Genomic DNA, 57671 nt, shown 5'->3' on the forward strand with positions numbered 1-57671 from the left:
ATTGAATCTGTAGTGGGTCAGGCATCATTCACCAAAGACGAAAAACGTCGTTTCCTGAGCGAACTGACGGCAGCCGAAGGGCTGGAGCGCTATCTGGGTGCCAAATTCCCGGGAGCCAAGCGCTTCTCGCTGGAAGGTGGTGATGCGCTGGTGCCAATGCTGAAAGAGATGATCCGCCACGCGGGCAAAAATGGTACGCGTGAAGTGGTGATGGGTATGGCGCACCGTGGCCGTCTGAACGTTCTCATCAACGTTCTTGGTAAAAAGCCAGAAGATCTGTTCGATGAGTTCGCGGGTAAACATAAAGAACATCTCGGTACCGGTGACGTTAAATATCATCAGGGCTACTCTTCGGACGTAGAGACTGAAGGCGGTATGGTTCACCTGGCGCTGGCATTTAACCCGTCGCACCTGGAGATCGTCAGCCCGGTGGTGATGGGGTCGGTTCGTGCCCGCCGCGATCGTCTCGATGAAGCGCGCAGCAATATGGTTCTGCCCATCACCATTCATGGTGACGCCGCCATTACCGGTCAGGGCGTGGTTCAGGAAACACTGAACATGTCGCAGGCGCGCGGTTATGAAGTCGGTGGAACAGTACGGATCGTGATCAACAACCAGGTTGGTTTTACTACCTCCAACCCGCACGATGCCCGTTCGACCGAATACTGTACGGATATTGCGAAAATGGTGCAGGCACCTATTTTCCATGTGAATGCAGATGACCCGGAAGCTGTCGCGTTTGTTACGCGTGTAGCGCTGGATTTCCGTAATACTTTCAAGCGTGATGTGATGATCGATCTGGTGTGCTACCGCCGCCACGGTCACAACGAAGCTGATGAGCCAAGTGCCACCCAGCCGCTGATGTATTCGAAAATCAAGAAACACCCGACACCGCGCAAAATCTATGCTGATGAACTCTTTGATCAGAAAATCGCCAGCCTGGAAGATGCCACAGAAATGATCAACCTGTATCGCGACGCTCTGGATCGCGGTGACTGTGTGGTTGAAGAGTGGCGTCCAATGAACATGCATTCGTTCACCTGGTCTCCTTATCTCAACCACGAGTGGGATGAAGAGTATCCGAACAAGGTAGAAATGAAGCGTCTGCAGGAACTGGCACGCCGAATCAGCAGCGTTCCTGAAGCCATTGAAATGCAGTCCCGCGTTGCCAAGATCTACCACGATCGTAAAGAGATGGCAGAAGGCAGCAAAGCGTTCGACTGGGGCGGTGCAGAGACCCTGGCTTACGCGACACTGGTTGATGAAGGCATCCCGGTTCGTCTCTCCGGGGAAGATATGGGCCGCGGCACGTTTTTCCATCGGCACGCAGTGGTCCATAACCAGAAGAACGGCTCCGTGTATGTGCCGCTGGCAAATATTCACAACAGTCAGGGCGATTTCAAAGTCTGGGACTCAGTGTTGTCTGAAGAGGCAGTACTGGCGTTTGAATATGGTTATGCGACGGCTGAACCGCGTACGTTGACTATCTGGGAAGCCCAGTTTGGCGACTTCGCCAACGGTGCGCAGGTGGTAATCGACCAGTTCATCAGTTCTGGTGAGCAGAAATGGGGTCGGATGTGTGGCCTGGTCATGCTGCTGCCACACGGCTACGAAGGTCAGGGTCCAGAGCACTCCTCAGCCCGTCTGGAACGTTACCTGCAGTTGTGTGCTGAACAGAATATGCAAGTGTGCATTCCGTCCACCCCGGCTCAGGTCTACCACATGATCCGTCGCCAGGCGCTGCGCGGTATGCGCCGTCCGCTGGTCGTGATGTCACCTAAATCCTTGTTGCGTCATCCATTGGCAATTTCGACGCTGGATGAACTGGCTAACGGCAGTTTCCAGCCCGCCATTGGTGAGATTGATGAGCTTGATCCAAAAGCCGTCAAGCGGGTCGTGCTTTGTTCAGGCAAGGTCTACTATGATCTGCTGGAACAGCGCCGCAAGAACGAGCAGAAAGATGTCGCGATCGTGCGTATTGAACAGCTGTATCCATTCCCACACCAGGCTGTACAAGCTACGCTGGAGCAATTTGCCCACGTTCATGATTTTGTCTGGTGCCAGGAAGAGCCGCTGAATCAGGGTGCCTGGTATTGCAGCCAACACAATTTCCGTGAAGTTATCCCATTTGGAGCTTCCCTACGTTATGCGGGACGTCCGGCTTCTGCATCGCCAGCTGTCGGGTATATGTCCGTCCACCAGAAACAGCAGCAAGCTCTGGTCAATGACGCGCTGAACGTTGATTAAAAATAAGGATAGATAATGAGTAGCGTAGATATTCTGGTTCCTGATTTGCCTGAGTCCGTAGCGGATGCGACTGTCTCCACCTGGCACAAAAAGCCGGGTGATACCGTTGCCCGTGACGAAGTGCTGGTTGAAATCGAAACCGATAAAGTGGTGTTGGAAGTGCCGGCCAGCGAAGCCGGTATTCTGGACAGCATTTTGGAAGATGAAGGTGCAACCGTCACTTCCCGTCAGGTGCTGGCGCGCCTGCGCCCAGGTGACAGCTCCGGTAAACCTACCGAAGAGAAGAGCCAGTCGAAAGAATCTACCCCGGCACAGCGTCACACCGCTGCCCTGGAAGAAGAAAATAACGACACTCTCAGCCCAGCGATCCGCCGTATGATTGCCGAGCATGACCTCGATGCCAATGCCATTAAAGGCAGTGGTGTAGGTGGACGTATCACTCGTGAAGATGTTGATCAACATCTCGCGAGCGTCAGGAAAGCCGAGAAACCGGCTGAAGCGAAAACCGCTGATCAGGCATCTGCCAGCGCGGTCCCGTCATTGGGTAGCCGCAGTGAAAAACGCGTGCCGATGACCCGTCTGCGCAAGCGTGTGGCAGAGCGTCTGTTGGAAGCGAAAAACAGCACGGCAATGCTGACCACGTTCAACGAAATCAACATGAAACCGATTATGGATCTGCGTAAGCAGTACGGTGAATCGTTTGAAAAACGTCACGGCGTGCGTCTGGGTTTCATGTCTTTCTATCTGAAAGCGGTGGTAGAAGGGCTGAAGCGCTTCCCGGAAGTGAATGCGTCAATCGACGGCGAAGATGTGGTTTACCACAACTACTTCGACGTCAGCATCGCGGTTTCAACGCCTCGCGGCCTGGTTACCCCGGTTCTGCGCGATGTCGACACCCTGGGCATGGCGGATATCGAGAAGAATATTAAAGAGCTGGCTGTGAAAGGCCGTGACGGCAAGCTGAAAGTAGAAGAACTGACCGGCGGTAACTTCACCATTACCAACGGCGGTGTATTCGGTTCGCTGATGTCCACGCCAATTATCAACCCGCCGCAGAGCGCCATTCTGGGCATGCATGCCATCAAGGATCGCCCGATGGCGGTTAATGGGCAGGTGGTTATTCAGCCAATGATGTATCTGGCACTCTCTTACGATCACCGCCTGATTGACGGACGCGAATCCGTCAGCTTCCTGGTGACGATTAAAGAAATGCTGGAAGATCCGGCCCGTCTGCTGCTGGACGTATAACTAGAAATACCGGGTACGGTTCGCCGTGCCCAGATCGGGGTAGGAAAGCTGCCCCGATTATTTAACATCAATGTGCTATGTACGGTCGATATCCATCGGCTTTATCCAGAAGTCCTAGAGTCACAGACTTTATCTTCAAGACCTAATATGGATAGAACATCATGAATTTACACGAATATCAGGCAAAACAGCTCTTTGCACGGTACGGCTTACCGGCACCGACCGGTTATGCCTGTACCACACCGCGTGAAGCGGAAGAGGCAGCATCGAAAATCGGTGCAGGCCCGTGGGTAGTGAAATGTCAGGTTCACGCTGGTGGCCGCGGTAAAGCGGGCGGCGTGAAACTGGTAAACAGCAAAGAAGACATCCGTGCATTTGCTGAGCAGTGGCTGGGTAAAAAGCTGGTGACTTACCAGACGGATGCGCTGGGACAACCGGTTCATCAAATTTTGGTTGAAGCCGCTACTGATATCGATAAAGAGCTGTATCTGGGCGCAGTCGTTGATCGCAGTTCACGTCGTGTAGTATTCATGGCCTCCACCGAAGGGGGAGTGGAAATTGAGACAGTCGCGGAAGAGACCCCGCATCTGATCCATAAAATGGCACTCGATCCGTTGACCGGCCCACAGCCTTTTCAAGGCCGTGAGTTGGCGTTCAAACTGGGCCTGACCGGTAAACAAGTTGCTCAATTCACCAAGATTTTCATGGGACTGGCGCAACTATTCCTTGAGCGCGATCTGGCAATGGTTGAGATCAACCCGCTGGTGATCACCAAGCAGGGCGATTTGATCTGCCTCGATGGCAAATTGGGTGCAGACGGTAATGCGCTGTTCCGTCAACCAGAACTGCGCGAAATGCGCGATCCAAGCCAGGAAGATTCCCGCGAAGCACATGCTGCACAATGGGAACTGAACTACGTGGCGTTGGACGGCAATATCGGTTGTATGGTGAACGGTGCAGGTCTGGCGATGGGCACAATGGACATCGTTAAACTGCACGGTGGTGCACCGGCCAACTTCCTGGACGTCGGCGGCGGCGCAACCAAAGAGCGCGTAACAGAAGCGTTCAAAATCATTCTGTCCGACGAAAAAGTCAAAGCGGTTTTCGTGAATATCTTCGGCGGTATTGTCCGTTGTGATCTGATTGCTGATGGCATCATTGGTGCCGTTGCAGAAGTGGACGTCAACGTGCCAGTGGTGGTTCGTCTGGAAGGTAACAATGCTGAACTGGGCGCTAAAAAACTGGCGGACAGTGGTCTGAATATCATTGCTGCAACCAGTCTGACCAATGCGGCTGAGCGGGTTGTTGCGGCAGTGGAGGGGAAATAATGTCCATTTTAATCGATAAAAACACCAAAGTTATTTGCCAGGGGTTTACCGGCAGCCAAGGGACATTCCACTCCGAGCAGGCGATTGCCTACGGAACCAAAATGGTCGGTGGCGTAACGCCGGGCAAGGGTGGCACCCAGCATTTGGGTCTGCCGGTTTTCAATACCGTGCGTGAAGCTGTGGAAACGACCGGTGCTACCGCATCGGTTATCTATGTGCCAGCCCCATTCTGTAAAGATTCGATCCTTGAAGCGATCGATGCCGGTATCAAATTGATTATCTGCATCACTGAAGGTATCCCGACTCTGGATATGCTGACGGTGAAACTGAAGCTGGAACAGAGCAATGCGCGGATGATCGGGCCGAACTGTCCAGGTGTGATTACGCCGGGAGAGTGCAAAATCGGTATCATGCCAGGCCACATCCACAAGCCGGGTAAAGTGGGCATCGTTTCACGTTCAGGTACCCTGACGTATGAAGCGGTCAAGCAGACGACGGACGGTGGTTTTGGTCAGTCAAGCTGCGTCGGAATCGGTGGTGACCCAATCCCTGGTTCTAACTTCATTGATATCCTGAAACTGTTCCAGGAAGACCCCCAGACTGAAGTGATTGTGATGATTGGTGAGATCGGTGGTAACGCGGAAGAAGAAGCGGCCATCTATATCAAAGACCACGTCACCAAGCCGGTCGTTGGCTATATCGCGGGTGTTACTGCGCCAAAAGGCAAACGTATGGGTCATGCTGGGGCGATTATCGCCGGTGGTAAAGGCACTGCTGATGACAAATTTGCTGCGCTTGAAGCGGCAGGTGTAAAAACTGTACGCAGTCTGGCTGAAATCGGTAATGCGGTTAAAGCTGTACTTCAACATTAATTATTAACTAATACACTGATAATAAAAGTGTAAAACTCGACATGTTGGCCACCCTTGGGTGGCCTTTTTTACGTTTGTCAGAAGGTATTGAGTGCGCTGATCAGGGTGATATTGTCCTGAATACGTTTTTGCTGACTTTCATTGGCAGTCGTCTTCTGCTGTTTGAGAGCGCTCAAGGCCGCATCATAGGACGTTTTATCTTTGAATAACTTATCCTTCACATTGATGGATGCGATGTTACTGAATCGCCCATCGTCAGTCATGGGTACGCTGATTTTTCCTTCGTTCAGCAGGCGTTCAACCACGGCTCTTTCGCGCGCGTAACCCTCCAGTCCAACCAGTTCCCAACGTTTGACAGGTTGACCCTGATATTGCCCCTTTTTCACTTCTGTAAGGTAGCGGATGGTCAAATTACGGATTGTGCCATCTTCTTCACCAAACTCCGTTTTGGTGTCGGAAATGACCGCAAATTGCCGCCCTTCCAGTACGCCACCTTTCTGCGTCAGATGCCCCATGCGATAGCTGTTCATGCCCAAACGGATTGGCATATCGTCAGTGACTGGCGTTCCGTCGTTGAGTTTCAGCTGTGTGATGCGTGAGCCTGTTGGCTGGCGCAGGTCGATCTTGTAGGTCACTCCGTCAAAAAAATCATTGGTGGAATACTTTGATGAGCGGCGTGCGGGGTTAAAACTGTAGGTGACATCGCCGTCTTTGAGTTGATTGAAATAGTCTGCTGACCATTCCATATATTTTTTGAGATCGGCGCCGGTTAGTTGGTAAACGGTAATTTCGCCTCCCGCATACTGATAATTGAACGCGATGTCTTTGGCTTTGATGTCACCGACATCCATCCGCGGTTGATCGTTATCTATCTGCAAGGCAATTATTTGTGCCTTGGGCGCGTAGTAGCGGCTGGCTTCCTGGAACAGTGCGCTGATTCCCGTGTCTTGCACATGTACCTGCGGAATGCCTTTTACAGCGTCGTGTGGTACCAGATTCTGGCCTGACAAGGTGGCAACGACCCGATTGGCATTGGCGCGCAAGATGTCGTGATAAGGCTGATAAATCGCAGCCAGCTTGCTGTCTGAAGCAATACCTTTGATTGGATAGGTATAGCTGTCTTTGTTGATCAGCACGTATTTGCCGTCACGTTGCTCGAATTGCAGATCGATACGGGACAACGCACGGCCATATTTATCTGGCTCGGTAATGATCACACCATTGACCACCGCTTTGTCGATTTTTACATGCATGTGGCCTGCAACGATAGCCGCCAGTTCGGGGTTGGCCCTGGCAATATCGCCGACGCCGGTACCTGGGCGTTCGTTTTCATTGTCGATCCCCATATGCGCGACCAGCACAATGGCATCGACCTGGGGGGAAATCTGCTGAATGACCTTTTTCACTTCCTGAACGGGATCAGTGAAACTCAATCCGGCGATGTGATCGGTACCTTTCGCAAATTCAGCGGTCATGGGCGTGTCCATGCCAATGACACCAATCTTCACGCCCTGGCGCTCAATAATCTTGTAAGAGGGTAGGTAAGGATTGCCGTCATCACGAACGATATTTCCGGCCAGTGCAGCGCCCTTGAACTGTTTCAACGACGTATTCAGAACGGGTAAACCGAAGTCAAACTCATGGTTCCCCATGACCCATACATCATAATTTAACGCATTGAAGCCCAGAATCATCGGGCTGACTGCATCATTCTTGAACGTTTCGACAAAGTTACCCTGGATGGTGTCACCGGCGTCAACCAGAATGACGTTCGGTTGTGTTTTGCGCACCTGCTGAATCTGGGTGGCTATCTGGCTCAGGCTACCGGCGATATTTTCCGTGTCGCTGGCGTAATCCCAGGGAACAAAGGTGCCGTGGAGGTCAGAGGTGCCGAGTATTGTGACTGTCACTGGTTGGGAGGCAAAGGCGGTGCTGCTGAGTCCCAGGGCGATAAGCGAGGTGAGCAATGATTTGTACATGAGATATCCCTATGTTTTCACAATGTTACAGGCTTGGTGATTATGCAATCCAAAATGAGGATTAGCGACTGCTTCGCATTGATTTTGCAAGCCATGCAACAATTAACTGGTATGATGTGATGAGTCCCGCATAAATGGCTAAAGCAAATTAAGGGCTAACAAGGAACTTATAATTTAAATAATAAAATTATTCCCATTACTAATTAATTACAATTAATTAACACTAATGGGTGGTTATCATATTATTGAAACCAATGTTTAACATTGAAAAATTAAATTGCGACAAATCATCTTTTCATGATGGTAATAAAAGTCGATATGGGCTTAAATTGTTGTAGATCAAATTTAGTTATGCAAACTACTTTGGCCATTAATTGACCTGAAGTCAAAAATCGAATCTGGGTCACGCAAAAACCTATTTATTGTGGGGATTTAGTGGCGTACTATTATTGTTCTGTAATAGTAGGTAGTTGCTATTGTTATAATTGTTATCTTTTCTGGGCTTTCCCCAACCCGAGTGGCCGGTAGTGCTGTATTTCTTCCGGTTCCTGATTGGCGTTGCGGAACATAATTGGTTATTTTTAGGGTATTCACTGCTGGTAGTGATGGGTCTTTCGTTTTAACGAAAGTCTGGTTACAGCAAGTCTGAGTCTTCCTGCGAGGAGCAAGGGGTCAAGATGTTTGATTTAGTCGAACTGTCACGTTTACAGTTTGCTTTAACGGCCATGTACCATTTTCTGTTTGTCCCATTAACGCTAGGTATGGCGTTTCTGTTGGCAATAATGGAAACCGTATATGTTCTTTCTGGCAAACAAATCTATAAAGATATGACCAAATTCTGGGGCAAGTTGTTTGCAATCAACTTTGCACTCGGAGTCGCCACGGGTTTAACCATGGAGTTCCAATTCGGGACTAACTGGTCTTATTTTTCCCATTACGTCGGTGATATCTTCGGTGCGCCGTTAGCTATCGAAGGTTTGATGGCGTTCTTCCTTGAATCCACTCTGGTCGGCCTGTTCTTCTTTGGATGGGATCGCCTGAGCAAGATTCAGCACATGGCAGTGACGTGGTTTGTAGCCCTCGGCTCCAACCTGTCAGCTTTGTGGATCCTGGTCGCCAACGGCTGGATGCAGAACCCTATCGCTTCTGATTTCAACTTCGAAACCATGCGTATGGAGATGTTGAGTTTCTCAGAGCTGGTTCTTAACCCGGTTGCACAGGTGAAGTTCGTTCACACTGTTGCGGCGGGCTATTGCACCGGTGCAATGTTTGTTCTGGGTATCAGCGCATACTATCTGCTCAAAGGCCGTGATGTTGCCTTTGCCAAACGCTCTTTCGCCATTGCTGCAAGTTTTGGTATGGCTGCCGTCCTCTCCGTTATCGTGCTGGGTGATGAATCCGGTTATGAAATGGGTGACGTGCAGAAAACCAAGCTGGCTGCGATTGAAGCTGAGTGGGAGACCCAACCGGCTCCGGCCTCCTTTACCCTGATTGGCTTCCCTAATCAGGAGACTATGGAGAACCGGTTCGCTATCAAGATTCCTTTTGCGCTGGGTATTATTGCGACGCGTTCGCTTGACACTCAGGTCATCGGGTTGAGAGATCTGATGGCTCAGCACCAGGTTCGTATCCGTAACGGGATGAAAGCCTACCAATTGCTGGAAGAACTGCGCTCGGGGAATACCGATCCTGCTGTTCGTGAAGCCTTCAACAACTCCAAACAGGATCTGGGCTACGGTATGTTGCTCAAGCGCTACACTGATAAAGTCAGTGATGCGACTGAAGAACAGATTCAGCTAGCGACCAAAGATTCAATTCCGCGCGTTGCACCGCTTTACTTCTCCTTCCGTATCATGGTTGCCTGCGGCATCCTGATGCTGGGGATTATCGGTCTCTCGTTCCTTAGCGTCATCCGCGGTCGCATTGGCCAGAAAAAATGGCTGCTCCGTGCTGCATTGTTTGGTATTCCATTACCGTGGATTGCAGCGGAAGCAGGTTGGTTTGTGGCTGAATATGGCCGTCAACCCTGGGCAATTGGTGAGGTTCTGCCCACTGCGGTAGCAACGTCATCCCTGAGTACGGGCGATGTTCTGTTCTCGATGGGGTTGATTTGCGGTCTGTATACGTTGTTCCTGATTGCTGAAATGTACCTGATGTTCAAGTTTGCGCGTCTGGGGCCAAGCAGCCTGAAAACTGGCCGCTATCACTATGAACAGCCAGCTGCAACTCTGCAGCCGCAGCCAGCACGGTAAACAGGAGTCCACTTATGTTTGATTATGAAGTATTACGGTTTATATGGTGGATACTGATTGGCGTACTGCTGATTGGCTTCGCTGTGACCGACGGTTTCGATATGGGCGTAGGTATTTTAATGCGCGTCATTGGTAAAACGGATACCGATCGCCGGGTGATGATCAACAGTATCGCTCCGCACTGGGATGGTAACCAGGTTTGGCTGATAACCGCAGGTGGCGCACTGTTTGCTGCGTGGCCGATGGTTTACGCCGCCGCTTTCTCTGGTTTCTATATTGCAATGATCCTGGTGTTGGCTGCGTTGTTCTTCCGTCCGGTCGGTTTCGATTACCGTTCAAAACTGGAAAACAGTCGCTGGCGTAACACGTGGGACTGGGGCATTTTCATCGGTAGTTTTGTTCCTGCCGTGGTCTTCGGTGTGGCGTTCGGTAACCTGTTACAAGGTGTACCTTTCCACGTTGATGAGTATCTGCGCCTGTTCTACACCGGTAATTTCTTCCAACTGCTGAACCCATTTGGCCTGTTGGCGGGGATTGTCAGCCTGACTATGCTGGTTACGCAGGGTGCAACGTATCTGCAAATGCGTACGGTGGGTGAATTGCATCTGCGTTCACGCGGTGCGGCCCAGGTATCCGCACTGGTCATGATGATTTGTTTCCTTCTTGCCGGTATCTGGCTGGTGAAAGGTATCGATGGCTTCGTGGTAACGTCAGTGTTGAATACGGCTGCGGAATCCAACCCGCTGCGTAAGGAAGTTGCCCATCAGGCTGGTGCATGGCTGATCAACTACAACAAGTTCCCGATTCTGTGGGCCCTGCCTGCATTGGGTGTTGTACTGCCGCTGTTCACTATTCTGCTGTCGCGTCTTGAGAGAGGGGCTCTGGCTTTCCTGACCTCTTCACTGACTATCGCCTGCGTCATACTGACTGCCGGGATCACCATGTTCCCATTCGTTATGCCGTCAAGCACGGTACCGAACGTCAGTTTGACTATGTGGGATGCGACATCAAGCTTGTTGACGCTGAAAGTCATGACCATTGTGGCCATCATTTTCGTTCCAATCGTTTTGGCGTACACCTGCTGGTCTTACTACAAGATGTTTGGTCGTCTCGACAAGACTTTCATCGAAGAAAACAAACATTCACTGTACTAAGGAGCAAATAGCATGTGGTATTTTGCCTGGATTCTCGGAACACTGCTTGCTTGTGCCTTCGGTATCATTACCGCTCTGGCGTTCGAGCACAGTGAAGCGAATAAAGCAGCAGCAGAAGACAGTAAGTAATGAGTGCACTGTCAGATAAGTTATATGACGTCGTAGACAAGGGCCCCTTGCGGGCCCTTTCCCTGGTCATGGCATTGGTGCTAACGGGGTGTATTTTCTGGGATCCAACGCCTTTTGCCTCCCGGACCAGCCAACTGGAAACCTGGCAGGGGCTACTGATGATCTGGGCTGTCTGTAGTGGAATTATTCACGGCTTCGGTTTTCGCCCGAAACGTGCAATATGGCGCGCTTTTTTCGCACCGCTCCCTGCGATGGTCATTCTTGCTGCAATGTTGATCTACTTTATCGCTTAAGATTTTTATCATTCCTCTATGGGCCATTCAGGCCCATAATTATTTTCGCTCAAACCGCACAACCCATTCCAAACCTTAACTCTCTTGCGTATAGTAGCCACGTTAAATTGCATTACGGGATGTAGAGTGAGTAATACGTTGTTTCGATGGCCTGTTCGCGTCTACTACGAAGACACTGACGCGGGTGGCGTGGTCTATCACGCTCGTTATGTAGCCTTTTACGAGAGGGCGCGCACAGAGATGTTGCGCCAACACAATTTTCACCAGCAGAAATTGCTGAGTGAACATGTCGCTTTCGCAGTTCGTCGTATGACGGTTGAATATCTGGCTCCCGCTCGACTGGATGATATGCTGGAGATACAGAGTGAGATCACCGAGATACGCAGAGCTTCTCTTACCTTTGCTCAACGCATCCTAGATTCGCATGGAAAACTTCTGAGTTCTGCAGATGTTTTGATTGCATGCATCGATCCACACCAAATGAAGCCGATAGCGCTTCCCAAGTCTATTGTCGCGGAGTTTACGCAGTGAATGACATGAACGTTCTCGATCTGTTTTTAAAGGCCAGCTTGTTTGTAAAGCTTATCATGTTGATATTGATATGTTTTTCTATCGCGTCCTGGGCAATTATTATTCAGCGTACCCGTATTCTGAATGCTGCAACCCGTGATGCAGAAGCCTTTGAAGATAAATTTTGGTCGGGTATCGAGTTGTCCCGGCTTTATCAGGAGAGCCAGACCCGCCGTGATATCTTGACGGGATCTGAGCAGATTTTCCATTCGGGTTTTAAAGAATTTGCCCGCTTGCACCGTGCCAACAGTCATGCGCCTGAGGCGGTTATTGAAGGGGCATCGCGAGCGATGCGCATTTCAATGAACCGTGAACTGGAAGGGCTGGAAACACATATTCCGTTCCTCGGTACCGTGGGTTCCATCAGCCCGTATATCGGCCTGTTCGGTACGGTATGGGGGATTATGCATGCCTTTATCGCGTTGGGTGCTGTGAAGCAGGCAACGTTGCAAATGGTTGCGCCAGGGATTGCAGAAGCATTGATCGCGACCGCGATTGGTCTGTTTGCCGCTATTCCGGCGGTAATGGCGTATAACCGCCTCAACCAGCGCGTGAACAAACTGGAACAGAATTACGACAATTTCACGGAAGAGTTCACGGCCATCCTGCACCGTCAGGCGTTCTCCAGCGAGAACAGCAAATAAGTAGGGGGTAGCATGGCTCGAGTACGTCGTGGTCGTCGCGAACTAAAATCGGAAATCAATATTGTTCCCTTACTCGACGTGTTACTGGTGCTGTTGCTGATTTTTATGGCAACGGCCCCGATTATCACGCAGAGCGTGGAAGTTGATCTTCCGGATGCGACAGATTCAAAAACTGTGTCCAGTGATGATAATCCTCCGGTGATTGTTGAAGTCTCCGGGGTAGGGCAGTATACCATCGTGGTGGATCACCAACGTATGGAGCAACTGCCGAGTGAGCAGGTGATTGCTGAAGCGTCAAGCCGGATCAAGGCGAATCCGAAAACGGTGTTCCTGATCGGTGGGGCGAAAGAAGTGCCTTATGAAGAGATCATCAAGGCGCTGAATATGCTTCATGAGGCTGGCGTGACCTCTGTCGGGCTGATGACCCAACCGATTTAATCGGTTTGTCGCAGCGAGATGGTCATTTGGAAACCCGGTTTTTGGCAGTTTCACCTCGCGGTGGCAAGCTGAAAGCCTCGTTTTTTGGAAATCCTGTTTTGGGAAATCTATTTTGGTAAAGACAACTGAACAAAACGATAAGCTAAAACGCGCCGTTATTGTTTCGGTCGTTCTGCACATCTTGTTGATTGGCTTTCTGATTTGGGGTTCGATGACAGAAGATACTGCCATGAGTGGTGGCGGTGGTGGCAGCTCAATTGATGCTGTTATGGTCGATCCCAATGCGATGGTGCAGCAATACAATCGCCAGCAGCAACAGCAGACTGATGCCAAGCGTGCTGAGCAGTTGCGTCAGAAAAAAGCTGAACAACAGGCTGAAGAGCTACAGCAAAAACAGGCGGCTGAGCAGCAGCGTCTGAAAGAATTGGAAAAAGAGCGTCTGCAAGCGCAAGAAGAGACACAAAAGCAGGCGCAGCAACAGGCTGAACAGCAAAAGCAGGCGGCGGAACAGCAGAAACAGGCTGAAACTGCTGCGGCGAAGGCGCGGGAACAGCAAAAACAGGCTGAGGATGCAGCTGCGAAAGCGAAAGCTGAGGCTGAAAAAGTGGCCAAAGCCCAGGCTGATGCACAGAAGAAAGCGGCAGATGAAGCCAAGAAAGAGGCTGCGGTAGCTGCCGCCGCGAAGAAACAAGCGGAAGAAGAAACGAAGAAAGCCCAGCAGGAAGCTGCGGAAGAGGCGAAGAAAACCGCCGCAGAAGCCAAAAAAGCCGCAGATGCAGCAGAGAAGAAAGCTGCCGCAGAGGCTGAGAAGAAGGCCGCCGCTGCCGCAGAAGCCAAAGAAGCGGCTGATGCGAAAAAGGCTGCCGCTGCAGATGCCAAGAAAAAGGCCGCTGCCGAAGCTGCAAAACAGAGTGAAGATGTGGATAACCTCTTCGGTGGTCTGGCGTCTTCACAAAATGCGCCTAAAGGTGGCAGCGGTGCTCCAGCCGGGCAGGGGACTGCCAAGAAAAGTGGTGCATCCGGGGCGGATATCAATTCTTACCTGGGGCAGATTAAAACAGCGATATCGAGTAAGTTTTACGATTCATCGATGTATGCAGGTAAAACCTGTGATCTGCGCATCAAGTTGGCACCCGATGGCATGTTGATCAGTGTTACGGCTGAAGGTGGGGATCCGGCCCTTTGTCAGGCAGCTATTGCTGCGGCCAAGCAAGCCAGAATTCCTAAACCCCCTAGCCAGGATGTTTATGAAGTGTTCAAAAACGCGCCATTGGTATTCAAACCATAGATAAGCGAGTGTCTGTTGCCTTTTTTAAGATTTGTACGATGGTAACAGCAGGGGTTTTCTAGTTTTGTGTGCATGGGTTTGTTAAAATTCTGCTAAATTATCGCGGGCATCCCGTCCGGATAAGGGAGATATGATGAAGCAGGCATTTCGAGTAGCGCTAGGCTTTTTAATTTTGTGGGCATCTGTGTTGCATGCAGAAGTTCGCATTGAGATTACCCAAGGGGTCGACTCTGCGCGTCCTATTGGCGTGGTGCCTTTTAAATGGGCGGGTCCCGGTACTCCACCGGAAGATATTGGCGCAATCGTGGGTGCCGATTTACGCAACAGTGGTAAATTCAACCCCATCGATGCGGCGCGTATGCCTCAACAGCCAGCCTCTGCTGCGGAAGTCACACCAGCAGCCTGGACTGCCCTGGGGATTGACGCAGTGGTTGTGGGTCAGATTCAGCCTGGCGCAGACGGCAGCTATACCGTGTCTTACCAATTGGTAGATACGTCGGGTGCCCCTGGAACAGTATTGGCGCAGAATCAGTATAAAGTGACCAAACAGTGGTTGCGTTACTCTGCACATACGGCCAGCGATGAGGTTTTCGAAAAACTAACCGGTATTAAGGGCGCATTCCGTACCCGTATCGCGTATGTTGTTCAGACCAACGGCGGCCAGTTCCCGTATGAACTGCGTGTTGCGGACTATGACGGTTACAACCAATTCGTTGTTCACCGTTCACCTGAGCCACTGATGTCACTAGCCTGGTCTCCAGACGGCAGCAAAGTCGCTTACGTAACGTTTGAAAGCGGTCGTTCCGCGCTGGTGGTGCAAACCCTGGCAAATGGTGCGATCAGACAGATTGCTTCGTTCCCGCGTCACAACGGGGCTCCTGCGTTCTCTCCTGATGGCAGCAAACTGGCGTTTGCCTTGTCCAAGAGCGGCAGTCTGAATCTGTATGTGATGAATCTTGCGTCGGGTCAAATCAGTCAGGTGACTGATGGCCGTAGTAACAACACTGAACCTACCTGGTTCCCGGACAGCCAGAATCTGGCGTTCACCTCGGATCAGGGCGGTCGTCCGCAAGTGTATAAAGTGAATATTAATGGCGGTGCGCCGCAGCGTCTGACCTGGGAAGGTTCTCAGAATCAGAATGCTAACGTGAGCTCTGATGGTAAATTCTTGATTATGGTGAGTTCCAATAGCGGATCTCAGCACATCGCCAAACAAGATCTGGAAACGGGAGCCGTTCAAGTATTAACGGACACGTTCCTGGATGAAACGCCGAGTATCGCGCCGAATGGCACCATGGTGATTTATAGCTCTACGCAAGGGCTTGGCGCCGTGTTACAACTGGTCTCGACTGATGGGCGTTTCAAAGCGCGTCTTCCGGCAACTGATGGACAGGTAAAATTTCCTGCCTGGTCGCCGTATCTGTGATGCATGTGTAAATATGTATGGCAAACTATAAAAAAGGATCAAAGAGATGCAACTGAACAAAGTGCTGAAAGGGCTTATGTTGGCTTTGCCAGTCCTGGCTATCGCTGCGTGTAGTTCCAACAAAAGCGCTAACAATGACCAATCTGGTATGGGCGCTGGCACTGGTACAGAAAATGGCAGCGGCAACATGTCCTCCGACGAGCAAGCTCGTCTGCAGATGCAAGAACTGCAGAAGAACAACATCGTATACTTCGATTTCGATAAATACGATATCCGTTCTGACTTCGCTCAAATGTTAGATGCGCATGCAGCATTCCTGCGTAGCAACCCATCATACAAAGTGACCGTTGAAGGTCATGCGGATGAACGTGGTACTCCGGAATACAACATCGCATTGGGTGAACGTCGTGCTAATGCAGTGAAAATGTATCTGCAAGGCAAGGGCGTTTCTGCTGACCAAATCTCTATCGTATCTTACGGTAAAGAAAAACCAGCTGTACTGGGCCATGACGAAGCGGCATTCGCTAAAAACCGTCGTGCTGTTCTGGTATACTAAGAGAATCGCATGAGCAGTAACTTCAGACATCACCTGTTGAGTCTGTCGTTACTGGTTGGCGTAGCGGCCCCTTGGGTCGCTACTGCCCAAGCGCCAATCAGTAATGTCGGCTCTGGCTCGGTAGAAGATCGAGTCACCCAACTGGAGCGTATTTCTAACGCTCACAGCCAGCTATTAACCCAACTTCAGCAACAACTCTCCGATTCCCAACGCGATATTGATACTCTTCGAGGGCAGATCCAGGAAAATCAGTATCAACTTAGTCAAGTCGTAGAGCGGCAGAAACAGATCTATCAGCAAATGGATAGTCTGAGTCAGGGTTCATCAAATTCCACTGCGGGTGGCGCAGCAGCGACAGACAGCGCGGGTGCCGCAGCGGCTTCCACGTCTGCTGGCGCGGCAGCGACAACGACTGCACCTGCAAGCACGGGTGACGAAAACAGCGATTACAATGCTGCCGTGTCACTGGCGCTGGAGAAGAAGCAGTATGACGAGGCGATCGCGTCTTTTCAGAGCTTCATCAAGCAGTATCCCAAATCAACTTACCAGCCAAACGCGAATTATTGGTTAGGTCAGTTGTATTACAACAAAGGTAAGAAAGACGATGCGGCGTATTACTACGCAGTGGTCGTGAAAAACTTCCCGAAATCGCCAAAAAGCTCCGATGCGATGTATAAAGTTGGGGTGATCATGCAGGATAAAGGCCAGAACGACAAAGCGAAGGCCGTCTATCAGCAGGTAATAAAACAGTACCCAAGTACTGATGCTGCCAAACAGGCGCAAAAACGTTTGTCCTCACTCTAAGCGTTTTTTGAGTCCAGAAATTGGTCTTTTTGCACAATTTCTGGACTTGAGTGCGTGAAGAACCAGCAGTTAAACCCTGTTTCGGAAATTTAGGTTGCACTGCCCGGATAAATTAGTAATATATGCCGCCGTTGCCAAGACAACTGTAAATCGTTAAGGCAGCAGGGAAATGTGGGTCGTTAGCTCAGTTGGTAGAGCAGTTGACTTTTAATCAATTGGTCGCAGGTTCGAATCCCGCACGACCCACCACTTTTCCACAGGCTTGTTGGAGAAAGGGGTGAAAAGAGCAGATGGCCATCCGCTCCAGGTTCACATTTTCGCTAGTACACCACGTCAGTGGGTCGTTAGCTCAGTTGGTAGAGCAGTTGACTTTTAATCAATTGGTCGCAGGTTCGAATCCCGCACGACCCACCATTTAATCAGGTTGGTTTTGGTTCAGCAGTATCTGATTAAGCCGTACCTTATTAAGCAAGACAAGCAGTGAACCCCCGTTCTAATGCTTCGCAATACACCACATCAGTGGGTCGTTAGCTCAGTTGGTAGAGCAGTTGACTTTTAATCAATTGGTCGCAGGTTCGAATCCCGCACGACCCACCATTAATCAGGCTGGTTCTGATTAAGCAGTATCTGGTTAAACAATAGAAAGCAGTGAACCCTCCGTTCTCATGCTTCGCAGTACACCACATCAGTGGGTCGTTAGCTCAGTTGGTAGAGCAGTTGACTTTTAATCAATTGGTCGCAGGTTCGAGTCCCGCACGACCCACCATTTCAAAGATCCTCCAGATTCAAATTCCACGCGTCCCACAGAACGATATCCAAACACCTGCTCATCGCTTACCTCATTCGCCATGCGCTTAACGCACGAATTTCTCCCTAAATCAGGCGGAAACCCCCACTTATTTTACTTGACTAAACAGATATTGCCGAATGTGACATAATTAAGGCGACATTGGCGAGGGTTTGGAGTATTTTGTTTAGCATACAAAACAAATGGCGTCCTGTTGGACACACCAGACATTTTGATTCCGGGAGTAATTCTGGAAGGTTGAGATGAAGAGCATGAGCGAAACATTAGATCTGAATGCCACAGTATATCCTTTCCCGCCCAAGCCCGTCGCGCTTAATGTCGACGAAAAGCGTGCGTACCGCGAGAAAATCAAACTGTTGCTGAAAAAGCGCAATGCAGTGATCGTGGCTCACTACTATACCGATCCGGAAATTCAGTCCCTGGCTGAAGAGACTGGCGGTTGCGTAGCTGACTCGTTGGAGATGGCCCGGTTTGGAAGTACTCATCCGGCAACGACACTTTTGGTTGCTGGCGTCAGATTTATGGGTGAAACGGCAAAAATACTCAATCCCGAAAAAACAGTCCTGATGCCAACGCTCAAGGCTGAATGTTCGCTGGATCTGGGATGCCCGGAAGATGAGTTTGCGGCTTTCTGCGACAGCCATCCTGATCGTACCGTTGTGGTCTACGCCAATACGTCAGCTGCGGTTAAAGCACGCGCCGACTGGGTGGTGACATCAAGCATCGCCGTTGAGCTGATTGAACATCTGGATAGTCTGGGTGAAAAGATCATTTGGGCACCGGATCGCCATTTAGGCAATTACGTCCAGAAACAGACGGGTGCTGATGTGCTCTGCTGGCAAGGTGCCTGTATCGTTCACGATGAGTTTAAAACCCAGGCATTGAGTCAAATGAAGGCGCTGTATCCTGGCGCGGCAGTGCTGGTACACCCGGAATCACCGCAGGCGGTCGTTGATATGGCCGATGCCGTGGGATCGACTAGTCAACTGATTCAGGCGGCCAAAAACCTGCCTAATCAGCAACTGATTGTCGCCACCGACCGCGGTATTTTTTACAAAATGCAGCAGGCATGTCCGGAAAAAGAGCTGTTCGAAGCGCCAACGGCAGGAGAGGGAGCCACGTGCCGTACTTGCGCGCATTGCCCGTGGATGGCGATGAATGGCCTTAAAGCGATTGCTGACGGCCTTGAAGAGGGTGGAGAGCGCCACGAGGTGCATGTTGATGGTGCGTTGCGTCAGAAGGCGCTGGTGCCGTTGAATCGCATGCTGGATTTTGCCACTGAATTGAAGCTGAAAGTGAAAGGAAACGCCTAACACCTTATTCACTGGCGCAAAGCGATAGCCGATCATTAATCGACGGAGAAGTACGATGGATTTTTTCAGTACCAGCAATATCTTGATTCATATTCCAATAGGTACGGGCGGGTACGATCTGTCATGGATCGAAGCGATCGGCACGCTGTTTGGTTTGCTCTGTATCTGGTATGCCAGCAAAGAGAAACTGATTAACTACCTGTTCGGTTTGATTAACGTCACGCTTTTTGCCGTGATTTTTTTCCAGATTCAGCTTTACGCCAGTCTATTGCTACAGGTTTTTTTCTTCGTTGCCAATATTTACGGTTGGTATGCATGGAGTCGTCAGAACGCCGATCAGCAGGCCGAACTGCAAATTCGTTGGCTGTCATTACCAAAAGCCATTATTTGGGCATTGGTATGCATCGCTGGCATTGCGTTCATGACCTTCAATATCGATGTTGTTTTTGCCTGGCTGAGTCGCATCGCCGTTTCGGTGATGCAGTCGATTGGCCTGAATGTGCAAATGCCAGAGTTGCAGCCTGACGCATTCCCATTCTGGGATTCCACCATGATGGTTCTGTCGATTGCCGCGATGATCCTGATGACGCGGAAATATGTTGAGAACTGGTTGCTGTGGGTAGTGATTGACGTGATCAGCGTGGCGATTTTTGCCTGGCAGGGTGTCTACGCGATGGCGTTGGAATATGTCATTCTGACTCTTATCGCACTCAATGGCTCGTGGCTGTGGATTAAGAGCGCCAGCAAAAACCATTCACGCCCCTTGGCAGCAAAAGCGTAGCGACGTAGAAAGGAATCACTCTCAGGCCACCGTTACGCGGTGGCCTGTTCATTTCAATGATGATGATGGTGATGCGCGTGAACCGTTGGTTCGCTGCTGACCTCATTGATTAAGCAGTCGGGCATGTCGCAATGTTGATATTCCATCTGAATCGTCGCATGCCCAATACGGTATTTTTGCAACAGATAGCGTTGAATCCGCTGGAGCAAGGCGTCGTGATCGTGAGGGGGAATAACCTGGGCGTGAAGCGTCATTAGCCTCTGCTCACCGATCTGCCAGACATGGACGTGGTGAACGTTCCGCACTTCTGGAATATTCAGACAGAGATCTTTGCGTAGCGCGACAATATTTATTTCCTGCGGCGTACCTTCCAGTAACTCGTGGAAACTCTCTTTCAGCAATGCCCAGGCACTGCGTAAAACCAGGCATGAGACCAATACGGACAAGATCGGGTCGATGGGTGTCCAGCCGGTCTTCATGATAACGAGTGCAGCGACGATCGCACCCATCGATCCCAGTAGATCCCCTAAAACATGCAATGCCGCGGCACGCACATTGATATTTGATTTCGCCTCACCCCGATGCAGCAGCCAGAAAGAAAAAATATTGGCCAGTAAACCAGCAACGGCGACGACCAACATGGTGCCACCGAGCACCGGCTGCGGCATCATAAAACGGCGGATCGCTTCCCAGACAATCAATACGACAATTACCAGCAATGCAGCGGCATTGACAAAGGCAGCCAGGGTCGTGAGGCGCAGATAGCCAAACGTATGGCGCTCGTTGGGTTTGCGCTGTGAGAAGTGCACCGCCATCAACGCGACCAGCAACGCGGCAGAATCAGTCAGCATATGTCCGGCATCAGCCAATAACGCCAATGATCCAGAGATCAGCCCACCAATGATCTCGATAACCATGAAACCCGCAGTGACCAGAAACGCCATCAGCAGTCGTCTGCTATTGCTATCTTTTGGCATGAAATGAGAACCCGACATTCTTGCTCCTTTGCGTTAAGTTCAGGTTGCGTGCCACATCATCTTTCATCTTATATTGAGTTCATTACGGTTGATGGGATGATCATCTACCACCAGCAGGACAGGCACAATAAGGCTCAAGATAAGGAATCAAGGTTTAGCATATCGTAATGCGGATCGGTTGCAAATCTACCGGGGGAATGAAGTGGGGGAGAAACAAACGGCGGGGAGAGACCCGCCGTGGAGGACCATTAATTACTGGCCAGTTGCTTTAGACTCGTCGGTTCCCGGTGTCTGGTCGGGACAACGACCATCTTTACACATGGTTTTTTCATGATCCTTGGCTGCACTGCTCGGCTCCGTAGGGGTAGAAGACGTGCCGGAAGTGGTATTGGTGTTGGTTGAGCCGGGATTAATCTGGCTGTTATCTACACCTTTCGGTGCCATGTTGTCCTTGGAGCCAGTGCTCTCGGACTGATTCGCCATACCGTTGTTATCGCTCGAACCCGTAGTGGAACTCGTATCCGCAGCCAATACTGCGCCACTGCCCAACGTTATTGCTGTAGCCAAAAAAATCATCGCGAATTTATTCATATCATTGACTCCGTATATGATGTGTTGGTTTATCTGATGGCATCACTGTGAACAGTGAGTACAGCTAACGTCTTAGCTGAAGGGCGCCCCGGGTAAAACCCGATGCAGTTAGCGGGTGTTGAAGCATAAAGTCTGCATCGTCATCGGTGCGTATGCATACCTTAAAGCCTAGCTGATGATTCAGCGTTGGCAATGCACGCCGCCTTTTCATCGATGCCAAAGTCGATTTACAGCAGCGCGCTGAAAAGCTAGATTGGGACAGCCAAGCGTTTGCGCTTTACCCCCGAAATACCGAATGGAAAAGTTATGAATTACCAAAATGACGATTTACGCATCAAAGAAATAAAGGAACTTCTGCCTCCTGTCGCCCTGTTAGAGAAATTTCCCGCCACCAGTAAGGCAGCAGAAACGGTATCCCTGGCCCGCAGCGCAATACATAAGATATTGAAAGGCAATGACGATCGCCTGCTGGTAGTGATTGGTCCCTGTTCCATTCATGACATAGTGGCTGCAAAAGAATACGCAGCACGCTTATTGCAAATCCGTGAAGAATTGCAGGGCGAGCTGGAAATTGTAATGCGTGTCTATTTTGAAAAACCGCGCACCACTGTCGGTTGGAAAGGGTTGATTAACGATCCACACATGGACAACAGCTACCAGATTAATGATGGTTTACGGGTAGCACGTAAATTGTTGCTGGATATTAATGACAGCGGTCTACCGACAGCCGGCGAGTTCCTGGATATGATCACACCGCAATATCTGGCGGATCTGATGAGTTGGGGCGCGATTGGTGCGCGTACCACCGAGTCCCAGGTGCACCGCGAGTTGGCATCTGGACTTTCCTGCCCTGTTGGTTTTAAAAATGGCACCGACGGCACCATTAAAGTGGCGATCGATGCCATCAATGCTGCAGGGGCGCCGCACTGCTTCCTGTCCGTGACCAAATGGGGTCATTCCGCGATTGTGAATACCAGCGGAAATGGCGACTGCCACATCATTCTGCGCGGCGGAAAAGTGCCGAACTACAGCGCCGCAGACGTGAAAGCGGTCAAAGAGGGTTTGGCAAAAGCAGAATTGCCTACACAAGTCATGATCGACTTCAGTCATGCAAACAGCAGCAAGCAGTTCAAAAAGCAGCTTGAAGTGAGCACCGACGTCAGCCATCAGATCGCTTCAGGTGATAAGAGCATCATGGGTGTGATGATTGAAAGTCATCTGGTTGAAGGTAATCAGAATCTGGAGAGCGGCGAGCCACTGGCCTACGGCAAAAGCATTACCGATGCCTGTATTGGTTGGGATGATACTGTAGTGGTATTGAAACAGCTCGCCAATGCGGTGAAAGCACGTCGCGGTTAAGCGATCTTCAGAACTGACGGTCTGGTGCCCAATAAAAAACCGCTCGCGTCACACGAGCGGTTTTTGTTTTTATACAGGCTAACTATTACGTGCCATGCAGTACGTGCCATGCAGTACGTGCTATAGCGCGGAGGATTACTTCGCTTTACCCTGGTTTGCAACGGCAGCCGCTTTTGCAGCCACTTCGTCAGCATTACCCAGGTAATAACGTTTGATGGGTTTCAGATTTTCGTCAAACTCATAAACCAGCGGAACCCCCGTTGGGATATTCAGTTCCAGAATCTCTTCTTCGCTCAGATTATCCAGATACTTCACCAAAGCACGCAGCGAGTTACCGTGGGCGGCAACAATCACACGATCGCCGCTTTCGATGCGCGGTTTGATCACATCAGTCCAATAAGGAATCACGCGCTCAATGGTGGACGCCAGGCTTTCGGTAACGGGCAACTCTTCAGCGCTCAGTTTTGCATAGCGCGGATCGTGACCTGGGAAGCGATCGTCATCTTTGGTCAATTCTGGTGGGGTCACCGCAAAACCACGACGCCACTGTTTAACTTGCTCATCACCGTATTTTTCAGCGGTTTCGGATTTGTTCAGACCTTGCAATGCGCCGTAGTGACGCTCGTTCAGCTTCCAGGATTTTTCAACCGGCAGCCATTGTTGATCCAACCCATCGAGTACGTTCCACAAAGTATGGATGGCGCGTTTCAGCACAGAGGTATAAGCAAAGTCGAAGCTAAAGCCTTCATCTTTAAGCAATTGACCTGCTTGCATAGCTTCGGTACGGCCTTTATCAGACAGATCAACATCGGTCCAACCAGTGAAGCGGTTTTCTTTATTCCACTCACTCTCACCATGTCTTACCAGAACCAGCTTCGTTACTGCCATAGCTAAACTCCTTAATTTACTGAATTTTCAATGAGAACAATTATCATTATATTGCCTGACTGCCACTCACAGCAATCGGAATGTGTGCGATATCACAATGTTGACTGCAGCCGATCCTATAATTGAGGGTAATCTATTGACTTTAACCATAACCAATTTTGCAGAATAAAGTAAAACGAAACGCGCGACAGGGGAAATCACTGCCGCGTGGGGTCTTTTCAACGTGTCGATCAGGATGATTTTTTCAGGCACTGACTCATAAAGGTTTTGCGCTCATCGCCTTTAAGCTCTTGTTTGGCAGCGTCAGCATTACAGGTTTTCATCTTCATTTGCTGCGGCGTCATTTTATTCGCGGGATTGATTTGGGCCGATAGACACTGGCTCATAAACTTTTTGCGGTCATCACCCTTGAGTGATTGAGTCGCTGCCTGCTGATTACAATCGGTCATCTTTTGTTGCTGGGCGAGTTGAGCCGCGGAAGGCGTTTTCTCTACGGCAGAGGTGCTGGCCGCCAGTGTAGCGCTGCTAAACAGCAAACAGGCTAACAGAGGAAATACGGACGTTGTGCGCATACAGATTCCTTACTTTCATCACAGTAATACGTTCATCACGGTAACGTAAGCGTAGAATGCCGATGCTGGAAAGGAGTGGGAAAGTGGGGCGGATGTGCAGATTGTCACAAAAACAGGGCCTGAATCTAAACAGAACGGGAATGCCAGAGTATCCCCGTTCTGTTTTTTACCCGATTAAAACGTATTCGGTAAAAAGAGTACGTAAATCGACTTACAGGGCAAAGAAGTGGTAAATGGTTGTCGAACGGTACTGTTTGCCCGGTTTCAACCAGCACGTCGGCTGCGGCCATTCAGGATGGTTTGGGCTGTCCGGTAAAAACTCGCTTTCCAACGCAACGCCGCTGTAACTGGCGTATTCACCGCCGGAACGATTGGGCGTACCAGCCAAAAAGTTACCACTATAGAGCTGCAGGGCAGGGGCCGAGGTATAGACGCTCATCTTGACTTTGCTGTCTGCAGACCAAAGATGCGCGGCAGGGTTGTCGGTCGCGCCACAGGTTCTATGTAGCAGATAGGCATGGTCGTAGCCCTTTACTCGCTGTTGATCGCGATCTTTGAGGAAGTCTTGTGCCAGCGTTTTTGGCTGGCGGAAATCCATCCCGGTATTGTCTACGCTGGTCAGTTCGGCACACGGAATTCCATCGCTATCTACCGGCAGGAAACGATCGGCAAACAGTTGCAGGGTTTGTTTGCGCGCATCATGCCCTTCACCGTCCAGATTGAAATAGGCGTGGTTGGTAAGGTTAACCGGGCAAGGTTTATCAACCGTTGCCAGATAATCAATTTCCATACGGTTATCATCGGTGAGTGTGTAGGTCACCGTTGCGGTAAAGTCGCCGGGAAAACCCTGATCGTTATCCGCAGAATGGATTTGATAGGTAATCTGCTGCGGGCTTTGACGGCTTATTTGCCAGCGTCGCGCATGAAAACCATCCGGTCCGCCATGCAACTGATGAACTCCCTGATTCGCCAGCAGTAAGTGTAGTTGCCCGTCGATTTGCAGTTGTGCGCGGGCAATCCGGTTGGCATAACGGCCAACGGTTGCTCCCAGATACGCGCTCTGATGCAAGTAATCTCCCGGCGTCTGGCAACCGAGCAGTAACTCGCGTTTTTCGCCGTCAGCCAGTGGCAATACTGCAGAGAGCCAGGTGGCACCCCAATCCATCAGTGTCGTGGTCATTCCCTGCCTATTCTTCAATGTGCTGAGCTGGAATGGCTGCCCATCAGGGGCAAGCTGCTTTTTCTCCGGTTCAATATGATGAGTTTGGGGGGCGAGTTGATAGTTCTCGGGTTTTAGCATGGTCCGGCTCCGTCAGTGGGCTGGCAGACGTAAAACGTCTCTTTCAGACCTGTTTGCGCAGGATATTCGCGGGCAACAGTGGCTTGCACTTCATCTACCAAATCAGAAGGTATCAGGGCCACGATACAGCCACCAAAACCGCCGCCGGTCATGCGTACACCACCACGTTCACCGATAACTGATTTGACAATCTCAACCAGGGTATCAATGGGAGGAACGGTGATCTCAAAGTCATCACGCATGGAGGCATGTGACTCCGCCATGAGTTGCCCCATTTTTTTCAGATCACCTTTCGCCAGTGCATCTGCGGCGGCCAGCGTCCGGTCATTCTCCGTAATGACGTGGCGTGCACGGCGTGACACCACCGGATCCAACTCATCAGAAATTGAGAAAAACAGGGTAGGATCAACATCACGCAGCGCTTTTACGCCAAAAAAACGTGCGGCAACTTCACACTGTTCACGACGGGCGTTGTATTCACTGTCAACCAGGCCCCGTTTCACATTTGAATTGATAATGACGACCGACACATTTTTGGGCATGGAAACGGCGCGGGTTTCCAGTGAACGGCAGTCGATCAGCAACGCATGGCCAGCCTTGCCCAACGCAGAAATCAGTTGATCCATAATGCCGCAGTTGCAGCCAACAAACTGGTTTTCAGCCTCCTGGCCATTCAATGCCAGTGCAACACCGTCCAGTGGCAGATGATAAAGAGATTGCAGCGCCTGACCCACCGCGACTTCCAGCGATGCCGACGAGCTCAGGCCAGCCCCCTGCTGAACATTGCCGCTGATGACCATATCGACGCCGTCGAAATCAGCGTTACGCTGTTGCAGGTGTTTTATCACCCCACGCACATAATTTGCCCATGGCAATTGCTTGCTGCTGAGGATCGGTTCGTCGAGTGAAAAGATATCTTCCTGATCGTCATAATCCACCGCAATGACCCGGATCTTGCGGTCATCGCGTTTGGCGCAACTGATCACGGTTTCATAATTGATGGCACAAGGCAGCACGAAGCCATCATTGTAATCAGTATGTTCGCCAATCAGATTGACCCGACCAGGTGCCTTTACCGTGATTTCTGGCTGATAACCGAATTCCTGGCTGAATGTATGCTGCGTTTTTTCTTTCAAGGTCATCATTTCACTCCGGTTTCACGGTAATGGACATCGCTGACTGCGCGCAGGCGTTCAGCGGCCTGTTCGGCGGTAAGATCGCGCTGGGTTTCTGCCAGCATTTCATAACCGACCATAAATTTACGCACCGATGCAGAGCGCAGCAGCGGCGGGTAGAAGTGCGCATGCAATTGCCAGTGCTGGTGGTCGCCTGTGGTATACGGTGCACCGTGCCATCCCATTGAGTAGGGGAATGAGCACTGGAACAGATTGTCATAACGGCTGGTTAATTTTTTCAGCGCCAACGCCAAATCACGGCGTTGTTCATCGCTCAGATCGGTGATGCGCAGAACCTGCGTTTTTGGCAGCAACAGTGTTTCAAAGGGCCACGCGGCCCAGTAAGGAACTACCGCCAGCCAATGTTCAGTTTCAACGACGGTTCTGCTGCCGTCCGCCATTTCACGCTTGGCATAGTCGAGCAGCATGGATGAGCCCTGACGTTGCAGGTAATCGCGTTGCAACCGATCTTCGCGTTCGGCTTCATTCGGCAGAAAACTGTTGGCCCAGATCTGGCCGTGCGGATGCGGATTCGAGCATCCCATTGCCGCGCCTTTATTCTCAAAAACCTGCACCCACGGATAGGTTTTACCCAAGTCAGCACTCTGCTCCTGCCAGGTTTTCACTACCGCGTCCAATGCCTCGAGTGACAGTTGCGGCAGCGTTTTACTGTGATCCGGCGAGAAACAGATGACCCGACTGGTTCCCCGCGCGCTCTGGCTGCGCATCAACGGATCGTCACTTTCCGGCGCTTGTGGCGTATCCGGCATCAATGCAGCGAAATCATTGGTAAACACATAGGTGTTTTTATAATCAGGATTCACATCGCCCGTCACACGGGTATTCCCCGGACACAAAAAACAGTCGGGATCGTGACTCGGCAGCACGTCTTGCGATGGCGTCTCCTGTTGCCCTTGCCATGGTCGCTTGGCACGGTGCGGCGACACCAAAATCCATTGATCCGTAAGGGGGTTATAACGCCGATGCGGATGATCGACGGGGTTAAATTCTGACATTCTCATTCCTTTAATCCGGATAGCCCTGGGGGTTGGCTGACTGCCAGCGCCAGGTATCTGCTGCCATATCGTCAAGTGAGCGACTGACCCGCCAGTTCAAATCTTTCGCTGCTTTCTCTGGGTCTGCCCAATAGGCAGGCAAATCGCCATCACGGCGTGGCGCAAAGCGGTAAGCGACTTTTTTACCGCTGGCCTTGCTGAAGGCATCGACCACTTGCAGAACGCTGTAACCGTAGCCTGCCCCTAAATTATAGATATGAACACCCGGCTGGTTGTGCAGCGTTTTCATTGCTGCCAGATGGCCGTCAGCCAAATCGACAACATGAATATAATCGCGCACGCCAGTGCCATCCTCGGTCGGATAGTCGTTGCCAAAAATCGCCAGGGAATCACGACGGCCAACGGCCACCTGCGCAATATAAGGCATCAGGTTATTCGGTGTGCCCTGCGGATCTTCGCCCATCAGCCCCGACGGGTGGGCACCTACCGGATTGAAATAGCGCAGGATAGTCATGCTCCAGTCACTTTCCGCTTTTTGCAGATCTTGCAGAATCTGCTCGACCATCAGTTTGCTGCGGCCATAAGGGCTGGACGGAGTACCGGTTGGGAAACTTTCGGTATATGGGATTTTCGGTTGATCGCCGTACACGGTGGCGGAGGAGCTGAAAATCAGGTTTTTCACGTTCGCTTCGCGCATGGCTTCCAGCAGCGTCAACGTGCCGTTGACATTATTGTCGTAATAGGCCAAGGGTTTGGCAACGGACTCACCCACCGCTTTCAGACCCGCAAAATGAATGACTGCGTGAATGGCATGACGGGTAAAAATATCAGCCAGCACCTGACGGTCACGGATATCACCCTGATAGAAAACGGGGGTTTTACCGGTCAGCGTGGTCATACGCTCCAGTACCGCGGACTTGCTGTTGCATAGGTTATCGAGGATGACCGGGGTATAACCGGCTTCCAACAGTTGCACGCAGGTGTGACTACCAATGTAACCGCTACCACCTGTGACTAAAACGTACATACTTTGCTCCTTGATCGGGTCAATGCCAGAAAAGATAGCATGCTCTACGAGGGAAAAAGGTGATCCAGACTAAATAAATGGAATCGTTTACACTCGCAATCTTAGCATGGTTATTGAGAGATGAGAATGCGGTGATGCTGACGATTACGCTGTAAAGCCCTATGGCAAGGCGCGAGAGAGGCTTGAATCCATAAAGCAACCTGTCTTACAGGGTATGGGGTTAAGTGTAACCGCTACCATAGTGGCTTTTGTATCGCAAAAGAAGCGGTTTTTTTAGTGACTTACTGATTCATCCAATCTGCAGAACTGCTGATAGTCGCCAGGTTTTGTAACGTTTCCATACTCTGCAGATGGGCGTCCAGGGTTGGAGCCGCACATAAATCCTGTAACACGGTGACCTGAAAGCCAAGGTCATGTGCTTGTCTTGTGGTGCTTTCAATTGCCAACTGTGAACTGATGCCGCCAAGCAATAAATGGTGGCAGCGATGTTGTTGCAGCCAACTGAGCAGGGCGTTTCCTGCAAACGCTGAAATCGCTTTTTTTTCAATGACTTTGTCATCGGCCAACACTTCCAGACCTGGCAACCATTGACAGCCGGGACCGCTGAGCCTCAGTGCACCAACCTGCTTGAGTGTGCTGAATAGCGGCGAATAGGGAGGGATATCCCGGTAAAAATCGTCGAATCCCACTCTGACCCAGATCACGGGGATTTTACGCACCCGCGCATAGGCAGCAGCCTGATTACTCTTGGCGACCAAATCGCGTTCGATGACCTGTTCATGGCAATGATTTGCGCGTCCTTTGGGGCCTGCCAAATCGTCAATCAGATCAATAATCATCAAGGCAGTGGACATCTCGTCTCCTCACTTTTTCAACTGTTATCTTTATGATAAATGGCAGGATGTGATGTGCTCGCGAGAAGTGTTGCGGGATATGTCATGCAGGTGCTTTTGGGCACCTGCCATACAAGAGTGAAACGGCGGGGGTTAGAGCGTATCCAATTGATAGCGATAGATATCGTCCTGTGGCACAAAGGTCAGGCGATGGGTAATGCACTGTGGCGCATCCTCCGCATGATGCGAAACAAATAACAATTGGGTATCGCCCTCACCGATCAGCACATCTATCCAGCGGCGCACCAACTGACGGTTCAGGGGATCAAGTCCCTGCAAAGGCTCATCGAGAATTAACAAGGTCGGATGTTTAACCAGCGCCCGGGCGATCAGCGCCAAACGTTGCTGGCCCCATGACAGACTGTGGAAAGGCGCGTCTGCCATCGTCCCGTTCAGTCCCAATAACGCCAGCCACTGGTTGGTGAGTTGTTGTTGGCGATCTGAAACCGCCTGATAAATGCCGATCGAATCAAAAAAACCGGACAGTATCACATTGCGCACGCTGGAACTGACGCGATAGTCGAGATGCAGACTGCCGCTGACATAGCCGATATGGCGTTTGATATCCCAAATGGTTTCACCACTTCCGCGGCGACGGCCAAACAGCGTCAGATCATTGCTATAGCCCTGGGCATGATCGCCAGTAACCAGACTGAGCAACGTAGATTTTCCTGCCCCATTGGGGCCGACAATTTGCCAGTGTTCGCCGGGGTTAACTTGCCAACTGAGGCCATGCAGAATAGGGCGATCGTTGTATTTCACCACGCCGTTGCGCAGAATAATGCAAGGGGAATCAGGAGGTAAGGTGTTGCGTTGCAGTGGGTTTTCCGTCTCGGGCAGTGACATGCCGTCCAGTTTTTCACTGTGTGCCAGTTGCGCAATCAACGCTTCAGACAGCACATCCTGACGGCTCCCTACCGTGGTCAGACTGCAATCTGCCAATACCCCTACGTGCTGTACAAAGTCGGGGATTTCATCAAAGCGGTTAAGCACCATCACCAGCGTATAGCCCTGTTTCGACAGCGAACCCAGCAGATCAGCAAGCTGCGCGCGGGAATTGACATCCAGCCCGTCGAACGGTTCATCCAGAATCAGCAGATCGGGTTCGGCCATTAGCAACTGACACAGCAGCGTTTTACGCGTTTCGCCAGTCGACAGATATTTAAAGCGACGAGAGAGCAGCGAAGTGATGCCAAACTGTTCTGCCAGTTGCTGGCACCGCGCGCTATTTTTCACCTCTTCCTGAATGATTTCCGCGGTAGTTCGACCGGTGTCATCTTCATCAGGGCTCAATAAATCGGTGTTATTGCGCTGCCACTCGTCGCTGACCAGTTTTTGCAACTGTTCGAAGGAGATTCGCGCGACGCGTTCGAAATCACTTTGGCGAGTGCCTTGCAGTTGCTTCAATTCACCCGCGAGCGCACGGGTCAGTACGGATTTTCCGCTGCCATTGGATCCAACAAACGCCCAGCTATCACCAGAGTTGATGGTTAATTCGGATAAATTCAGGGTACGGGTATCGCTGAGGCGGAAAATGCCTTGCGAAATATGCAATGACGACATAATTCATCTCTTTTTATGCAACTTATTTATGATTAGGGATAAGCCCTGAACGTCAGACAGTCAATTGACAAATTTGCAAACTGTTAAACCTGAATCTGCAAGATTTTGAAAGAAAACACCTTATTTAACACAGCGTCGCGACGATAACCCGATCGGCGTTGAATTGCGCAATGATATTCTGCCCAACCGCCAACGCCAGTTGTTGTACCTGTTGATTCGGCACAGTGGCACATAAGGTTTCGCCTCCGATCAACGTCAGCAGGATCTCGCTGTTTTCAGCCCCAGGCTGGATGCTGGCGACGTGGCAAGCGAGTTGGTTTTCCACCTCATCATTGGGGGCGGGTTGCTGGCAAAGTGTCACCCAGGGCGCTTTGATCAGTGCCAGAACTTCTTTACCCGGTTGCAACTGCAAACGGTTGGCGCTCTGCTCAGTAATCGCGGCGCGCAGACGGGTCGATCCATCCGCCAGAAGAATCTCGATATGTTGCTGAACCTGCAAGTGATCGCGTTCTACCACCGTGCCGAAAAATTGGTTGCGCGCACTGGTTTGCAATGAGAACCGGGAGATTGCCGCCAGCAGGCTGTCCAACGGCAGCGAATCATCTTTTAGAACATCAAACGCTTTCTGCTGAATTTGTGCGAGAAGATCGTAGAGTTGAATCAATCGTTCGCCATAGCGCGTCAATACTGCGCCGCCGCCGCCTTTGCCGCCGGTAGCGCGATCCACGAGCGTTTGCTCGGCCAATTGGTTCATCTCATAGATGGCATCCCAGGCGCTTTTATAACTGATGCCAGCCAGTTTGGCGCCCTGACTGATAGAACCTGTATGCCTGATTTGCTTGAGTAATTCGATACGGCGCGGATCGGCAAACAAGCGCTGCTGCAGTTTCAGGGTCAGAAGAATTTCAGCTTGCATAATAAGGTAGGGTCCAGACAGGTCGAATTATCCTTTCATTGTCACCCAAGAGCGGGTAGTGAGGCAAACCCATCGCCAGGGTAAAAGGGTTTTAATGCCAATGAATCAGGAAGGTGGCTAAAAGCTAAAGTAATCTGGCGCATTCATTGCTATTATTCATCCCAGTGCGTTATTGAAAGCGGCCTGTTTGCCGCATAACTGGCAGTTAAGTGAGGCTACCATGTTGGATTTGTTAATAAGTCTGGTCTTCGCCGTGATAATGGTACCCGTGGTGATGGCGGTGATTCTGGGCTTGATCTATGGTCTGGGAGAAGTTTTCAACGTTATCTCCAAAGTGGGTCATCCAAAAGAGAGCCACAGCAATCAACGCCATTGATTGACGCGTAGATTTTTCGGGAACCCGGCCTTTGTGCCGGGTTTTCTTTTTTAACGCGCTTTACATCAAGGTATCGGTTCATCAGCCGATAAATTGCATGACAACGTTCATTTATGCGTTATATTATTTTTTATATAACGAGTGCCACTCTGGAGAGCAAAATGAACGAAAAAGATAATTGCAAAAGTATGTCAGCTACAGGGAAGTGGATACGTTGGGCGGCGGTGACCGTCATGCTGGCGGGTGTCAGTACGCAAGGGATGGCAGCAGATAAAATTACCGTTTTTGCGGCAGCCTCCCTGACCAATGCATTGCAGGATATTGCGACCCAGTACCAGAAAGAAAAAAATGTTGAGGTGGTGTCATCCTTTGCCTCTTCTTCCACGCTGGCACGTCAGATAGAACAGGGCGCACCTGCGGATCTGTTTATCTCGGCTGACCAACAGTGGATGGATTATGCTATTGATAAAAAGCAGATGGTTGAGGACACCCGTTACACTCTGCTGGGGAATGAGTTGGTGCTGATTGCGCCTAAAAACAGCAAACTGGGCACTGTCGAGATCTCCTCTAAAACGGACTGGACTTCGCTGTTGGCCGGTGGACGTCTGGCCGTCGGCGACCCGGATCATGTTCCGGCCGGTCTGTATGCCAAAGAGGCATTACAGAAATTGGGTGCCTGGACGACATTGGAACCCACGATGGCGCGCGCCAATAACGTGCGCAGCGCCATGACGTTGGTTGAACGTGAAGAAGCGCCATTGGGAATTGTTTACGGTTCTGACGCCGTGGCCAGTGAAAAAGTGAAAGTTGTCGGTATGTTCCCGGAAGATAGCCATAAGCCAGTTGAATATCCGATGGCTATTGTTAAAGAACGTCAAACGCCTGTGGTCAGTGCTTTCTATAGCTATTTGAAAGGCCCTGAAGCGGCAGCCATCTTCAAAAAATATGGATTCTCCCCTAAACAATGATGTTGAGTGAATATGAATGGCAGGCTGTGATGCTCAGCCTGAAAGTATCCAGTCTGGCCGTAGTGTGCAGTCTGCCGTTTGGTATTCTGATGGCATGGATTTTGGTCCGCTGTCATTTTCCAGGCAAATCGTTGCTGGACAGTATCATTCACCTGCCGCTGGTTTTACCGCCAGTGGTAATAGGATATCTGTTGCTGATTGCCATGGGACGACGCGGGTTCATTGGCGAATGGCTTTATAGCTGGTTTGGTTTTAGCTTCAGCTTTAGTTGGCGCGGCGCGGCGCTGGCATCGGCTGTTGTCGCATTTCCGTTGATGGTGCGGGCAATCAGGATGTCGCTGGATGCCATCGATTTGCGGCTGGAACAGGCTGCGCGTACGCTCGGGGCCAATCCGTGGCGGGTATTTTTCACCATCACGCTTCCGCTGTCATTACCTGGAATTATTGTCGGTACCGTTCTGGCTTTCGCCCGCTCGCTGGGGGAATTTGGTGCCACCATTACTTTTGTCTCCAACATTCCCGGTGAGACGCGCACTATTCCATTGGCAATGTATACGCTTATCGAAACGCCCGGCGCTGAAGGTGCGGCAGCCCGGCTTTGTGTCATTGCCATCGTGCTCTCGCTGGCGTCATTGCTACTTTCCGAGTGGCTGGCGCGCTGGGGTCGGCGGCGTATGGGGGTCTGATGCTCGAAATTGATATCACTCAGCAACTGGGCGATCTCTCCCTCAGTGTCAACGCGTCGTTGCCTGCTCAGGGCATCACCGCTATTTTTGGTCTCTCCGGCGCAGGGAAAACCTCCCTGATTAATGTGATTGGCGGATTGACCCATCCAGATAGTGGCCGGATTACGCTTAATGACCGGGTGCTGGTGGATGTGGAAAAACGCATCTGCCTGCCACCGGAAAAACGCCGGATTGGCTATGTATTTCAGGATGCCCGCCTGTTTCCACACTATCGCGTGCGTGGAAACCTGCAATACGGCATGGCGGCAGGAATGCGTCCCCAGTTTGAGGCGATTGTCGAACTGCTTGGCATCGGACATCTTCTTGGCCGCATTCCGTTGACTCTCTCCGGTGGGGAAAAACAGCGGGTGGCGATTGGCCGCGCATTGCTGACTCGGCCTGAATTACTTTTGATGGATGAACCTCTGGCGTCGCTGGATTTGCCACGTAAACGCGAACTCCTTCCCTATCTTGAACGCCTGACGCATGAAGTAAAGATTCCGATTCTCTACGTTAGTCACAGCATGGATGAAATTCTGCGGCTGGCTGAAAAAGTCATGGTATTGGACGCCGGTAAAGTCCGCGCGGTAGGGAATCTTGAGGACGTCTGGGCCAGCAGTGCCTTGCGCCCCTGGCTGCAAAAAGATGAGCAAAGCAGCGTGCTGCAAGTCAACGTGCTCGAACATCACCAGCGTTACGCGATGAGTGCATTGGGACTCGGTGACCAACGTTTGTGGGTCAGTAAAGTCGATGCCGAATCCGGTTCACAATTGCGCATCCGCATCCATGCATCAGATGTCTCTTTAGTCATGCAACCCCCGACTGCCAGCAGTATTCGCAACGTATTGCCCGCCAAAGTACTGGAATGCATCAACGTCGATGATCAGGTTGAAGTCAAACTGGCCGTGGCCGACCACGTGCTGTGGGCGAGGATTTCACCCTGGGCCAGGGATGAGTTGATGATTAGGGTGGGGCAGTGGTTGTACGCACAAATCAAAAGCGTCTCCATTTCGAGGTGACAGGCTACTGCGCGTCGCCATTTCCCTCCCGGGCAGTGCTCGGACTCCTCACGTACATTAAGTACGCTCCGGGTCCTGCGCGCTGGCCGTGAGTGAACTCGGCTAGCTCGCTACGCCCTTTAGATTGACAATGAAAGGCAAATGAATTCGAGGTCTTGACCTTTACAATGCCCCATTTTAGGGGGAGCCGTAGGATGAGGTTCCCGGAGGGATGCCTCGCCTGCGGGTAGACCCGTGTATCTCGATATTAACGCTCGCTTACTGCGCTACGCCCTTGGCTTTTGATTAATCGGCGACTTCACAAATTCCTAAAAATCTATTTTTCCCATCCAATTTCGGACTCCGTTAGAACAACAACTAATAAGTTATGTCTTAATCCATGCTTACATTACTTCTATTCTTCATTGAATAACCGAAGCAAGCCATTTTTATTGGATTCCCTATTTTTCGTCGGTTGAAGAATAAGAATTATAAAATTTTATTGGCAAAGGAGAAGCATGATGTCACCTGAAAAATCATCGCAACAAAATGAAATAATTCATGACAAGCAGTATTACATCGGTGTGCAAGTGAATTTATCGCCACTTGATTCACTCAGTCAGAATATGGCACCTGCACTGAGATATTTAACTAACAATCTTGGAGATTGTTACCAGTCACAGCACTGCCCTCTACCGAATTCAATGGATGATGAATGTGAAGCTGTAGAGATAATGGCAACCCTTTTGGGTTTACCGAAAGATGAGTGTTGGGGGTATATCGGCGGTGGATCGACACTCGGAAACTTGCAAGGGATGTGGATAGGGCGAACTTTATACCCTGATGCCACGCTGGTATTCTCGAAATCGGCTCACTACAGCATCTACAAGTTTGCCAGTTTATTAGGTTTCACGCAGGTTAAAATTATAAATGACACGCCTTCAGGGGCGATAGATCTTGCTGATTTTCAGGCCAAAATCTCCCCGGATGAAGATATTGTCATGGTATTAACGGCAGGAACGACAATGACCTGTGCCTATGATCCGATTGATCGCTGTGTGGAGTTGTTAAGCAAGAATAATAGTCGTATCTATCTCCATTTGGATGCGGCACTCGGCGGCTTTGTTATTCCTTATATTGATGAAAGCATCTTGAATACTCCTACGGCTGAATATACATTTAGTAACCCAGCAATATCATCAGTTACTGTAAGCACGCATAAGGTATTGGGAACACCAATGCCTGCTAATATTTTTGTCTGCCGCAAAGAAATTGCCGAGAAGTTTAAATGCTGCGTCAATGAAGTTCCTTACCTTGGTCAAATAAAAGATATTACGGTTTACGGCAGTCGGGATGGATTTCGTGCATCAACGGTATTATCTCGCCTCAAAGAGATGCAATCTTCCAGATTGTATGATCTGGTCCATGGTTCTCTTGAAAAGATAGATTTTATAATCCGTAAATTACAAAAAATGGGTTTGGAAAATGTATTCACTAACCCGGCAGGATTGGCGGTGGTGATGTCTCTTGCGACATTCCAGTCAAGGTTTTATCAAGAAGGCCAACAATTTCTCAAGGAAAAATATCACCTGGTACAGGATAACCACTATTTGCACCTTTATGTCATGGGTCATGTATCGCAAGCGATCTGTGCGGAGTTTTTGGATGACTGTGCGATATGGTTAATACCGCGACAAGAGAAGGTAGCGCAATTACCTTAAAGCCACGCATAATCAGAAAAGAGACATGCGATCGAAAAAACTGAAACGTAAGTGGCAACATGGGCACTTACGTTTCATCTCGGCATTGGAGGCATATTACCCAAGCACGCGGGTGTTAATCACTTCGGCGATGCTGGGTTGTTCGTTGGTACCGATGACCAGTTTGGCACGCGCTTTAATCGCGTCGTCCGCGTTACCCATGGCGACACCCAGACCTACGGTTTCCAGCATGCTGAGGTCGTTGTAGTTATCACCAAACGCGATGACATCGCTCATGCTCAGTCCTTCGGACTCGACCCATTCCTGCAGGCGTCTGCCTTTACTGTTGCCACCTTTTGCTATGTCAACCTGATCGTGCCATGACCATTCACAGGCCAGACCCAGATCGTTCTCGACCTGCGTTGCAAATTCCCGTAAAGCCAGGGTGTCGGCATGAGAGGTGGCGAACTTCCAGATCGACTGCGCACGATCCGCTGCGGCGACCAGACTCTCGACATGAACAATATTCGGGCGCTGGGTTTCCGGCAGGCTTTCAGACCACGCAAGTGAGCGGAGGACGGGACCGGTGGTTTTTTGATAGAGCATCGCGTCATCAACGTACAACAAACCGTGAATATCATAACGCTCCAGCAGGGTGATCACCTGGCGGGTCTTCTCAACGGATAAAGGATCCGAGGAAATGACTTTTTTCGCATGATAATCATACAGATAGGTTCCGTTGCAGCAGATGGCCGGGGTATCAAGCTTCAGCGCCTGATAGAACGGGTGAATGGCTACATGGTGGCGTCCAGTGACTACCACAACTTTGATGCCAGCGGCCCGGGCTTTCGCCAGTGCATCGAGCGATTCAGGTAAAATTCTTTTTTGACGATCTAATAGAGTACCGTCGAGATCGAGCGCAATTACGCGATAAGTCATAGCGGGTCTCGTTTTAAGTGTGGAGGGATTGGAAAGATTATTGCCGATATTACACGCATAATCTGATGGTTAAAACAACGTGCCACTTTGCGGCAGCGTTATGAATGGTTATGGTATTACGTTCAGGTAAGCTACCTGCCACTCTGTCCTGCCTTTTTGGGACATTAAAATTAGCGCATTAAGGAGATATGATGAAGCAAGTCGTCTACGTTGCCAGCCCCGACAGCCAGCAGATCCACGCCTGGCAATTGGCCGATGACGGTGCCCTGACCCTGTTACAAACGGTGGACGTACCGGGGCAGGTGCAACCGATGGCAATCAGCCCGGATCAGCGTCATCTCTACGTGGGGGTTCGTCCGGCTTTCGGTGTGGTGAGCTATCGCATCGCGCAGGATGGCACATTGGAAGAAGCCGGTATGGCACCTTTACCGGGCAGTCCGACCCATATCTCGACCGATCTCCAGGGACGTTTCCTGTTTGCGGCATCGTACAGCTTTAACTGTGTCAGCGTCAGCCCGATCGGCAGTGATGGCATAGTCACCGCGCCAATTCATCAGGTAGACGATCTGCAGGGATGTCACTCTGCCAATATCGATCCCACCAATCAGAAATTATTGGTTCCTTGCCTGAAAGAAGATCGCATCCGTATTTTCGATTTGTCACCGGAGGGGGAACTGAATGCCCATCGTCCTGACGCGATTGCGGCGGTTACTGGTGCAGGCCCTCGACATATGGTGTTCCACCCTAACCAGCGTTTCGCCTACTGTATCAATGAATTGAACAGTACCGTTGATGTCTTGCAGATCAACGAAGCGGGTGAGTACGCTACCGTGCAGATGTTGAACGCCATGCCACAGGATTTCACGGACACCCGCTGGGCAGCAGACATCCACATCACGCCGTGCGGCCGCTATCTCTACAGCAGTGACCGCACCGCCAGCCTGCTGAGCATCTTCAGCGTATCAGAAGATGGCAGCGTGCTGTCCCTCTTGGCGCACCATAAAACTGAAGCGCAGCCACGCGGATTTAATATCGACCATAACGGGCGCTACGTAATTACTGCCGGACAGAAATCGGATCAGATCGAAGTCGCCAGTATCAATGCTGACAACGGATCCCTGACCACATTGGGCCGTTATCCCGTTGGAAAAGGCCCGATGTGGGTCAGCATTGTCGCTTTCGAGTAATTCAGCACTCTATTGCTATTCACAATTGCTATTCACATGATTCTCCGCACTGGGACAATCCAGTGCGGCTTTTGCTTTACTTCTCGCCAACCCCGACGATGTTGTTGTATTCCCACAGGCGGTTGAAATTCACATCATTCAGATCGCGGTTCGGGGCGATATTGCCAGCAAACGGACGGTTGGTCGTCGCCGCAGCGCCCCAAGGCGCGAGAACGTCATAGCTGGAGTCGATGCGGCTGTCACGAATTACCAACTGACCGTTGGCAGTCTGACCTGCAACATAGCCGGTTTCACGCGCGCCCTGATCCCAGGCACGGCCAAGCTTAGCCTTGGTATCGCCCTGGAAGCCACCATCACCAGTCAGGCGGCTATTGATAACCAGAAAACCAAACGGTATCTGCGGCATGGTATCAGGCGCGAATACGTAGGCTTCGCCCGCACCACGGCTGGAAACAGTATGGAACTCAACGTTATCGAACACGGCATTGGCCCGGCCAAAGACATAATCTACATCCCCTTCGATGTAGCTGTTTTTGACATAAACCCGGCTGTAATGATCGGTGACGTAGTTATTCTGGATATCGCTGGTATTAACGAAAAACGTATCCTGACGACCAATCAAACGCACATTTTCCAACTGTGCCTTGTCGCCATCGGTACGCAGAGCGACGCCCTGATGTGCCCCGCCATCGACAGTATCAAGCAGGGAATTAACGACGGTCAGGTTTTTCATCTGGAAGTTGTTGCTTTGCGACCACACCACGGCAGAACAAATAGTATCAATAGTCTCTTTTTGCTTGGTGGCACAGACGTTATACATATACCACGCACGATCGCCAGGCAGGTATTCGCCTTTCGGGTTGACGGTATTGCGATAGGTTTCTGGCGAAATCATCGAATCAAGAGCCAACTGGATCACCACTTGATCGGCGGATTCACCGGCACCAAACAGCGTGATCGGCGCTGCGCCCGCAGGAACATAAACAGTGCCGGTGTAGGTACCTGGCAATAGTTTGATGAAAATGCGATTACCATGGTTGCGCGCACGCAGTGAGGCGCTTACCGCTTCCTGTACGCTGGTGAACGTTGCGCCATCTACGCCAACCTGGCTGCCAACCACAAATTGAGTTTGTACGGAGTCGGTGCTGATAAGCGACGGGATCCAATGATCTTCCAGCGGTTGAGCATATTGCCCACTCAGTGCGAAGTAATTGCGTTGGGTGAATATTTGCGCTTCATCTGCACTGAGCACCGGGCGGGTAGCCGTACCGGGTGCCAACTGAGTGGAAACGAGTTCTGCTTTATTACTGCTACAGGCTGCCAGCAACAATGAGACAGACAGCGCAGCAGCAACCCGGGAAAGGTTAGTAAAAGTCACTTTATTGGTGCTCCTAAGAGGCGGTGGTTTTTTTAGCATTTTATCCGCGCCATAGTAGCTGAAATTCAATAAAAAAAACAAAGGCGCGTGATCAAATTCACCGGCATGAACCTGCGTTTCATTGGGCGGATAGGGTTAAGTGACAGAAATATCTGTCGAGACAGCGGAATAAAAACAGGAACAACGAAATATCACTGGCGGGAAAGTTCAGAAAGTGGCGACCCGCGTCGGCTGGCCGCCCTCTTGTAACCCATTAACCGTAAGTCACGGTCAGTGTTGCACTGCCCAGCGTGTGGAAATGGATGTTAAAGCCCAGTACGGCTCCGCTGGCGTTTTCATCAACGTCAATATGATCCACGTCCAGCGCATGTATTGTGAATTGATAACGATGGTTCTCACCTTTCGGTGGTGCCGCGCCGCCGTATCCTGCTTTGCCGAAATCGGTGCGGGTCTGTACTGCACCTGCGGGAAGCCCGCCTTTGCCGGATCCGGCACCCTGCGGGATCTCACGCACGTCAGCAGGGATGTTTGCCACACCCCAGTGCCACCATCCGGAACCGGTGGGTGCATCGGGATCGTAAACGGTAATGGCAAAACTACGGGTACCCTCAGGGATGTTTTCCCAGGCCAAATGCGGTGACAGATTGTCGCCTGGGTAACCTATGTCATTGAAAACGTGACGTTCTGGCAGGGAATTACCGTCTTTCAGGTCGTTACTGGTGAGCGTAAAAGCCATTATTTACTCCCTTGCTTACATTAAAAGTTATGCACCCAATTTCTTCAGCAGCAGTTGCGCTACCGCTTCAGAGGATGCCGGATTCTGGCCGGTAATCAGATGACCATCATCAATGGCGTACACTTTCCAATCGGCTTCTTTGCTGTATTCGCCGCCAAGTTTTTTCAATTCGTCTTCAACCAGGAAAGGGACGATTTTGGTCAGTCCGACCGCATCTTCTTCACTGTTACTGAAACCCGTCACACGTTTGCCCTGAACCAGTGGTGTTCCATCAGGTTTGCGCGCATGGCGTAAAACACCGGGGGCATGACAAACCGCAGACACTGGCTTGCCATCGGCATAAAAATCATCGATTAGCGCGATGGAGTTTTCATCTTCGGCCAAATCCCACAAAGGACCGTGCCCACCGGGATAGAACACGGCGTCAAAACGATCGGCGTCGATGTTGATCAATTTCCTGGTCGTAGCCAACGTTTTCTGGGCATCGTAATCCTGACGGAAACGCTTGGTGGCATCGGTCTGCGCATCTGCCTCATCACTTTTCGGATCGAGCGGCGGATGCCCACCTTTCGGTGACGCCAGCGTAACATCGGCCCCCGCATCCAGAAACACGTAATAGGGGGCCGCAAACTCTTCCAGCCAGAAACCGGTTTTTTTACCGCTATCACCCAATTTATCGTGTGAGGTCAAAACCATTAAAATTTTCATCGTAACTGTATTCCTTTATCGAATGTCAGAGGTCGTCTTTACCTACCCGAACCACCACTTTGCCGAAGTTCTTTCCTTCCAACAGACCGATGAACGCTGCTGGGGCATTTTCCAGTCCATCGGTGATATCTTCGCGGAAGTTTATTTTTCCGGCTTCGAACCATTCGCCCATCTGTTTGGCAAATTCCGGATAGCGATGACCATAATCGTCAAAAATAATGAAACCCTGCATGCGCATGCGTTTTCTCAAGATCGTGCCTTGCAATAAAGACAAACGATCCGGACCTTCCGGCAGTGACGTCGCGTTGTATTGTGAAACCAATCCGCACACCGGAATACGTGCCTTGGTGTTTAGCAATGGCAGAACGGCGTCAAATACCGCTCCCCCGACATTTTCGAAGTAGACATCAATGCCATCAGGGCATGCTTTGGCCAGGCGTTTTTCAAGTTCTGGCGCACGGTGATCCAGGCACTCGTCAAAACCAAAGTGCTCTTTAGCATAGCGGCATTTTTCATCACCGCCGGCAATTCCTATCACCCGGCAGCCTTTCAGCTTGGCAATCTGTCCCACCAATGACCCCACTGGCCCGGTCGCGGCAGCGACAACCACGGTTTCACCGGCTTTGGGTTCGCCAATATCCAGCAATCCCATATACGCGGTAAAACCCGGCATGCCGAGCACACCCAGCGCCAGTGACGGATGTTTGGCGATGTTGCCTTCGAGTTTGCGCAGCGCCTTGCCCTCGGCGACGCTGTAATCCTGCCAGCCGCCCATGCCCAACACCCAGTCACCGGGTTTGAAGTCTGCATGTTTTGAATCAACCACGCGCGATACAACGCCGCCGGTCATGACATCATCTATTTGGACCGGAGCGGCGTAAGAAGGCGCGTCACTCATACGGCCACGCATATAGGGATCGAGGGAAAGATAGACGCTGCGCAGCAGCACCTGCCCGTTTTCAATCGGTGGGATAGCGCCTTTTTCCAGACGGAAGTTGTCTGCTATGGGCGCGCCTTTTGGGCGGGAAGCCAAAACCAGTTGACGGTTTACCGAGTTGTTCTGAGACATAGGGGCTCCTTGATACAATAAAATGCATAACATCCGGTTGGGGATGAACCAGTGATAAGTATAGGACTCTGTGAATCAGGAATAATTAGCTACCCATTATAGTCAGCAATATCAGGGCTGGCATATGTAAATGATGCGTTTTGAAATAGGGGGGAGTACTCAGAAAAACAACGGGATAAGTGGCCTTATCCCGAAAAATAATGTGCAGGGAGATGCAGAATCAAGGAACGGAGACGTCAATATCACCGAAGTATTTTTGTGACAGGGTTTTAATGACGCCATCCGCTTTCACTTTGGCGATCGCCTGATCCAGCGATTTCTTCAGGGCATCATCACCCTTGCGCAGACCAAACGCGATGCCGCTGCCGAGGATTTTCTCATCGACCACCGATTCACCGACAAAGGCATAGTCTTTGCCGTCAGGGCGTGAGAGAAAGCCATTTTGTCCAGCAGGAGCCAGCACCAGCGTACCATCAAGGCGACTAGAGGAGAGATCGAGGTAGATTTGGTTTTGATCTTGATAAGAGACGACATCGACGCCTTGCGGAGCCCAATGCGCTTTGGCATAACTCTCCTGAATGGAACCTTGCAGAACGCCAATATGTTTGCCTTTCAGCGAAGCCGCTTCAGGCAGCAGGCCGGAATCTTTTTTCGCAATAAGCTTGCTGGGCACGCGATAAATTACGTCTGTAAAATCAATCGCCTGACGACGTTTTTCGGTCACGTTCATCGCCGAATTGATGGCATCAAATTTACGCCCCTGCAGGGCCGGGATCAGGCCGTCGAAGGAGGTATCAAACCAGTCGCATTTCATTTTTGCCGCTTCACAGACAGCATGACCCAAATCGATATCGAAGCCCTGCAACTTGCCATCAGGGCCTTTGGACTCGAACGGGGGATACTGTGCTTCCAAACCAAAACGCAGTGTTCCGGTCTCTGCCAATACAGGCAGTGAAGAGAGCGCGCAGCTCAACAGAAGCAATGTTTTCAATGATTTCATCTCTACTCTCCGGGGTTTAAACCTGACACAAACGGCGCGCGCCTTCCAGCAGCGTGTCATTATCTTTGGCGAAGCTCAGGCGAATCAGGCCAGTGGGGGCACCATGACTGTAAAACGCCGAAAGCGGGATGGTAGCGATCTGGTGATCGCGGATCAAACGCAACACAAACTGGTCGTCGGTTTCATCACTGAAACCACGAAAACGGGCCAGCATAAAGAAACTGCCGCCACTTGGCAGCAATTCGAAACGTGAGCCTTGCAAGGCATTAGCCAGAATATCGCGTTTTTGCTGATAAAAATCAGCCAGACCGAGATAACTTTGCGGATCGGCCAGTGCCTCGGTAAACGCCACCTGCATCGGGGTATCCGCAGAAAACATCATGAACTGATGTACCTTGCGGATCTCCGTGGTCAGGGCGGCAGGAGCCAGGCAGTAACCGACTCGCCATCCGGTAACGTGATAGGTTTTACCGAAAGAAGAGACGATCACACTGCGTTCGGCCAGAGCCTGGTGGCAGGCCATACTCTCATGGCGGCGACCATCGAACACCACATGTTCATACACTTCATCAGATAAAATGATGATATCGCTATTGCGGGTGAGGGCGGTCAGCCGGGCAATATCCTCCTCATCAAAGATCGCACCGGTCGGATTATGCGGACTGTTGACGATAATCATGCGGGTTCGGCTATTGATCGCTGCCGCGACTTCATCCCAGTCAATGCTCAAATCTTCCAGCGACAGCGCGATAGGAATCGGTGTCGCCCCTTGCAGACGCACTATTGGCGCATAACTGTCGAAGGAAGGTTCAAAGTAGATCACTTCGTCACCGGGATGCACCAACGCGCTGATGGCGGAATACAACCCCTCGCTGGCGCTGGCCATGACGGTCACTTCATCATTGGCATCATAGAGCGTGCCATACAAAGCCAGCGCCTTGGCTGACAAGGCATGTCGCAACGCCGCCACACCGCTCATCGGCGCATATTGGTTATGACCAGCACGCATGGCACGCGCAACCGATTCCACCAATGCAGGATCGCAGGCAAAGTTTGGCGCACCCTGGGAGAGATTGAGCGCATTGTGTTCAGCACTGAGCTGACCAATAACGGTAAAAATGGTGGTGCCAACATCGGGCAACTTCGAGCGGGGCGCGCAGACACTCTGCATAACACACTCCTGATGAATACTTTTTTGATGAATAAGGTCATGAGTAAAAAAGTCTGACGCACGACAGGCAGAGGTAATCAGCGCACATGTTCAACGATCGACAGTGTTTAATGATTAAGCAATAGATCATCTGGGCTCACAATCGAAAATTTGTCATACTCATCATGACTTTTAATCATGGCTCATGGCCGGTCGGGAACGATTAATGAATGTGCTGCCCTCACTTAATGCATTGAAAACTTTCACTGTTGTTGCAGAAACGCTCAATTTCACCCGTGCGGCGCATAAACTCCATGTCACCCAGGGAGCCATCAGTCGCCAAATCGCCGGACTCGAACGTGAATTGGGCTATGCCCTGTTTGTGCGTCAGGCGCGCGGTCTTACGTTGACGCCACGCGGTGCGTCGCTGTTGCTGCCGGTAAAGCAGGCGCTTGGCACGATTGGCGAAGCGCTGACCCGCGTTGCCTCACAGCCGGAAACGCTCCGCATAAAATGCCCGACGTGTGCGATGCGCTGGATGTTGCCGCGAGTGATTCAACTGCAAAATGATGAACCGGAAATCCGCATTGAATTGACCGCCTCGGTCTCCCATGGTGTGGATTTCGGCAGCGAACATTTTGATGCGGCGGTTATCTTCAGCGATCAGATGGAAAAGCAGCGGCGCGCGTATCCGCTATTTGATGAGATCCTGACGCCGGTCTGTACGCCGGACTTCCTGCAAAGTAAGGAGGGGGTTCTTACCCCGGATGACTTGGCTGATCAAACGCTGCTGCACCCCACGCGCGATCGGCGTGACTGGCTATTGTGGTTGCGCGCAGCCGGTTACAATGCGCTGCCCTCCAGCAAGGCCCAGCATTTTGACACGCTGGATCTGGCGATTAACGCAGCGCTGCAAGGGTTTGGTGTGGCCATTGGCGATCTGACATTAATAGAAGATGATTTACGCGCCCGTCGGGTAATTGCACCGTTTCCTCTCTCTGTCGCCACTGGCGCAGCGTATTACCTCGTTGTGCGTGAATCCCTGTCCGAAAGTGACAAGCCGCAGCCTGCGCTGAGCCGGGCCATTGAGTATTTCATGGCTGAGGCCCAACGCAGTCGTTTGACATCAGGCCGCCTGATAGAGATGCCCTAGGGCGCTGGCGATGGCGGCGGTGAGTTTACTGAGTTGTTCGGGTTCGATCACGTAGGGCGGCATCAGGTAGATCAGCTTGCCAAAAGGGCGGATCCACACGCCCCGATCGACGAAATACCGTTGCAGTCGCGCCATCTCCACCGGTTGGCGCATCTCCACTACGCCAATTGCGCCCAGCACCCGCACGTCTGCCACTGCCGGATGCTGCTTCAACGGCATAAGCTCGGATCGCAACTGCCGCTCTATCGACGCTACCTGCTGCTGCCAACGGTTCTCAGCCAGAAGTGACAGGCTGGCGCTGGCGACCGCGCAGGCCAGTGGATTAGCCATAAATGTGGGGCCATGCATAAAACAACCGGCCTCACCGTTACTGATGGTTTCAGCCACGTGGCGGGTGGTGAGTGCCGCGGAGAGGGTCATATACCCTCCAGTCAACGCTTTGCCCAGGCACATAATATCCGGGGAAATCCCCGCATGCTCACAGGCAAACATTTTTCCCGTGCGGCCAAAACCGGTCGCAATTTCGTCGGCAATCAGCAGGATGCCATAGCGGTCACACAATGCCCGCACCTGACGTAAATACGCGGGATGATAAAAACGCATTCCCCCCGCCCCTTGCACGATGGGCTCCAGTATGACGGCGGCAATATCCACGCTGTGCTGGGAGATCATCTGCTCAAATGGAGCAATATCCTGCGGCTCCCACTCTGTACCAAACGCGCATTGCGGTGCCGGTGCAAACAGATGCTGCGGCAAATAACCCTGATACAGACTGTGCATGGAGTTTTGCGGATCACACACCGACATTGCAGCGAAAGTATCACCGTGATAGCCGTTGCGTAGCGTCAGAAGGCGCTGGCGCTTTTCCCCTTTCGCCTGCCAATACTGCATCGCCATTTTTATCGCCACTTCAACGGCAACTGAACCGGAATCCGCCAGAAACACGCATTCGAGTTGTTCTGGGGTCATCGCCACCAACTGGCGGCAGAGCGCCACGGCAGAAGGGTGGGTGATGCCGCCAAACATCACGTGCGCCATTTTCCCAAGTTGCTCGATTGCTGCCTGATTCAGTTGCGGATGGTTATAGCCGTGGACTGCCGCCCACCAGGAAGACATGCCGTCAACCAATACGCGGCCATCCGCCAGATGCAGTTCTGAACCCTGCGCCGACTCCACCGGATAGCACGGCAGCGGATGGCTCATCGAGGTATAGGGATGCCAGATATGACGTTGGTCGAAAGCGAGATCGGAAGAATTCATTAAGTTGGCCGTAAACTAAAAAAGATGATTTATGTTAACCGTAAACTTATTATGATCAATAATGGTTTACCAGTCAGTAATTATATAACAGTGAAAACACGTGATTTTTTGGAGAGCAGCGATGGCGCAACGTACCAAATGGACCCTCGAGCAGGTTCAAACCCTTTTTGCGATGCCTTTCCTTGAACTGATGTTCGAGGCACAGAAAACTCATCGTCAGCATTTTGATCCGCGACAGGTGCAAGTCAGCACATTGTTGTCGATCAAGACGGGGGCGTGCCCTGAAGACTGTAAATATTGTCCGCAGAGTTCGCGCTATAAGACCGGCCTGGAAAGTGAACGCCTGATGCAGGTCGAGCAAGTATTGCACTCAGCCCGTCAGGCCAAGGCGGCGGGATCGACGCGCTTTTGCATGGGCGCGGCATGGAAAAATCCCCACGATCGCGATATGCCCTATCTGGAGCAAATGGTGCAGGGCGTGAAAGAGCTGGGCATGGAGACCTGCATGACCCTGGGTTCGCTCAATAGCCAGCAGGCCCAGCGTCTGGCGCATGCTGGTCTGGATTACTACAACCATAATCTGGATACCTCACCCGAGTTCTACGGCAGCATCATTACCACGCGTAGTTACCAGGAACGTCTGGACACGCTGGACGAAGTACGTAATGCCGGGATCAAAGTCTGTTCAGGAGGAATTGTTGGATTGGGTGAGACGGAAAAAGACCGCGCCGGTCTGCTGATGCAACTGGCCAATTTGCCCACCGCACCTGAAAGTGTGCCAATCAATATGCTGGTGAAAGTGAAGGGCACTCCGCTTGCGGACAACGATGATGTCGATCCTTTTGATTTTATCCGCACGATCGCCATCGCCCGCATTATGATGCCGACATCGTATGTCCGGCTGTCAGCAGGCCGCGAGCAGATGAGCGAACAGACTCAGGCGATGTGTTTTATGGCGGGTGCCAACTCGATTTTCTATGGCTGCAAACTGCTGACCACGCCCAACCCTGCCGAGGACAAGGATTTGATCCTGTTCAATAAGCTTGGCTTAAATCCGCAACAGAACACGGCAGAAAAAGGTGACAATGAGCAGCAGCAGATCCTCGCGGAGCAGCTGATGTATGCCGATGAACCTCAGTTTTACAATGCGGCAGTGTAATGAGCTGGGCGCAACGGATTGAACAGGCGCTGGATGAGCGCCTGCTGGCTTCGGCTTATCGACAGCGCCAGGCAAATCAGGGCGGCAGCACCCGCGGGCTGACGGTGGATGGGCGTCGCTATCTTAATTTTTCCAGTAACGATTATCTTGGGCTCAGCCAGCATCCGGCGGTAATTCAGGGCTGGCAGGACGGAGCCAAACGGCATGGCGTAGGCAGCGGCGGTTCAGGGCATGTGACGGGCTACACCGAGGCTCACGCCGCGTTCGAGCAGCGTCTGGCTCAGTGGCAGGGCTACGATCGTGCGCTGCTATTTATTTCCGGTTTCGGTGCCAATCAGGCGCTGTTGGCGGCGTTGATGCAGAAAGGCGATCGGTTGCTGGCCGATCGCCTCAGCCATGCCTCACTGCTTGAGGCGGCGATGCATGCTCCCTCGCGACTGAGGCGTTTTCAGCATAATCAACCGGAATCACTGGCGGGCTTACTGCAACCAGCCGTGGCGGGGGAAACGCTGGTGGTGACGGAAGGTGTATTCAGCATGGACGGTGATGAAGCGCCGCTGGCGGCGTTGGCAGCACTCACTCACTCTGCGAACGGTTGGTTGCTGGTAGATGACGCACACGGCGTGGGAGTTATTGGCGAAGGAGGGCGGGGCAGTTGCTGGAAACAAGAGGTTTGTCCTGACTTGTTGGTGATTACCTTTGGCAAAGCCTTTGGCGTCAGTGGGGCTGCGGTACTTTGCGATGAGCCCGTGGCGGAGTATTTACTGCAATTTGCCCGGCATTTGATTTACAGCACCTCCATGCCTGCGGCTCAGGTAGTGGCTCTTGATGCGGCATTGGACTGTATTCAGAAGGGCGATGAATTGCGCCAGCGCCTGAATAACAACATCCATTACTTTCGTGAAGGGGCAAGCCGACTTCCGCTTTTGATGACGGAGTCTTCCACGGCTATTCAGCCATTGATCGTAGGTGAAAACCATCGCGCGCTGGAACTGGCGGGCAGTCTGCGTGAAGAGGGGCTTTGGGTCACGGCGATCCGTCCACCAACGGTACCGGAAGGAAGCGCCAGACTGAGAATTACGCTGACGGCTGTCCATCAGCGCGACGATATCGATCGCTTGTTGGAGGTGTTGCATGACCACTGTTGATGAGGTGATCAACAAACATGCGGTGGCCCAAGCCTTCAGTCGTGCTGCGCAAAGTTACGATAATGCGGCAGATCTGCAACGCCGTGTCGGCAATGAATTGATGCAACGGATGGTTGCCCATCCGGGTTCACTGCTGCTGGATGCGGGTTGCGGCACTGGTCATTTCAGCCGCTGTTGGCGGGCACGGGGAAAAACGGTTTATGCCGTGGATCTGGCGCCCGGTATGTTGGAAAAAGCCGCTGAACTTGGTTCAGCCGACCGCTATCTGCTTGGGGATATTGATGCACTTCCATTGCCTGATGGCACGGTGGATTTGGTGTTCAGCAATCTGGTGGTGCAGTGGTGCGGCTCGTTGCGTGCGACGCTGGCGGAATTATATCGGGTGACGAGACCGGGCGGGATGATTGCTTTTTCGACGTTGGTGCAAGGCTCGCTGTGGGAGTTGTCACACGCCTGGCAGCAGGTTGATGGTCAGTCCCACGTGAACCACTTTCTGTCTGACGAACAGATTCACGCAGCCTGTTCGCCATGGCGACATGAACTCCACTTCTGCCAAAAAACGGAACGCTTCCCTGACGTCATTACCCTCATGCGTTCTTTGAAAGGCATTGGGGCCACACACCTGCATCAGGGGCGGACAGGCGGCTTGACCGGACGCCAGCAGTTGCATGCATTGCAACAGAAATTTCCTCGCGAGAACAATGCGTTACCCTTGAGTTATCAACTGGCCTATGGAGTCATTTATCATGAGTAATCGATGGTTTGTAACGGGCACCGATACTGAGGTTGGAAAGACAGTTGCCAGTTGCGCGTTGCTCCAGGCGGCGGCAGCCATGGGTTTTCTTACGGCAGGATACAAGCCGGTGGCATCAGGCAGTGAAATGACGCCGGAGGGTGCGCGAAACAGTGATGCCTTGGCCCTCCAGGCCAATAGTCGGCTCCCAATGACCTACGCCGACGTTAATCCATTCACCTTCATTGAACCGACTTCGCCGCACATCGTCAGCGTAGCAGAAGGACGATCCATAGATCTTGTGCGTATGTCGCAAGGCTTGCAGCACCTTGAACAGCGGGCGGAGTGGATCCTGGTTGAAGGCGCGGGAGGATGGTACACCCCGCTTTCAGAACAACGCACTTTTGCTGACTGGGTGGTATCGCAGCAGTTGCCGGTCATTCTGGTCGTGGGTATCAAACTGGGCTGCATCAATCATGCAATGCTGACGGCAGAGGCCATTCAGCAGCGCGGTTTGCGGCTGGGTGGTTGGATCGCCAATGATATTCAACCTGTTGGACGACGCCATCAAGAGTACATGGCGACATTGACGCGTGAAATCAAAGCGCCGCTATTGGGGGAAATACCCTATCTCGCCGAACCAGAGCGTCAGAACCTTGGACAATATCTCGATCTCTCTCCCCTCAGTTAATCCTCGTTTCATCTGTTGCCGCAGGCTTTGCGGCACGTCTCGACGATCTGTCTTTCTCTTTGCCAAGCTGCTGTTACTGATGACTTTTGCAGGTTATTTTCTACGCCATCTCTCCGATTGTTTTTTTCAGAGAACAATAGAAGGTTGTCAATTGACAACCAAAAATAGGCGATATATACTCAGTGAGGAGTTAAGGATGACAAGACGTTCACATGCCAGAAAAGAGATTGAAGCAGCCTTGCAGTACATTGCAGCGAACGGTTGGCGTATTGAAGTTGGCGGGAGCCATGCGTGGGGGAAAATATATTGTCCTTACAATAGCCTGGCCTGCCGTTGCGGTGAGTTTTGCATCAGTTGTATCTGGAGCACGCCCAGAAATGATGTGAATCACGCAAGGCAAATCCGCCGGGTCGTGGATAACTGTGTTTTGCATGTGAAGTCACAGTGAAACGGTCGCGTTGAAAGAAATGGTATTGAAAGAAATGGTATTGAGAGGAGTAACTGATGGAATTATATGAGTTCACCCTGATTTTTTCGCTGGCTGAAACCCGGCAAGATCCAGAAGTCCACGTGGCGGCACTGCTTGATGCGGGTTGTGATGATGCGTTGATCGGCGTGGGTACCAAAGGGCGAATAGCGCTTAACTTTAGTCGTGAGGCAGAAACAGCCCTGAATGCGCTGACCAGTGCCTTCAATGATGTAAAAAAAGCGATCCCGGACGCGCGAATTGCAGAGGCGGCACCTGATTGGGTCGGGTTAAGTGATGTTGCTGGCTTACTGGGTTGTTCCAGACAGTACATGAGAAAACTGATGGTTACGCAGAGTCAGGCGTTCCCATTGCCAGTGCACGATGGTTCGACCTCAGTGTGGAATCTGGAGTCCGTGCTGACATGGTTGAAGCAGCATAAAAGCTATCCCGTTGCCGCTACCTTATTCGACATATCCGTCGTCACCAGGCAGTTTAATTTGTATCAGCAGATACAGCAGGCAAGACCTCAGTTGCAGCAACACTTTCGTGCCATTTGTCACTGAGTGGGACAACGTTGTCAGTTTTGTCCCACGGGATTATGCGGAAATAATTATGGGCTGGGTAAATACTTTTCCTTTCAAACCGTGAGGTAGTCGTGGATGAGTTGGTCGTCGAGTTGGTCAAGCGTGCCCTGGGCTACATTACGGCCTTTATCCAGGAGAAAGAATCGGTCCGCGACACGACGGATAAAACACAGCCTGTGCTCAACCAGTAAAACGGTTAGCCCAAGGTCGCGATTCAGACAAAGAATAATATTTCCCATGTCTGCGACCATTTCGGGGTGAATGCCCTCTGAGGGTTCGTCCAGGATCAACAGTTCTGGTTCAAGTACCAGAGCGCGGGCAATGGCCAGTTGCTGCTGCTGGGATTCTGTCAGTTCTCCCGCCCGACGCATGCCTTTGTCGCGCAATACCGGAAAGAGATCATAGACGAGAGAAGGAATATGACGATGCCTATTACGGCTTGCCAGCAGGGCGACATGCAGATTCTCTTCCACGCTCAATTGGGAAAAGATTTGCCGCCCTTGGGGGACGTAGCTAATCCCCATTGACGCCCGGGTTTCCACCGGTTGTTGCAATAAATTCTCGGGGGGACCTTCGGCAGATTGCCAAATTACTGATCCACTCCTGACGGGTAAATGCCCCATAATACAGTTCACCAGCGTGGTTTTCCCTACGCCATTGCGGCCCATCAGACAGGTACATCCACCGCGGGGAAGTTCGAGATTGATATCCCATAAGGTATGGGTTTGGCCATAAAATTGATTGACCGATTTCACACTAAGCATCAGAAAGCCTCCATTGTTATACCGTGAAGCCACACCTCGAAGCTATACCTCGAACGTAATTGCGATCTCGCCGCTTTTCAGTTTTTCTACAGGAAAAATAGGGTTTCACGCCTGCTGGCTGAAAAGTGCAATTTAGCGATAAACGAGCCCTTTAAAGAGTGAAATGATAAAAAAACGGTTTTTTGTCTCAGAAACCACGGCCACTTATAGATTATCCAGTGAATGAATATTCACTCTCAACAAGGGAATAAAACCTTGCTTCTTTTGTTCAATTTCCAATTAATCTGTCTACTACATATAAGCAACTCTTAGGCCAAGTTTCAGAAGGGTGCCAGAAATGTGAGGTTAACAGCTTGTTAATTCCATTTGCGGTTCATTTCAGAATGAAAATCATCAATTTTGCTAATTATTAGGGTTGGCTGAGTAGGTTACGAATGCACCTAACTGGTGCCATGATGTCTGAAATGGTGCAGTGTTATTTTTGGATTGCTGCAACTTCATTCACCCATTATGGCAAGAGAGTTTTTGCGAAATAGGCAATGGGGTTTCTTAGGCTTAATCCGCATAAACAAAGCTAAAAAAGCGCATAAAAATAATTAAAAAAGCCCTTTAGGCAAAAATTGCCCGCTTAAAATCTTTTTTTGCCAACTCCCGGCCGGTGCGGGTCAATGCGACTTATCCACTATTCCTGTGGATAACCTTGTGCATTAGATTAATAAAAGCTGTGGTAGACGAGGCGTGGCGCGGGTTGCGCTCAGTTTGTCCGCATTCTCTGCTCTTTAAAAATAACTATATTTTTCAAATGGATGACTAAAATCAATACTGTCAAATGCTCATTACGAGAAGGGGTGTTATTTTCTGTAAGTAAAATAAAGAAAGTTAATTTGCGATAAAGTCTGGGGATAAATGTGGCATAAAAGTGAAAACGCTCACGTAACTGCAACCTTAACAGTGCAGTCATGCCAGTGAAGGCGAAAAGGTGGTCGTTAATCCGCTTGAAGCTGGATTTATATCCAGTATCATAGGGGTGGCAAAAATTGCTGTGGCCTCCATAATTAGAACCTTGCCTTTTTTCATCAAGGTTCGTGGTCCCAGCGATATCATTGCGTTTTTGCACGCCTCTCCAACAGGTAGCCTGGTAATGAGTAAACAATTCAAACTGTATTCAGATTTTAAGCCCGCGGGCGATCAACCAGAGGCCATTCGCCGTCTGGAGGAGGGGCTGGAAAACGGTCTGGCGCATCAAACCCTGCTGGGGGTCACCGGATCCGGTAAAACATTTACCGTGGCAAATGTCATTGCCGACCTCAATCGGCCGACCATGGTACTGGCGCCAAACAAAACGCTGGCGGCACAGTTATATGGCGAGTTCAAAGAATTTTTCCCGGATAATGCCGTTGAGTATTTTGTCTCCTATTACGACTATTACCAACCCGAAGCCTATGTGCCTAGTTCTGACACTTTTATCGAGAAAGATGCATCTGTAAACGAGCATATTGAACAGATGCGTCTGTCCGCCACCAAAGCGCTGCTTGAGCGCCGTGACGTGGTTGTAGTGGCTTCCGTTTCAGCCATCTATGGTCTGGGTGACCCCGATCTCTATCTGAAAATGATGCTGCATTTGACCCGTGGGATGATCATCGACCAGAGGGCAATCTTGCGTCGGCTGGCAGAGCTGCAATATGCCCGCAACGATCAGGTTTTCCAGCGCGGGACATTCCGCGTGCGCGGTGAGGTCATTGATATTTTTCCTGCGGAATCAGATGAGCTGGCCCTACGGGTTGAGTTGTTTGATCAGGAGGTTGAGCGGCTATCCCTGTTTGATCCGCTGACCGGACACCTGGATCAGGAAGTGCAGCGTTTTACCATTTATCCTAAAACGCACTACGTTACGCCGCGTGAACGCATCCTGCAGGCAATGGAGGATGTGAAAGTGGAGTTGGCTGAACGTCGCAAGGTATTGCTGGCCAACAACAAACTGCTGGAAGAGCAGCGCCTGACCCAGCGTACCCAGTTCGATCTCGAAATGATGAATGAATTGGGCTATTGCTCGGGGATAGAAAACTACTCACGTTATCTTTCTGGGCGTGGTGAGGGTGAACCTCCTCCGACGCTGTTTGACTATCTTCCTTCCGACGGGTTGCTGATAGTCGATGAATCGCACGTCACCATCCCTCAGATTGGTGGCATGTATAAGGGCGATCGGTCGCGTAAAGAGACGCTGGTTGAATATGGATTCCGCCTGCCTTCTGCCCTCGATAATCGCCCGATGCGTTTTGAGGAGTTTGAGGCACTGGCACCGCAGAGTATCTATGTATCTGCTACGCCGGGTAATTATGAAATGGAGAAATCCGGTGGGGATGTCATCGATCAGGTGGTTCGTCCGACCGGTTTGCTCGATCCAATGATTGAAGTCCGGCCAGTGGGTACTCAGGTTGACGATCTGTTGTCCGAGATCCGCAAGAGAGCGGTTATCAACGAACGCGTATTGGTTACGACGTTAACCAAACGCATGGCGGAAGATCTCACGGAATATCTTGAGGAGCATGGCGAACGCGTACGTTATCTGCATTCGGATATCGATACCGTAGAGCGCGTGGAGATTATCCGCGATTTGCGTCTGGGCGAGTTCGATGTTCTGGTCGGGATAAACTTGCTGCGTGAAGGGCTTGATATGCCGGAAGTGTCGTTGGTGGCAATTCTGGATGCAGACAAAGAAGGTTTTCTGCGTTCAGAGCGCTCGCTAATTCAGACGATTGGTCGCGCCGCACGTAACCTGAACGGCAAAGCGATTCTTTATGGTGACAAGATCACCAAATCGATGGCAAAAGCGATTGATGAAACAGAGCGCCGTCGAGCCAAGCAGCAGGCCTACAATGAAGAGCATGGCATTGTGCCGCAAGGGCTGAACAAGCGCATTTCGGACATTCTGCAATTGGGTCAGCCAACGTCACGAACTGCCAAGAGCAAACGTGCCGCGGAAGCTGCCGCCAACTATCAGGCCTTTACGCCGAAAGCGCTGGATCAGAAGATTCGCGAGCTTGAGAGCAAAATGTACACTCACGCACAGAACCTTGAATTTGAAGAGGCGGCCAATCTGCGTGATGAAATTCACCAGTTGCGAGAGCAATTTATTGCCGCGTCGTGATCAATTGCCTGCCGTCACGCGGCAGGCAATGCTTTTTCACCATCCGCAGACCTGCTAAAGTATGCGCCCGCAAAAAGAGTCCGTGAGCAGCCTGATGACCGAGCAAATTAATAAAGATCCTCTCCATGGGATCACCCTTGAGAAACTGTTGATGGCTTTAGTGGATCACTATGGCTGGGCAGGATTGGCGGATCGTATTAATATCAATTGCTTCAAGAGCGATCCCAGCATCAAGTCGAGCCTAAAATTTCTGCGCAAGACACCGTGGGCGAGACAGAAGGTAGAAGAGCTGTTTATCGATACCCAACACGATAATGTGTGGAAGAAAAGCACTCGCTGAAAGCGACAGGGGCCTGAGATTTACTCAGACCCTTTTGACTGTTTTAAAGGCAACTACTTCATCTGTTGCAGCGCGTGTTCCAGCGCCAGACGCAACAATGCCCGATCGTGACGATAGGGTATGTCGCTTGCTTCAAGTGGTTCCTGAATAATCATTCTGTCGGACGTCGTATTGATTTTATTACGAGGGCCGGTAATTACCGCACTGATGGCCTTGCGGCCAATATTTTGCTCCATCAGATCCAGCTTATCCTGCAAAGAGAGCGCAGCGGCCGCTACACTCAATTCACGCCCGAGATTATCAATATAAATAACGGGGGCGGTGCTGCGACGCAGGGCGGTACTCAGATCTGGCAGCAGTAGCAAAGGCATCAGGCTGGTCAGGAAACTTCCCGGACCGATCAGAATCAGTTCCGCTTGTGCTATCGCCTCAATGGCTTCAACCGTTGCGTCTACTGTTGGGGATAACATCAGCTCTTGCGGCATGTGCTGTAATTGATCAACGTTCACTTCCCCGTAGACATGATTGCCTTCGTGATCCAGCGCGACCAGATCGACGGGTTGTTCGGACATTGGGATCAACTGGGCATCGACTTTCAGTAAGCTGCGAACCAGATTGATCGCTTCGAGTGGACGCACGCTGAGATGATCGAGCGCCCTGAGCATCAGATTACCAAGGTTGTGTCCGGCCAACTCCCCGTTGCCACTGAAGCGATACTCGAACATGGCGGAAGCGACGCTCGGCTCAGTAATCAATTGGTTGAGGCAATTACGCATATCGCCCCAGGCAATCCCGCCCTCAGCACGACGAATGCGGCCAGTTGAACCGCCATTATCGGTGGTCGTGACAATACCGGTGAGACAGGATCCGAGCGAAGAAAG

56 protein-coding genes and 4 tRNA genes (2 of these 60 cut by a window edge) are annotated in these 57671 nt (G+C 51.2%); 37 read left to right on the plus strand and 23 right to left on the minus strand.

From position 1 onward, the window contains the following. From sucA to sucD, 4 genes are all read left to right on the plus strand, one after another. Nucleotides 1–2247: the 3' portion of a 2-oxoglutarate dehydrogenase E1 component gene (sucA, locus tag DRI82_RS01860; protein WP_114191793.1), read on the plus strand. The gene continues 561 nt to the left of window position 1, outside the view; 2247 of the gene's 2808 nt are visible here — the last part of the coding sequence; its start codon lies off the left edge, out of view; the stop codon is at nt 2245–2247. 15 nt (nt 2248–2262) lie between these two features. Continuing rightward, nucleotides 2263–3495: a 2-oxoglutarate dehydrogenase complex dihydrolipoyllysine-residue succinyltransferase gene (gene odhB / locus DRI82_RS01865; RefSeq protein ID WP_114191794.1), complete on the plus strand. Its 1233-nt coding sequence runs from the start codon at nt 2263–2265 to the stop codon at nt 3493–3495. 161 nt (nt 3496–3656) lie between these two features. Further along, entirely contained in the window at nt 3657–4823 is a 1167-nt protein-coding gene (gene sucC, locus DRI82_RS01870; protein ID WP_114191795.1) for an ADP-forming succinate--CoA ligase subunit beta, read from the plus strand. After that, nucleotides 4823–5695, plus strand: a complete 873-nt coding sequence (gene sucD, locus DRI82_RS01875) for a succinate--CoA ligase subunit alpha (protein ID WP_114191796.1) — start codon at nt 4823–4825, stop codon at nt 5693–5695. Before sucC ends, sucD begins: the two co-directional genes overlap by 1 nt. 77 nt (nt 5696–5772) lie before the next feature. On the opposite strand, the gene DRI82_RS01880 is transcribed toward sucD, so the two are convergent. Further along, nucleotides 5773–7674 (minus strand): bifunctional metallophosphatase/5'-nucleotidase, encoded by a 1902-nt coding sequence (locus DRI82_RS01880; RefSeq protein WP_114191797.1) that lies wholly within the window; start codon nt 7672–7674, stop codon nt 5773–5775. A gap of 677 nt (nt 7675–8351) precedes the next feature. Between DRI82_RS01880 and cydA the strand changes: the two genes are divergently transcribed. The 17 genes from cydA (at nt 8352) to pnuC (ending at nt 20130) form a co-directional block, all read left to right on the plus strand. After that, entirely contained in the window at nt 8352–9926 is a 1575-nt protein-coding gene (gene cydA, locus DRI82_RS01885) for a cytochrome ubiquinol oxidase subunit I (protein WP_114191798.1), read from the plus strand. 14 nt (nt 9927–9940) lie between these two features. Beyond that, nucleotides 9941–11080 carry a cytochrome d ubiquinol oxidase subunit II gene (gene cydB / locus DRI82_RS01890; protein WP_114191799.1) on the plus strand — a complete coding sequence of 380 codons (1140 nt, stop codon included), beginning with the start codon at nt 9941–9943 and terminating at the stop codon, nt 11078–11080. 12 nt (nt 11081–11092) lie between these two features. Continuing rightward, the gene (cydX, locus tag DRI82_RS01895; RefSeq protein ID WP_114191800.1) at nt 11093–11209 is read left to right on the plus strand and encodes a cytochrome bd-I oxidase subunit CydX; all 117 of its coding nucleotides are present in this window, start codon (nt 11093–11095) and stop codon (nt 11207–11209) included. Next, nucleotides 11209–11502, plus strand: a complete 294-nt coding sequence (gene ybgE / locus DRI82_RS01900) for a cyd operon protein YbgE (RefSeq protein WP_114191801.1) — start codon at nt 11209–11211, stop codon at nt 11500–11502. The genes cydX and ybgE overlap by 1 nt, the downstream gene beginning before the upstream one ends. A 126-nt stretch (nt 11503–11628) precedes the next feature. After that, the gene (ybgC, locus tag DRI82_RS01905; RefSeq protein ID WP_114191802.1) at nt 11629–12033 is read left to right on the plus strand and encodes a tol-pal system-associated acyl-CoA thioesterase; all 405 of its coding nucleotides are present in this window, start codon (nt 11629–11631) and stop codon (nt 12031–12033) included. Further along, a complete protein-coding gene (gene tolQ, locus DRI82_RS01910) occupies nt 12030–12716 on the plus strand; it encodes a Tol-Pal system protein TolQ (RefSeq protein WP_114191803.1) in 687 nt (228 codons plus the stop codon). The genes ybgC and tolQ overlap by 4 nt, the downstream gene beginning before the upstream one ends. Nucleotides 12717–12728: 12 nt before the next feature. Continuing rightward, nucleotides 12729–13154: a colicin uptake protein TolR gene (tolR, locus tag DRI82_RS01915; protein ID WP_114191804.1), complete on the plus strand. Its 426-nt coding sequence runs from the start codon at nt 12729–12731 to the stop codon at nt 13152–13154. A gap of 112 nt (nt 13155–13266) precedes the next feature. Continuing rightward, the gene (gene tolA / locus DRI82_RS01920) at nt 13267–14442 is read left to right on the plus strand and encodes a cell envelope integrity protein TolA (protein WP_114191805.1); all 1176 of its coding nucleotides are present in this window, start codon (nt 13267–13269) and stop codon (nt 14440–14442) included. Nucleotides 14443–14575: 133 nt separating this feature from the next. Further along, nucleotides 14576–15868, plus strand: a complete 1293-nt coding sequence (gene tolB / locus DRI82_RS01925) for a Tol-Pal system beta propeller repeat protein TolB (RefSeq protein WP_114191806.1) — start codon at nt 14576–14578, stop codon at nt 15866–15868. Nucleotides 15869–15914: 46 nt separating this feature from the next. Next, nucleotides 15915–16424 (plus strand): peptidoglycan-associated lipoprotein Pal, encoded by a 510-nt coding sequence (pal, locus tag DRI82_RS01930; RefSeq protein WP_114191807.1) that lies wholly within the window; start codon nt 15915–15917, stop codon nt 16422–16424. Between the two features lie 9 nt (nt 16425–16433). Continuing rightward, entirely contained in the window at nt 16434–17228 is a 795-nt protein-coding gene (cpoB, locus tag DRI82_RS01935; RefSeq protein WP_114191808.1) for a cell division protein CpoB, read from the plus strand. A 173-nt stretch (nt 17229–17401) separates the two neighbouring features. After that, nucleotides 17402–17477: transfer RNA gene (locus tag DRI82_RS01940), tRNA-Lys, on the plus strand. Nucleotides 17478–17566: 89 nt separating this feature from the next. Next, nucleotides 17567–17642 (plus strand) — tRNA-Lys (locus DRI82_RS01945). A gap of 107 nt (nt 17643–17749) precedes the next feature. Further along, a tRNA-Lys gene (locus DRI82_RS01950) sits at nt 17750–17825 on the plus strand. Between the two features lie 93 nt (nt 17826–17918). Further along, nucleotides 17919–17994, plus strand: a tRNA-Lys gene (locus DRI82_RS01955). 293 nt (nt 17995–18287) lie between these two features. Further along, nucleotides 18288–19349 carry a quinolinate synthase NadA gene (gene nadA, locus DRI82_RS01960; protein ID WP_114192009.1) on the plus strand — a complete coding sequence of 354 codons (1062 nt, stop codon included), beginning with the start codon at nt 18288–18290 and terminating at the stop codon, nt 19347–19349. Nucleotides 19350–19404: 55 nt separating this feature from the next. After that, the gene (gene pnuC, locus DRI82_RS01965) at nt 19405–20130 is read left to right on the plus strand and encodes a nicotinamide riboside transporter PnuC (RefSeq protein WP_114191809.1); all 726 of its coding nucleotides are present in this window, start codon (nt 19405–19407) and stop codon (nt 20128–20130) included. 53 nt (nt 20131–20183) lie between these two features. Here pnuC and zitB read toward each other — a convergent pair whose 3' ends face one another. Both zitB and DRI82_RS01975 read right to left on the minus strand, forming a co-directional pair. Then, on the minus strand, nt 20184–21125 hold the full coding sequence (zitB, locus tag DRI82_RS01970; protein WP_114191810.1) for a CDF family zinc transporter ZitB: 942 nt from the start codon (nt 21123–21125) through the stop codon (nt 20184–20186). Nucleotides 21126–21359: 234 nt separating this feature from the next. Continuing rightward, nucleotides 21360–21698 carry a protein YbgS gene (locus DRI82_RS01975; RefSeq protein WP_114191811.1) on the minus strand — a complete coding sequence of 113 codons (339 nt, stop codon included), beginning with the start codon at nt 21696–21698 and terminating at the stop codon, nt 21360–21362. A 306-nt stretch (nt 21699–22004) separates the two neighbouring features. Between DRI82_RS01975 and aroG the strand changes: the two genes are divergently transcribed. Then, nucleotides 22005–23057 carry a 3-deoxy-7-phosphoheptulonate synthase AroG gene (aroG, locus tag DRI82_RS01980; protein ID WP_114191812.1) on the plus strand — a complete coding sequence of 351 codons (1053 nt, stop codon included), beginning with the start codon at nt 22005–22007 and terminating at the stop codon, nt 23055–23057. 135 nt (nt 23058–23192) lie between these two features. On the opposite strand, the gene gpmA is transcribed toward aroG, so the two are convergent. From gpmA to modE, 9 genes are all read right to left on the minus strand, one after another. Next, nucleotides 23193–23945, minus strand: a complete 753-nt coding sequence (gpmA, locus tag DRI82_RS01985; protein ID WP_114191813.1) for a 2,3-diphosphoglycerate-dependent phosphoglycerate mutase — start codon at nt 23943–23945, stop codon at nt 23193–23195. 230 nt (nt 23946–24175) lie between these two features. Continuing rightward, a complete protein-coding gene (locus DRI82_RS01990; RefSeq protein WP_114191814.1) occupies nt 24176–24517 on the minus strand; it encodes a PsiF family protein in 342 nt (113 codons plus the stop codon). A gap of 211 nt (nt 24518–24728) precedes the next feature. Further along, nucleotides 24729–25817: a galactose-1-epimerase gene (gene galM, locus DRI82_RS01995; RefSeq protein WP_114191815.1), complete on the minus strand. Its 1089-nt coding sequence runs from the start codon at nt 25815–25817 to the stop codon at nt 24729–24731. After that, on the minus strand, nt 25811–26959 hold the full coding sequence (gene galK, locus DRI82_RS02000) for a galactokinase (protein ID WP_114191816.1): 1149 nt from the start codon (nt 26957–26959) through the stop codon (nt 25811–25813). Before galK ends, galM begins: the two co-directional genes overlap by 7 nt. Then, the gene (galT, locus tag DRI82_RS02005; protein ID WP_114191817.1) at nt 26959–28008 is read right to left on the minus strand and encodes a galactose-1-phosphate uridylyltransferase; all 1050 of its coding nucleotides are present in this window, start codon (nt 28006–28008) and stop codon (nt 26959–26961) included. The genes galK and galT overlap by 1 nt, the downstream gene beginning before the upstream one ends. Before the next feature lie 10 nt (nt 28009–28018). Beyond that, the gene (galE, locus tag DRI82_RS02010) at nt 28019–29035 is read right to left on the minus strand and encodes a UDP-glucose 4-epimerase GalE (RefSeq protein ID WP_114191818.1); all 1017 of its coding nucleotides are present in this window, start codon (nt 29033–29035) and stop codon (nt 28019–28021) included. 281 nt (nt 29036–29316) lie between these two features. Beyond that, nucleotides 29317–29889, minus strand: coding sequence for a cysteine hydrolase family protein (locus DRI82_RS02015; protein ID WP_114191819.1), 573 nt, complete (start codon nt 29887–29889; stop codon nt 29317–29319). A gap of 132 nt (nt 29890–30021) precedes the next feature. Then, complete coding sequence (gene modF / locus DRI82_RS02020; protein WP_114191820.1) at nt 30022–31491, minus strand: molybdate ABC transporter ATP-binding protein ModF; 1470 nt, start codon at nt 31489–31491, stop codon at nt 30022–30024. A 124-nt stretch (nt 31492–31615) separates the two neighbouring features. Next, on the minus strand, nt 31616–32407 hold the full coding sequence (gene modE, locus DRI82_RS02025; protein WP_114191821.1) for a molybdenum-dependent transcriptional regulator: 792 nt from the start codon (nt 32405–32407) through the stop codon (nt 31616–31618). Nucleotides 32408–32627: 220 nt separating this feature from the next. Here modE and DRI82_RS02030 point away from each other — a divergent pair, with 220 nt between their 5' ends. The 5 genes from DRI82_RS02030 (at nt 32628) to DRI82_RS02050 (ending at nt 37195) form a co-directional block, all read left to right on the plus strand. Further along, nucleotides 32628–32783 carry an AcrZ family multidrug efflux pump-associated protein gene (locus tag DRI82_RS02030; protein WP_114191822.1) on the plus strand — a complete coding sequence of 52 codons (156 nt, stop codon included), beginning with the start codon at nt 32628–32630 and terminating at the stop codon, nt 32781–32783. 161 nt (nt 32784–32944) lie between these two features. Next, nucleotides 32945–33751 (plus strand): molybdate ABC transporter substrate-binding protein, encoded by an 807-nt coding sequence (gene modA / locus DRI82_RS02035; protein ID WP_425452616.1) that lies wholly within the window; start codon nt 32945–32947, stop codon nt 33749–33751. Then, the gene (modB, locus tag DRI82_RS02040) at nt 33748–34437 is read left to right on the plus strand and encodes a molybdate ABC transporter permease subunit (protein ID WP_114191823.1); all 690 of its coding nucleotides are present in this window, start codon (nt 33748–33750) and stop codon (nt 34435–34437) included. Before modA ends, modB begins: the two co-directional genes overlap by 4 nt. Then, a complete protein-coding gene (gene modC, locus DRI82_RS02045; protein WP_114191824.1) occupies nt 34437–35495 on the plus strand; it encodes a molybdenum ABC transporter ATP-binding protein ModC in 1059 nt (352 codons plus the stop codon). Before modB ends, modC begins: the two co-directional genes overlap by 1 nt. 497 nt (nt 35496–35992) lie before the next feature. Further along, complete coding sequence (locus DRI82_RS02050; RefSeq protein ID WP_114191825.1) at nt 35993–37195, plus strand: pyridoxal-dependent decarboxylase; 1203 nt, start codon at nt 35993–35995, stop codon at nt 37193–37195. A gap of 96 nt (nt 37196–37291) precedes the next feature. Here DRI82_RS02050 and DRI82_RS02055 read toward each other — a convergent pair whose 3' ends face one another. Beyond that, the gene (locus DRI82_RS02055; protein WP_114191826.1) at nt 37292–38113 is read right to left on the minus strand and encodes a pyridoxal phosphatase; all 822 of its coding nucleotides are present in this window, start codon (nt 38111–38113) and stop codon (nt 37292–37294) included. A gap of 191 nt (nt 38114–38304) precedes the next feature. Between DRI82_RS02055 and pgl the strand changes: the two genes are divergently transcribed. Further along, nucleotides 38305–39300: a 6-phosphogluconolactonase gene (gene pgl, locus DRI82_RS02060; RefSeq protein ID WP_114191827.1), complete on the plus strand. Its 996-nt coding sequence runs from the start codon at nt 38305–38307 to the stop codon at nt 39298–39300. Nucleotides 39301–39376: 76 nt separating this feature from the next. Here the strand turns inward: pgl and pemB are convergent, their stop codons facing one another. The 6 genes from pemB to DRI82_RS02090 form a co-directional block, all read right to left on the minus strand. Then, nucleotides 39377–40678 (minus strand): pectinesterase PemB, encoded by a 1302-nt coding sequence (gene pemB / locus DRI82_RS02065; protein ID WP_170138657.1) that lies wholly within the window; start codon nt 40676–40678, stop codon nt 39377–39379. Nucleotides 40679–40931: 253 nt separating this feature from the next. After that, nucleotides 40932–41414 (minus strand): kinase inhibitor, encoded by a 483-nt coding sequence (locus DRI82_RS02070; RefSeq protein WP_114191829.1) that lies wholly within the window; start codon nt 41412–41414, stop codon nt 40932–40934. Nucleotides 41415–41441: 27 nt separating this feature from the next. After that, nucleotides 41442–42122 (minus strand): type 1 glutamine amidotransferase domain-containing protein, encoded by a 681-nt coding sequence (locus tag DRI82_RS02075; RefSeq protein WP_114191830.1) that lies wholly within the window; start codon nt 42120–42122, stop codon nt 41442–41444. A gap of 25 nt (nt 42123–42147) precedes the next feature. After that, nucleotides 42148–43191, minus strand: a complete 1044-nt coding sequence (locus DRI82_RS02080) for an NADP-dependent oxidoreductase (RefSeq protein ID WP_114191831.1) — start codon at nt 43189–43191, stop codon at nt 42148–42150. Between the two features lie 220 nt (nt 43192–43411). Further along, nucleotides 43412–44191, minus strand: coding sequence for an ABC transporter substrate-binding protein (locus DRI82_RS02085; RefSeq protein ID WP_114191832.1), 780 nt, complete (start codon nt 44189–44191; stop codon nt 43412–43414). Between the two features lie 16 nt (nt 44192–44207). Further along, nucleotides 44208–45362, minus strand: a complete 1155-nt coding sequence (locus tag DRI82_RS02090; protein WP_114191833.1) for a methionine aminotransferase — start codon at nt 45360–45362, stop codon at nt 44208–44210. Nucleotides 45363–45567: 205 nt separating this feature from the next. Between DRI82_RS02090 and DRI82_RS02095 the strand changes: the two genes are divergently transcribed. After that, a complete protein-coding gene (locus tag DRI82_RS02095) occupies nt 45568–46494 on the plus strand; it encodes a LysR substrate-binding domain-containing protein (RefSeq protein WP_114191834.1) in 927 nt (308 codons plus the stop codon). Here DRI82_RS02095 and bioA read toward each other — a convergent pair. Beyond that, the gene (gene bioA, locus DRI82_RS02100; protein WP_114191835.1) at nt 46468–47754 is read right to left on the minus strand and encodes an adenosylmethionine--8-amino-7-oxononanoate transaminase; all 1287 of its coding nucleotides are present in this window, start codon (nt 47752–47754) and stop codon (nt 46468–46470) included. The two genes, DRI82_RS02095 and bioA, sit on opposite strands and share 27 nt — an antisense overlap. Before the next feature lie 121 nt (nt 47755–47875). On the opposite strand from bioA, the gene bioB reads away from it, so the two are divergent. The 6 genes from bioB to DRI82_RS02130 all read left to right on the plus strand — a co-directional run bounded on the left by bioB (nt 47876) and on the right by DRI82_RS02130 (nt 52517). Then, entirely contained in the window at nt 47876–48913 is a 1038-nt protein-coding gene (bioB, locus tag DRI82_RS02105) for a biotin synthase BioB (RefSeq protein ID WP_114191836.1), read from the plus strand. After that, nucleotides 48913–50061 (plus strand): 8-amino-7-oxononanoate synthase, encoded by a 1149-nt coding sequence (bioF, locus tag DRI82_RS02110; RefSeq protein ID WP_114191837.1) that lies wholly within the window; start codon nt 48913–48915, stop codon nt 50059–50061. Before bioB ends, bioF begins: the two co-directional genes overlap by 1 nt. Beyond that, nucleotides 50048–50815: a malonyl-ACP O-methyltransferase BioC gene (gene bioC, locus DRI82_RS02115; RefSeq protein WP_114191838.1), complete on the plus strand. Its 768-nt coding sequence runs from the start codon at nt 50048–50050 to the stop codon at nt 50813–50815. The genes bioF and bioC overlap by 14 nt, the downstream gene beginning before the upstream one ends. After that, the gene (bioD, locus tag DRI82_RS02120) at nt 50808–51485 is read left to right on the plus strand and encodes a dethiobiotin synthase (protein ID WP_114191839.1); all 678 of its coding nucleotides are present in this window, start codon (nt 50808–50810) and stop codon (nt 51483–51485) included. Before bioC ends, bioD begins: the two co-directional genes overlap by 8 nt. A gap of 196 nt (nt 51486–51681) precedes the next feature. Then, the gene (locus DRI82_RS02125; RefSeq protein WP_114191840.1) at nt 51682–51933 is read left to right on the plus strand and encodes a hypothetical protein; all 252 of its coding nucleotides are present in this window, start codon (nt 51682–51684) and stop codon (nt 51931–51933) included. 56 nt (nt 51934–51989) lie between these two features. Then, nucleotides 51990–52517 carry a helix-turn-helix transcriptional regulator gene (locus DRI82_RS02130; RefSeq protein WP_114191841.1) on the plus strand — a complete coding sequence of 176 codons (528 nt, stop codon included), beginning with the start codon at nt 51990–51992 and terminating at the stop codon, nt 52515–52517. A gap of 74 nt (nt 52518–52591) precedes the next feature. Here DRI82_RS02130 and DRI82_RS02135 read toward each other — a convergent pair whose 3' ends face one another. Both DRI82_RS02135 and DRI82_RS23735 read right to left on the minus strand, forming a co-directional pair. Further along, nucleotides 52592–53302, minus strand: coding sequence for an ATP-binding cassette domain-containing protein (locus tag DRI82_RS02135; protein ID WP_114191842.1), 711 nt, complete (start codon nt 53300–53302; stop codon nt 52592–52594). Between the two features lie 754 nt (nt 53303–54056). Next, complete coding sequence (locus tag DRI82_RS23735; RefSeq protein WP_157967995.1) at nt 54057–54419, minus strand: hypothetical protein; 363 nt, start codon at nt 54417–54419, stop codon at nt 54057–54059. A 24-nt stretch (nt 54420–54443) separates the two neighbouring features. Here DRI82_RS23735 and uvrB point away from each other — a divergent pair, with 24 nt between their 5' ends. Together uvrB and DRI82_RS02145 are read left to right on the plus strand one after the other, a co-directional pair. After that, nucleotides 54444–56450, plus strand: coding sequence for an excinuclease ABC subunit UvrB (uvrB, locus tag DRI82_RS02140; protein WP_114192011.1), 2007 nt, complete (start codon nt 54444–54446; stop codon nt 56448–56450). Between the two features lie 94 nt (nt 56451–56544). Continuing rightward, nucleotides 56545–56790: a VF530 family protein gene (locus DRI82_RS02145; RefSeq protein ID WP_114192012.1), complete on the plus strand. Its 246-nt coding sequence runs from the start codon at nt 56545–56547 to the stop codon at nt 56788–56790. A 53-nt stretch (nt 56791–56843) separates the two neighbouring features. Here DRI82_RS02145 and yvcK read toward each other — a convergent pair whose 3' ends face one another. Then, a protein-coding gene (gene yvcK / locus DRI82_RS02150) for a uridine diphosphate-N-acetylglucosamine-binding protein YvcK (protein ID WP_114191843.1) crosses the window boundary here: on the minus strand, nt 56844–57671 show its 3' portion. 81 nt of this gene lie beyond the right edge of the window; only the last 828 of its 909 coding nucleotides appear in the window; its start codon lies off the right edge, out of view; it ends in the stop codon at nt 56844–56846.

It is taken from the genome of Edaphovirga cremea (assembly GCF_003332275.1).
GTDB lineage: Bacteria > Pseudomonadota > Gammaproteobacteria > Enterobacterales > Enterobacteriaceae > Edaphovirga > Edaphovirga cremea.

Coding starts and splice junctions, on each gene's coding strand:
- odhB (WP_114191794.1), top strand. CDS start 2,263: ATGAGTAGCGTAGATATTCTGGTTCCTGATTTGCCTGAGTCCGTAGCG.
- sucC (WP_114191795.1), top strand. CDS start 3,657: ATGAATTTACACGAATATCAGGCAAAACAGCTCTTTGCACGGTACGGC.
- sucD (WP_114191796.1), top strand. CDS start 4,823: ATGTCCATTTTAATCGATAAAAACACCAAAGTTATTTGCCAGGGGTTT.
- DRI82_RS01880 (WP_114191797.1), bottom strand. CDS start 7,674: ATGTACAAATCATTGCTCACCTCGCTTATCGCCCTGGGACTCAGCAGC.
- cydA (WP_114191798.1), top strand. CDS start 8,352: ATGTTTGATTTAGTCGAACTGTCACGTTTACAGTTTGCTTTAACGGCC.
- cydB (WP_114191799.1), top strand. CDS start 9,941: ATGTTTGATTATGAAGTATTACGGTTTATATGGTGGATACTGATTGGC.
- cydX (WP_114191800.1), top strand. CDS start 11,093: ATGTGGTATTTTGCCTGGATTCTCGGAACACTGCTTGCTTGTGCCTTC.
- ybgE (WP_114191801.1), top strand. CDS start 11,209: ATGAGTGCACTGTCAGATAAGTTATATGACGTCGTAGACAAGGGCCCC.
- tolR (WP_114191804.1), top strand. CDS start 12,729: ATGGCTCGAGTACGTCGTGGTCGTCGCGAACTAAAATCGGAAATCAAT.
- tolB (WP_114191806.1), top strand. CDS start 14,576: ATGAAGCAGGCATTTCGAGTAGCGCTAGGCTTTTTAATTTTGTGGGCA.
- pal (WP_114191807.1), top strand. CDS start 15,915: ATGCAACTGAACAAAGTGCTGAAAGGGCTTATGTTGGCTTTGCCAGTC.
- cpoB (WP_114191808.1), top strand. CDS start 16,434: ATGAGCAGTAACTTCAGACATCACCTGTTGAGTCTGTCGTTACTGGTT.
- nadA (WP_114192009.1), top strand. CDS start 18,288: ATGAGCGAAACATTAGATCTGAATGCCACAGTATATCCTTTCCCGCCC.
- pnuC (WP_114191809.1), top strand. CDS start 19,405: ATGGATTTTTTCAGTACCAGCAATATCTTGATTCATATTCCAATAGGT.
- zitB (WP_114191810.1), bottom strand. CDS start 21,125: ATGTCGGGTTCTCATTTCATGCCAAAAGATAGCAATAGCAGACGACTG.
- DRI82_RS01975 (WP_114191811.1), bottom strand. CDS start 21,698: ATGAATAAATTCGCGATGATTTTTTTGGCTACAGCAATAACGTTGGGC.
- aroG (WP_114191812.1), top strand. CDS start 22,005: ATGAATTACCAAAATGACGATTTACGCATCAAAGAAATAAAGGAACTT.
- gpmA (WP_114191813.1), bottom strand. CDS start 23,945: ATGGCAGTAACGAAGCTGGTTCTGGTAAGACATGGTGAGAGTGAGTGG.
- DRI82_RS01990 (WP_114191814.1), bottom strand. CDS start 24,517: ATGCGCACAACGTCCGTATTTCCTCTGTTAGCCTGTTTGCTGTTTAGC.
- galM (WP_114191815.1), bottom strand. CDS start 25,817: ATGCTAAAACCCGAGAACTATCAACTCGCCCCCCAAACTCATCATATT.
- galK (WP_114191816.1), bottom strand. CDS start 26,959: ATGACCTTGAAAGAAAAAACGCAGCATACATTCAGCCAGGAATTCGGT.
- galT (WP_114191817.1), bottom strand. CDS start 28,008: ATGTCAGAATTTAACCCCGTCGATCATCCGCATCGGCGTTATAACCCC.
- galE (WP_114191818.1), bottom strand. CDS start 29,035: ATGTACGTTTTAGTCACAGGTGGTAGCGGTTACATTGGTAGTCACACC.
- DRI82_RS02015 (WP_114191819.1), bottom strand. CDS start 29,889: ATGTCCACTGCCTTGATGATTATTGATCTGATTGACGATTTGGCAGGC.
- modF (WP_114191820.1), bottom strand. CDS start 31,491: ATGTCGTCATTGCATATTTCGCAAGGCATTTTCCGCCTCAGCGATACC.
- modE (WP_114191821.1), bottom strand. CDS start 32,407: ATGCAAGCTGAAATTCTTCTGACCCTGAAACTGCAGCAGCGCTTGTTT.
- DRI82_RS02030 (WP_114191822.1), top strand. CDS start 32,628: ATGTTGGATTTGTTAATAAGTCTGGTCTTCGCCGTGATAATGGTACCC.
- modA (WP_425452616.1), top strand. CDS start 32,945: ATGAACGAAAAAGATAATTGCAAAAGTATGTCAGCTACAGGGAAGTGG.
- modB (WP_114191823.1), top strand. CDS start 33,748: ATGATGTTGAGTGAATATGAATGGCAGGCTGTGATGCTCAGCCTGAAA.
- modC (WP_114191824.1), top strand. CDS start 34,437: ATGCTCGAAATTGATATCACTCAGCAACTGGGCGATCTCTCCCTCAGT.
- DRI82_RS02050 (WP_114191825.1), top strand. CDS start 35,993: ATGATGTCACCTGAAAAATCATCGCAACAAAATGAAATAATTCATGAC.
- DRI82_RS02055 (WP_114191826.1), bottom strand. CDS start 38,113: ATGACTTATCGCGTAATTGCGCTCGATCTCGACGGTACTCTATTAGAT.
- pgl (WP_114191827.1), top strand. CDS start 38,305: ATGAAGCAAGTCGTCTACGTTGCCAGCCCCGACAGCCAGCAGATCCAC.
- DRI82_RS02070 (WP_114191829.1), bottom strand. CDS start 41,414: ATGGCTTTTACGCTCACCAGTAACGACCTGAAAGACGGTAATTCCCTG.
- DRI82_RS02075 (WP_114191830.1), bottom strand. CDS start 42,122: ATGAAAATTTTAATGGTTTTGACCTCACACGATAAATTGGGTGATAGC.
- DRI82_RS02080 (WP_114191831.1), bottom strand. CDS start 43,191: ATGTCTCAGAACAACTCGGTAAACCGTCAACTGGTTTTGGCTTCCCGC.
- DRI82_RS02085 (WP_114191832.1), bottom strand. CDS start 44,191: ATGAAATCATTGAAAACATTGCTTCTGTTGAGCTGCGCGCTCTCTTCA.
- DRI82_RS02090 (WP_114191833.1), bottom strand. CDS start 45,362: ATGCAGAGTGTCTGCGCGCCCCGCTCGAAGTTGCCCGATGTTGGCACC.
- DRI82_RS02095 (WP_114191834.1), top strand. CDS start 45,568: ATGAATGTGCTGCCCTCACTTAATGCATTGAAAACTTTCACTGTTGTT.
- bioA (WP_114191835.1), bottom strand. CDS start 47,754: ATGAATTCTTCCGATCTCGCTTTCGACCAACGTCATATCTGGCATCCC.
- bioB (WP_114191836.1), top strand. CDS start 47,876: ATGGCGCAACGTACCAAATGGACCCTCGAGCAGGTTCAAACCCTTTTT.
- bioF (WP_114191837.1), top strand. CDS start 48,913: ATGAGCTGGGCGCAACGGATTGAACAGGCGCTGGATGAGCGCCTGCTG.
- bioC (WP_114191838.1), top strand. CDS start 50,048: ATGACCACTGTTGATGAGGTGATCAACAAACATGCGGTGGCCCAAGCC.
- bioD (WP_114191839.1), top strand. CDS start 50,808: ATGAGTAATCGATGGTTTGTAACGGGCACCGATACTGAGGTTGGAAAG.
- DRI82_RS02125 (WP_114191840.1), top strand. CDS start 51,682: ATGACAAGACGTTCACATGCCAGAAAAGAGATTGAAGCAGCCTTGCAG.
- DRI82_RS02130 (WP_114191841.1), top strand. CDS start 51,990: ATGGAATTATATGAGTTCACCCTGATTTTTTCGCTGGCTGAAACCCGG.
- DRI82_RS02135 (WP_114191842.1), bottom strand. CDS start 53,302: ATGCTTAGTGTGAAATCGGTCAATCAATTTTATGGCCAAACCCATACC.
- uvrB (WP_114192011.1), top strand. CDS start 54,444: ATGAGTAAACAATTCAAACTGTATTCAGATTTTAAGCCCGCGGGCGAT.
- DRI82_RS02145 (WP_114192012.1), top strand. CDS start 56,545: ATGACCGAGCAAATTAATAAAGATCCTCTCCATGGGATCACCCTTGAG.